Raw genomic sequence first — 56,877 nt, forward strand, 5'->3', positions numbered from 1 at the left:
TATACGCTAGCAAAGCTAATAGAAGCGATTGAGGATGATATTACAGACAAGCTAGAAGATTTCCATCGGGAAAATCCAATGCGCCAGGGATTAAATAAGGCTGAGCTTCTTCAAAATATGCAAAAAACGTTTCCTAAAAACCTACTGGATTTTGTTGTTGAAAATGGGTTTAAAAAGGGGATTTATACCCGGAAAGATCAATATGTAAAAACCGCCTCTTTTGATCCTCATGTTCCAAAGAATTGGGAAAAACGGACAGAAAATCTATTAAAAGAATTAAGAAAAGATGGATTAAAGGTTCGTTATCTAAAGGATTATTTCAAGGAAGCAGGGATTCCAGAAAACCTTTCTGGAGAACTAAAAAGATTTCTTGAAGAACAAAGGGCGATTGTTCCATTAGATGATCAATATTACTGGGATATGGAATTATTCGAAGAAGCTGTAGCGAAGCTGCGTGGCCACACAGGTCCCGAATTTGAAGTAGGAGAAGCGAAAGAAGCAGTCGACTTGTCAAGAAAGTATATGATTCCATTTCTTGAGCGGCTTGATTCAATGGGCCTTACAAGACGTGTTGAAAACAAACGCGTATGGAGAAAATAACTTAGGTAGCGGACATGATTTCAGTCCGCTGCTTTTTTTGTCTAGGTATACTGTTGAGGTAAAATAAAAAGAGCCTGTACAACTGGTATAGGCTCTGAAGGGGGATATTAAAAGATTAAGAATAAGTAGTATATACTTCTTTTTTATTTTCGCAGAATTGAATACTCACGTTTGTGTCATCAAAAAACCAACGATCATTTGATTCAATAAAAAAAGTAATTCCATTAATTTCTTGCTGGGTTTCAGCTATATTTGGTTCTTCAAGAGAAAAGGCAAGGCTAAAACCTTTATTTTTCTCACCAAATCCAGCGTATTGAGGATAAAGACGAATGGAAAACGGTTTTGGTACTTCGAATTCTGATTCAAACCATTTGTAGGCATTGTTTTCAATTTTAATCATAATGTTGGCACCATCCTTTCGTTAGTTACATTGTAAAGCATATGAGGTTGTTTACCATGTGATTTCTATCACTCGTGATTGCATTGTCATAAAACCTTCAAACATAGCGCAAGGCATTTAAGAATAGGTGTTCAATGGTTTCAGCTATTAAAAAGTTTACTAGATAGAAAAATACACCCCATCTACCAACTCTAGAGTAAGAATAGTAGGAGGGATGTAGATTCTTATTCAAAGAGAACCTTTAGCTTAAAAGGGTCTCTTTTTTACGCATTGCCTCTGGAATATACACACAGAATGGCTCACTTTCCATATAATCACCAGTGACTGCATAGGTTCTTGAACGGGAGCCACCACATACATTCCGGAATTCGCAAACACCGCATTTGCCTTTATAATTATCAGGCTGGCGAAGATCTTTAAAGACCTTTGCTTCACGATAAATCTCAGCTAATGATTGTTCACGAATATTTCCGCCTACGATTGGTAAAAGACCGCTTGGCATTACATCTCCAGTATGCGACACAAAGGCAAATCCGTTGCCATCATTAACGCCTTTAGGCGCACGTTTTAACCCATCGATAGATGAAGCCATATCTTTTGTTAGAGTATCTTCATAGCGGATATCATGTTTATCAACGATATGCTCGCGTGCTTTTTGTTGGAAGACTACTCGACGGTAATGCTGTGCTGCAGTTGTTTTAATATCGAATGGCGCTGTTTTGCTCAGTTCATATAACCAACGGAATACTTTTTCATGTTCAGCAGGTGTTAAACAAGCATCTATTTGACCACGTCCAGTCGGAACTAGTAGGAAAATATACCACATTACTGCTTTCATATCAGTAACGAGCTTAACCATTTCTTCAAGATGGTCATAGTTGTAACGAGAAATGACCGTATTGATTTGAAGCGGCATATTTAATTCATTTAAGTATTTAATTTTTTCTAGAGTTAATTCGAAAGCACCAGGAGTACCCCGGAAATGGTCATGAATTTCAGGTGTTGGTCCATCAATAGAGAAGCCCCAGCGTGATAAGCCTACTTCTTTTGCCCTTGCCATTTTCTCTTTTGTTACACTCGGTGTCGCGCTCGGTGTCATCGAGACACGCATTCCTTTTTTAACTGCATAATCAGCGAGTTCAAAAAGGTCCTCTCTCAACATGCAATCTCCACCAGTAAATACTAGCATCGGATTTCCCATATTATAAATCTGGTCAATTAGGTCGAGTCCCTCTTCATGGTTTAATTCGCGAGGGTCTGGTTTTGTTTGAGCATCTGCCCGACAATGTACACATTTCAGATGACATGCTCTTGTTACTTCCCAAATCACAATAAAAGGATTGACATTAAAATCAATAACACCTGGGTGCATTGCTTTCCCAGCCATTCCATGTCCATTTTGATGTCCGTGCATCTTCATCACCATACTTTTCTTAGTTTAATAGGAGGCATAAAAAATCCTCAACCTCATTCAAGGTATTACAACAATCAATACCTTTTTAATATAATTTTATTATAAGATTAAAAAACATAATCGATTGGTTGGAATGTTACAATTCTCCTACAAAAGGAATTCATTCCACTATTGACGATGAATAAACGATAATACCTTCACTCTCTTGAAAAGAAAGCCTTGAGTTTGTTTCAATCTTTTTAAACAGGTCTTGAATCATTTCTGTTAAAATAGTAACTATTAGCTTTAGCAAAGATTTTAAAGAAATAAACAGGTGTGAAAGGGGAGCGACGAATGATCGACTTACGTAGTGATACAGTCACTAAACCAACAGAGGAAATGAGAAAAGCAATGTATGAAGCAGAAGTTGGAGATGATGTGTATGGAGAAGATCCAACTGTACGTCTTTTAGAAGAAAAAGCTGCAGATATTCTCGGGAAGGAAGCCGCATTGTTGGTGACAAGTGGAACGCAGGGGAATCAGATTGCAGTCTTGACGCACTGTAGACCTGGTCAAGAGATTATCTTAGAAGCTGAATCTCATATTTTTTATTATGAATCTGGGGCGGTCGCTGCTTTAGGCGGGGTTCAAACTAGGACAATAGCAGGAGTTCGCGGGGCTATGAACCCTGAATCGGTCAAAAACGCGATAAGAGGCGTGGATATCCATTATCCTGTTACAGGACTCATTTCTATTGAAAATACTCATAATCGTGCTGGAGGAGCAGTTGTTCCGGTTGAGAATATGAAAGAAATCTATGAAATTGCTAAAGCAAATCAGGTTCCAGTACATATTGATGGAGCAAGATTGTTTAATGCTGCAGAGGGTGCAGGAGTAGAAGTAAAAGACTTTGCTCAGTATGCAGATACCGTTCAGTTTTGTTTATCTAAAGGTCTTGGAGCACCAGTCGGATCGATTATTGCTGGAAGTAAAGAATTTATTCATTCAGCACGAAAATGGAGGAAGATGCTTGGTGGTGGAATGAGACAGGCCGGGATTATTGCAGCACCAGGGTTAATTGCTCTCACAAAAATGAAAGACCGCTTGGGAGAAGATCATGCGAATGCGCGGAAACTGGCAGAGGAGATAGATAATATCGATGGACTTCGCGTCGAAAACAAAGTAGAAACCAATATCGTCGTTGTAGATGTAAAGGAACTTGGGGTTAACTCAGAGGAATTTGTTGCGCATCTGTATTCAGAAGGCGTACTCGCAGGAGGTTTTGGGCCAACGTCCGTTCGATTTGTGACCAATTTTGATGTAAGTGATGCACAACTTGAGGACGCAATTGCAGCGATTTTGATAGCGGCTAAAAAATGCAAATAAAGAAAAACGGGTTCGTCTGTATGGCTAGCATTGTGATTGCTACCATGCAGGCGAGCCCTTTTCCTAGTAAAGAAGATTCTAACTATGAATCCCTTTACCTATATAAATTCCTGGTTTTACCGGTACATTGTCCATTTGCCGATGTCTTGAAAGCCTAATCTTTTATATATTCGCCCTGCGGCTGGATTATCGTAAAACAGGCAGAGGATTTTGTTCTCATCAAGCACATCTTTAATGAGCTTTTGCAGAACATCAGTTGCTAACCCTTTTTGCCGGTGTTTTTTACTAGTGCAGACTCCCACGATCATAGCAGAAACCGAGTTCTCCGCAGTTGTTGAGGCACAAGCAGTTAAAGATCCATTCTCCTCTAGGAAATAGGTCCGCCCGGTGTTGCTTTCCATCGACTGTACCAGCATGTCACGTGCAGTATCACTTACAACGAATTCGTCAATGGTTGACCGTAATTCAATAATAAGATCCACATCGTAAATCGTTGCCTTTTTAATAGGTAATTCAGGTTTCCCTAAGTGAGTATCTGTTCGGCACTCTGCAAAGAAGGTTTCTTGTTTTCTACCAAGTTTAATTCCTGGCATTTTTTCAAATTGTTCAACGATATCTGCCTTGCCAGACATTAGAGGCTCCGTTGTATAGCTCTTAATAATCTCTGTGAAACCATGAATGTCAAAAGCACTCTTCGCATAAGGAATAAATGAATTATGGTATTTTAATAGGACTGCGATTAAATCTCCACAATCGGAAAATTCGCCCCATAATACTTGAAAATTAGCATCATAACCAAATGCTTCGATGTCTCCGATAATAAATAGGTTGATTGATGGTTCATCAGCAAGGAATCGCATAACCTGTTGATGGTCCTTTGCCGCAAGCTTTCTAATCATTCCCAGTCCCCCTGTACCAATGAAAATTTTCCGAATATTGATATTCATTTTAATACAAACATGTATTTAGATACAGGTTTATTTTTAAGTAATAATATATTTTCAGGATGATTGTGGGAGTTTTTCTACAAAATTAATTTTCTTCTACCCCCACAAATTGTTTATGTCCTTCGGATGGTATAGTAAGTACACCATATTAGGAGGTTCGGTATGGCAAAACTATACACCGACATAGATCAATTACTTGATGAAACTGCTGAGATTGCTGAAGAAGCATCGTGCATTATAATGAGCCACATTGAAATTGACCAACTGCTTGATCGTACACGTGATTGGTAAATAATAAACTGTCTCCGTCCAATATATTGGACGGTTATTTTAATTGTAGGCTGTTTTCGTTTAGTTTGTTGTTAAAATCCTAAAGCCGATTTTAACGCAAGAAAAGCTTATTTGTGCTTCATCACTTAGTTGCTGCTCTTTTCTCATACGCTAAATCTATTTTTCAATGAAAAACATGGCATTAAAGTTCTGTTTAAGCTCTGTAAGCAACAATGTTTGAGAAAAGTGCCTGATTGGAGAGACATAAGGCTTTAGTATGATAATCTCTCATTAATATCGGACAAAATGTTTAGGTCATCAATTTTTCGGGTAGAACATATTGTCCACTTATTTTGCCTTGATGGAAGGTGCACTTCATTCATATTCAATTAGGTACAGGATTAATAATAAAGGGGTAATAATTATGGCGGAAGCTGAGGAAGTAACCATTTTCATCGAGGAATTAGGTCGTTTGTTTGATGAATACAAGAAATGTAAGGATGACAGAATCCGTGTGCAAATTATAAAGGATATTCATCTTTTAGCTGAAGCTATCGATCCTGATAATGAAGAGACTAACCATTTTATATAAACGAATCCGCACCCGTCAGTTAGATTGACGGGATTTTTTTTATTTAATATAAGACAAGGATCGACGTCCAAAGTGTAAAAAGGAATTGAAGAGGCTAGCAGAGAATATAGTAATGATAGCACTTGATAGCGGGTTGCCATCAACCTGAGTTGAAAGGGATTAGGTCCAAGTTTGGAGGGGGTAGAAGTGTCTTTTATTTTTAAAGCCATTGACCATATTCAATTGGCAGCTCCTAAAGAGTCAGAGGAGACTGCAAGAAGGTTTTTTATTGATGTTTTGGGGTTTGTTGAAATCGAAAAGCCTGAATCCCTAAAACAAAAAGGGGGAGTTTGGTTCCAATGTGGAAACATACAAGTCCACATTGGAATAGAAGAACCTTTTTCTCCTGCTCAAAAGGCTCACCCGGCATTTGAGGTGGAAAATATAGAGGAACTAAAAAGGCATTTAACCAACCAAGATATTGGGTTTACTGAGGATGGACACTTACCCGGGGCTAATCGAATTTATATAAATGATCCATTTGGAAATCGTATTGAAATATTGGAGTGGAGATAAGAAAAGTTATTTGATGGCTAAATTCAAAATAGAAAAGAGCTGATACATATGAATAAGCAATTAGAAAATGCACATCGTTTTAGCAGCCGCCATCGTGAAAAGTTGGAGCAAGACGAGGTTTGTGGCTGTTTCCATTGTCTGAAGATCTTTAGTCCTAGTCAAATCGTTGAATGGGTTGATGATGATACAGCTGTTTGTCCGTTTTGTGGGATTGATTCAATTATCGGAGTGAGTTCTGGATTTCCTATCACTAAAAATTTCCTAATGGAAATGCATAATATTTGGTTTTAATGATAAATGCAAAGAAACAGGAATCTATCGTCTTAGATTCCTGTTTCTTTTGTAATTATTATGAAGATGTCTTTACGAAACCATTTGATTTTTCCCGTTTACGATTTCTTCTACCTCTGTACCTTCGAGTGTTTCCTTTTTTAGTAAGGCATCAACAAGTGCTTTAAATTGATCCTCGTGAGTGCTTATCAGTGTTTCTGCCTTTGTAAGAGCCTTGTGGAAAAGCTTTTGCATGTTTTCATCTTTTGCTTCTTTGCTAAAGGTCAGAGTGAAGCCATCTTGTAGCAATCCAGTTTCAACCATCTGTTCAATAATCTGCTTTGCTTGTTGGACATCACCACTGACCCCAATGCTATGTTCGCCAAGGTATAACCTTTCTGCTACTCCTCCGGCAAGAATCATCGCTACTCGTTCTAGTAATTCACTAGTGGTGGATAATTGTAGTTCCTTAGCAATAGGCGCCACATATCCAAGAGCTTGGCCACGAGGGACAATGGTTGCTTTTCTGACCGATCCTGGTTTGGTAACCGCAGCGACAAGTGCATGGCCGGCTTCATGAATGGCCACTCTACGTTTCACATCCAAATCCAAAAGTGCTCGCGAGCTACTCCCAAGAATCGTTCTATCCAATGCGTAACCAAGATCGCTTTTCATTAAAACTGTGCGGCCCTTTCTTAGTGCTAGCCGACTCGCCGTAGCAAAAAGCGAAGACAGCTCAGCACCAGAAAAACCTGAAGTGCTCTCTGCTAACTCATCTAAAGAAGCGCGAACTTCATCGGATAGGTCTTTCCCTTTTATATGAATGTCAATGATTTCCCTGCGACCCCTAGTATCAGGAAGAGGAACTTGAAAGGAGAAATCAATTCGACCTGGTCGCAAGAAAGCCTCATCTAGCATATCCTTACGATTGGTCGCAGCAATGAACAAAATGCCATCATTAGCGTGGCCGCCGTCGAGCTGAACAAGGAGTTCTGTTAGTGTTTTTTCTCCTTCTTCGCCCCCGTTAGGCTTCCTTCTCCCGGCAAGGGCATCTACCTCATCAATAAAAATGACAGCTGGCCCCTGTTTACGTGCGCTAGCAAATAAACTGCGGACCCGAGAGGCACCCACACCGATGAACATTTCATTAAAAGCTGACCCACTAGCGGAAAAGAAGTTTGCATTTAGTTCTTGAGCAATCGCCTGAGCAAGCAAGGTTTTCCCTGTACCGGGAGGCCCATATAATAAAATGCCTTTTGGCGGCTTTATCCCCATTTTTGCGGAACGTTCTGGCTCTTTCAGGATTGAGAGAGTTTGAAGAATTTCTTCTTTCATCTCCTCTTGTAGCCCACCGACGTCATTCAAAGTAATCGTTGGTAGAGGAGTTGGTTTTGAAAGACTGTTTTTCATTTTATTGCCAATTCCAATTCCACCTTTTGTTTTCTTTTGTACGATTAAGGCGGTTGTGAGGAGAAGAATGACAATGCCCCCTAAAATAAGCGATCCATACTTACTGTTATCAGAATAAGTATAGTGAATATTATTCGTTTCCACTAAATTTTCGACCATTTGACTGTTCGGAGGCACATGAGAAATAAAGGTTGCTTCCCTTGTTTCAAGTTCAAGTGTTCCATCCGCATGTTCTGTTAAGCGAGCAGTTTCAGTTCCCAAGGCTTCAACTGTTTGAGCAATCGTTGAAAAAGGAACTGGGATTGAATTGTTTTTATTATCTATATAAATCATTGTACCTACTGTTAAAAGGATGATGAGGACAGCGAAAAATGGAAATAGTTTAAAGACAATCTTTGTAGTGTTCATTCTTCCATCTCCTTATTCAATCTAAATACCATTATAAGGTTATTAAAAGAAGAAAAGTGATGGTAAATTCATGTAAGAATGTGATAACACCTTTTATTCTAGTGTGGAGGGAACGATTACTAGATTATTGGTTGAAACTGGTATTAAGGATAATGAACAAAAGAGGACATAATACATGCGAGTAAACGGAAAGGATGTGAGGCTCATGTCATTAGAGTGGTTTGACAGGGTAACAGGTGAATTACAGGAGCATCTCGAATCGATTTGTGAGAAATTTGATCAAACTGGTCATATGACCATCGACCGCAGTGCAAAACACCCGAGAATTGAGTTCTTTGTGGAAACAGAGGGTGATGAAAGAGAATATTTTTGCACCTTATTTTTTGACCCATATAACTCAGAATTTTACGTAGAAACCTTTGATGTCGACCTTGAACAGCCATCACGAACAATCCTAGCAGACATTGATGATATCGTGGATGCAGTTCATGAAAGCTTCCATGAATTTTTAAATGAAGATGATACTGAGGTTTACTATATTGATGAAGACGACGAACTTAACGAGGAATATTTGACAGCTTCAGATGTTGAGGATGATGAAGATGAGTATTATGTTGGTGAAGTGATTGATGATGATGGAGATATCATCGAAGAAATTGACGTTGAATGGGAAACTCCTGAAGTAACAGCCTTCCAGAAGGAAGAAGAGGTCGAAGTTACCTATCAATTTGGAATCGTAACCGAAACCGGGGATGGTGTTTTAAGACGAGTTAACCGGATTTGGACGGATGACGACGAGCTGGTCAAGGATGAATCAAACTTTATCTTTACCAAGGAAGAAGCAAGCACAATCATTGCTATGATTGCAAGTCATATGGATTCTTTAACAGGCTATGATGATGTAGACCTCTATTAAAGAAGGGGAGCACCAGCTAATGGTGCTCTTTTCTTTTCGAGGTTTAATGTTCACTTACTGGACGAATCTTGGAAATGATGGGAATAGATTCAAGGGTAAAAGCGAAACTTAAGGGTAAGATTACGGCAATTATGGGGTGTGACGATTGATATTAACGGAATCGAAGACTGAACAACGAGTTTTCGTAGGAGCTCTTATCTTCTTGGCGTTGTTTCTATCGCCACTATTCATTCTCGGGGAAAATGCTCATATAAGAGTACATGATAATCTTGATTCAAATATAGCCTGGTATAAAGTTCTAGTTGAAAGTGGTGAACTCCTTGGACCCACGGATGCCAGAATTCCACAAATAATCGATGGGGAACTCCAGCGTAATGCCTTCGGTACAGAGTTCAGCTTGATTGTTTGGCTACATGCCTTATTCCCGACCATGATTGCTTATGGACTAAGCCAAGCAATCACTCGTTTCGTTGCCTTACTTGGAATGTATCTCTTGTTGAAAAAACACTTCATACCTGATAAAAAATGGACCATTATCCGTGTGGGTGTTGCTTTAGCTTTTGCGATGACCCCGTTCTGGCCATCAGGGATGCTTAGTACACTTGGGATGCCATTAGCATTATGGGCATTTTTAAATATCCGCAATGGTGATTACTCTTGGAAGAATTATTTAGTACTGACACTACTTCCTTTGTACGCAAGCATTGTACTAGGCTTTTTCTTTTTTTTAAGTGGGTTAGGAATTTTTTGGCTAAGTGATGTGATAAGGAAAAAGAGGTGGAATTGGCCGTTTTTCTTTGCCATTGTTTATATGACATTGATATTTATGTTGGTCGAATATAGGCTTGTGTACTCATTTATTTTTGATCATGAACCAAACAGTAGGGATGAATATTTCCATGCTCGGTTAACGTTCTGGCACTCAGTACGGCTAACCTTTAAAAACTATTTCCTCGGACACAATCACGTATTGACGATCCATACAATTTTCATCCAACCTGTGCTTTTTTTAGCGTTCCTTGTCATTTGGATTAGAAAATTATGGCGGCAGGAAAAACGTTTTGTGTTCTTGTTTATATTAAATTTTTTACTTTCCGCATGGTATGCCTTTTGGTTTTATAAGGGATGGCTCCCATTAACAGAAAAGTTTCATTTTCTCGATACGTTTAATTTTGCTCGGTACCATTTCTTACGCCCGTTAATAATTTACGTGTTATTTGCAATAAGTTTAAAAATCTTATGGGAAAGAGGACGTTATTGGAGGAAACTCGTACCTTGGGTAGCTGTCGCTCAAGTTGTTTTGCTCATTTTTGCGAATGAGGAGATTGTTTTTTCAAAAAAGCCGTCAGTTGGTCAATTTTATGCTGTGGAACAATTTATGGAGATTAAAGATTATATCGGTATTCCTCAGGATGATTATCGAGTAGCAAGCATTGGACTTCACCCAGCAATTTCACAATACAACGGTTTTTATACGCTTGATACCTACAATAACTTTTATCCCCTGACCTATAAATATGAGTTTCGCAAGATTATTGAAAAAGAGCTCGAGAAGAATAAAACGATTCGAACTTACTTTGATGAATGGGGCGGTCGTTGTTATCTTTTTAGTGCTGAATTAGGAAAGCATTATATGTTTAAGAAAACAACTAAAAAGCGAATACAGAATTTAGAACTGAATATTGATCAATTCAAACGAATGGGAGGAAGATATATTTTTTCTTCTGTACCCATTGAAAATGCGGACGAGAATGGATTAAATCTTGAGAAAGTGTTCCATTCGAAGGAATCCGCATGGAAAATTCACCTTTATAAGGCAATCTAATTATTTCTAAGCCTACAACAGGGAGGATGCAACCATGCAACAACCAGTACTTGCCATCGTGGTTCCGTGCTATAACGAACAAGAAGTTTTACCAGAAACGATGAATCAATTAAAAACCTTACTAACAGACATGATACAAGATAGAACTCTTTCTTCGGAAAGTCGAATCCTCTTTGTTGATGACGGGAGCAAGGACAGAACCTGGGATATTATCTACAAGGAAAGTATTCAGGGGAACCATGTAAGGGGGTTAAAGCTAGCTAGTAATGTAGGGCACCAAAATGCTCTTCTCGCTGGACTGTTCTCTGCTAAAAGTATCGCTGACTGTGTGATTAGCATTGATGCTGATTTACAGGATGATATTGAGGTAATCCCTGATTTCGTGGCGAAATACAAGGAAGGTTTTCAAGTTGTCTATGGTGTCAGGTCAAAACGTGACAGTGATAGTTTTTTTAAGCGAAAAACCGCAGAAGGCTTTTATAAACTAATGAGAAAAATGGGGGTTAATCTTGTCTACAATCATGCTGATTACAGATTAATGAGCAAGCGAGCGATTGAAGAACTAGAACGTTATGAAGAATCTAATCTTTTTTTACGGGGAATTGTTCCATTAATCGGATTCAAATCGACGTCAGTGTATTATGAACGTAAGGAGCGGCTTGCAGGGGTAACAAAATATCCATTAAAGAAAATGCTTGCCTTTGCCTTAGATGGAATCACATCCTTTTCGGTGACCCCCATACGCTTTGTACTGTTAGTCGGCTGTCTCTTTTTTTTAGTAAGTTTGGTTTTCGGGATTTATTTTCTCTCTTTAAAATTTTTCGGAAGTACCGAAACAGGTTGGACCTCCTTGATAACTTCCATCTGGTTAATTGGGGGACTTCAGCTTATTGGTTTGGGATTAGTTGGAGAATATATCGGCAAAATTTATAAAGAAACCAAAAGACGTCCAAAATACAACGTCGACATCGATTTATTTAATTTAGGAAGGCCATCGATTGTGGAGGAGACTCCTAAAAAAATGGGAGGTGTAAGCCTTCCTGAAAACAATCTAAACGAGGAGGCCTACATAGATGATCGCCGTAAACAGTCTGAAACAAACTAATTCCTTTTTTCGCTTTTTACTCGTCGGAGTGGTCAATACCATCATAGGCTTATCCATTATGTTTATTCTCTTAAACCTGTTAGGTTGGATGTATTGGTTAGCTACCTTAGTTGGCAATTGTATAGGGGCAGGAGTTAGTTACGTATTGAACCGTTCTTTTACATTTAATAGCAACGTAACTGGCTCCAAAGGTATACCTAAGTTTTTCTTGGTTATCCTTAGTTGTTATTTCCTCTCTTATTTTATTGGGGGGGTAGTGGCTGAAAGCATTCATCATTCTAGCCAGCCATTTAGCTTTATATCAAAAGATGAGTTGGCGATACTAGTCGGAACCGTCCTATACACACTCACTAATTATCTGGGACAAAAATCTTTTGTTTTTCGAAGGGGTTCTGAGGAATAGAATGGACACTTATCTTCAATAAATTCATTTCCCTACCAAACGGGCTTATCTTCTTAGCTCGTTTTTTATTTTATAATTAATAAAAGTGTATAAAAGAGAAAAAAGACGCAATAGATGCGTCTTTTTCCATTTCCCGTTATCAAAACATCCTGTGAGCCTTGGCATTTCCTCTAGCAATGATGGTGTTTAAGGATACCTTTGTTTCACCATTCAATTGAGCATTTAAATGCTTTCGTCGTGTCGTGTTTGTCACGAAACGTTGTGATTGAGGGTCTAGATAATCTCTGTAACTCATCAAATCACCTCTTGGATGGGATTGTTGATACGGGAGATACTCGAATAATCGAATATCAGTTATAGACTTTGCTTAATTCATGTGTTTTATCCAAATTCTTTGGAAAAGCATAACTACTCAGCGGTTGAATGTGCCATTTCTTTCGCAGCGGAGATAGCATTCGCTTTTGCCTTTGCAACAATTTCTGGAATTTGTTTTGGAAAATGGTCGAAGCCTTCGGCAACAATAGTATCCATCATACTTATTCCAAGAAAATTAAGGGCAATTTGTAGATAGCGGTCGCCTGATTCTAATCCCTTCATTGGTCCGTGGTCATAAATCCCTCCACGTGTTTGAATATGAATGCCTTTTTTGCCAGTTAAATACCCTTTAGGTCCATCAGGAGTAAATGCAAACGTCTTTCCATGAACAAAAAGATTGTCGAGATAGGCTTTTAATACCGCTGGTGAACCGAGGTTCCAAACAGGCGAGACAAATACATAATAGTCGTACCTTTTAAAATCCTCTGCAAGAGCATGCATTTTGGTTAACTTATCTCTTTCTCCTTCTTCTAATTGATCGATGGGTACTCCATAGCCACCGACTTTCGCGCGTGCCGATACCAATTCTGCATCCATAGCTGGCATATCAATAGTAAATAAATCAAGTCGAGTAACTTCAACATCTGGTCGCTCAGCTTGAAAGGTTTCAATAAAGGTCTCGCCAATTTGTAAACCCTTAGATTTTTCTAAGCCCTTTGGATTGGCGGTTATATAAAGTAATTTTTTCATGTATCTTCATCCCAATCTTTTTGGATTCTCACAATACCACCACTATTATATTAAAAAAAGCGAACCTCAAGGTTGAAGAAAAAGAGAAGTTCATGAAGATTTGGTGTCTATAGATGAAATATTCAGAAAACACGTCACGCTATTAAGTTTTATAACAAAAAGTTAAGAAGGAGGTACCTAATTAGGAATCCCGATTCATACTGAAATCCACAAAAAAACGTTTGGAACTATGATTTGTCCCAAACGTTTTTTGGTTTAAGGTATCCAATCCCCGAGCTTTTCTTTCACTTTACCTCCTAGGACATCAGCATCTTGTTTTGCTTTTTCCAAAACATCTTTCCATTTAGGTGCTTCTTCTTTAAGCTTTTCTTCGACTTTATCGGCGGCTTTTTTTAGTTCTTCTTCGAGTTTCTTTGCCTGCTCTTTTAACTGTTCTTCGGTCAACTTACTTGGTTCATTTTGTCCAAGCCGTGCATTTACTGATTTCACAGGAAATTCAGCTTGGTCAATATGTGGAGAAGCTTGAGTCATGATCTCTTTGAAAATCGGAACAACTGTCGCTGAACTGCTGTTAGGCAGGTAATGGTTGCGGTCTGTTTTGTCGTACCCAATCCAAACAGCACCGACTATTGTAGGAGTATAGCCCACAAACCACTGGTCCTTAGTTCCGTTAATATCATTAAAAGGGAGCTGAGTAGAGCCCGTTTTTCCAGCAATTTGCATTCCACTTATTTTAGTAGCTTGGCCAGTACCGGTTTCTACAACGTTGAGGAGCATGGAAGTCATTTCTTCAGCTACTCGTTTCGTTGTGGCTTTCACTGTTTCTTTCTTATGTTCGGCAATAATATTTCCAGTCGGACCAACTATTTTTGTAATGATATGGCTTTCGTTTCGTACCCCACTATTTGGAAAGGCAGAGTATGCTTCTGCAAGCTGTTGAGGAGAAATCCCGTTGTGCATTCCTCCAAGGGCAATGGCCAGGTTTTTATCTTCTTCCTTTAGAGAGATTCCAAATTTATTTACTGAGGAAATTCCTTTCTTTAGGCCAATCTCATTTAGTAGCCAGACCGCCGGTAAATTAATCGACTTTTCGACTGCCTCATACATGGGAACTTCCCCTTGATAGGTTCTTGAAAAATTCTCTGGACTGTAATCACCAAATGATTCTTTTTCATCTTTTAACAGAGAGTCATATTTGTAACCTTCCTCAAGTGCCGGAGTAAAAACGGCTAGAGGTTTCATAGTTGAACCAGGTTGTGCTTTCAAATGAGTAGCTCGATTAAATCCACGGAAGACATAATCTCCTCTTCCACCGACAAGTGCACGAATGCCGCCTGTTTTTGGATCGAGCAGTACGGCTCCACTTTGAACTCGTTGTTCACCAGTACTTCTAGGGAAAAGCGAGTCTTTCGCAAACACCTTTTCAAGGCTTGTCTGTAGATTTTGATCAAGTTGTGTGTGGATAACATAGCCCCTGGTTAAAATTTCTTCTTGTGTTAGGCCATATTCATTTATCGCTTCATCCAAGACAGCATCCATATAGTATGGATATTTTCGATCAATAACGCTACCGCCACCATCTTTTAAGGCAATTTTTTCGTTTTTAGCTTCTTGGAATTCTGTTTCGGTAATCATTTCAAGTTTTTGCATTTGTCCTAGAACGATATCACGTCGTTTTATGGACCCTTCATAATTTTTATAAGGATCCAAGGCCGAAGGGGCTTGAAGTAGACCTGCGAGCATGGCTGCTTCACTAATAGACACATCTTTAACGTCCTTGTTAAAATACTTTTTTGAAGCATTCCCAATTCCCCATGCACCGCTACCAAAATAACTTTGATTCAGATACATTTCCATGATTTCTTCTTTTTCGTACGCTTTTTCAATTTCAACAGCTAAAAATAATTCTTCAACCTTACGCTGATAGGTTTTTTCCTGTGATAGTAGGGCGTTTTTTGTTAATTGTTGCGTTACAGTGCTTCCACCACCGGTGATTCTCCCTGCAAAAAGATTGCTGAAAAAGGCTCTGGCGATTCCTTTAATGTCAAAGCCATTATGTTCATAAAAACGTTCATCCTCAATCGCAACCACAGCATTCGGTACATGGGCAGGTAGCTGAGAAAAGGACACACCATTGGTTCGGTTCGTCGCAACGCTTCCAGCTAAATCGCCATCCTTGTCATAAATGATTGTAGCCTGATTTAGGCCATCTTTTAGGCTTTGAACATTCGCTTGACTGGCAATGAACGCAAACCATAGGATTGATAAAAGAATGATGACTAATATGGCTAGTAACAAAATTTGCGTTAAATGTGTTCTTTGCCAGAAAAGAATGATAGCATCCCACATTCGCTTTATCATTTCTTTCATTAGATGTTTAAGCTTATCCATTTGATCTCCTATCTTTCTTGTATTCCTCTCTATTATACGTATTTTTTCTAGAAAGGGTTTCGGATAGACATTTTTTTATTATTATATATATTTTTCGTCAAATCGGAAAAATGCTCTGTGGAATGCAGGAATCTATATTTAATGTTTTTTAATGGAAATGATCGTAATTGGATAAAATGTAAATAATTGGATTTTACGAGTGGGTGTTAACCTTGAACGGAATTTATACAGTCTTGTGGTTATTGGCTTTTTTATATGGGGAGATTTGAAGGGGTGGAAAAAGTACTATCCAACGCTCCTTTTTTTCATCATGTGTGATTTCTTGTATCTTTATCTTTTATCGGATTTCTATCCGATGTGGAGTTACAATCCACAAGGAATAGATGAAGATATTGGTTTAACAAATACCCATGTGAATTTGTCGATTATGTTGATTAAATATCCAGCAACAACTTTTATTTATTTGTCCAAGTTTCCTAAGGAAAATAAGGGGAAGATGTTCCTTTTTTATTTCGCTTGGGCCGTCATTTATATTATCAATGAGGCAGTGGATCGAAAGCTTAATCTGATTGAATATCACAATGGCTGGAATTTCTACTGGTCGATATTGTTTAATTTTTTTCTTTTTTTCATTCTTAGAGTTCACTATTTAAAACCGTTAGTAGCTTGGGTCCTATCTTTTATCTTTATCGTATTTTTATGGAATGTCTTTGATGTACCAAATGATGTTTTCAGGTAGAGAATTTAATGATATAGAATATGGCTTTTGGAAGAAAGCCCTTATGAATGTTTGCATAAGTAATAGGAATCATTGCCGAAAAAAGTAAGCATCTAAAGTGAAACAGATGCTTACTTTTTTGTGTCTAGTTATTTAAACCAACCTTTTTTCCAAAACCATAGGAACATTCCTAAGCCAATTGTAAGCATGAGAAATAAGGTAGCGAAATATCCATATTTCCAATCCAACTCTGGCATGTTATGAAAGTTCATCCCGTAAATACCGGCAATAAAGGTCAATGGCATGAAAATGGTTGTGATGACTGTTAAAACCTTCATTACCCGATTGGTTTCGTGTGAGTTGAGTGATAGATAACTGTCGCGAATATCTGTTGTTAGTTCACGGTTCGCTTCTACCATTTCCGTCAATTTTAACAAATGGTCATGAATGTCTGAAAAATACTCAATATTCGTTATTTGGTCCGCCACTCTTTGTGAATTAAGCATCCTATACACAAGGTCACGCATGGGATTAATCGTGTGCCGTAATGCTAGTAGATCATGCCTAGTATCGAAAAGTCGATCAAGTAAAGATTCCATCGTTTGTTGGCTTGAATTTTCATCCAAATCATTTAAAATATCTTCGATTTCGTAGACAAGGGGGAAATAATTATCCACGATTTTATCCAAGATATGATACAGCACATTGGCCGGAGTCAAGATACTGGGATCTGCAGAATGCTTGAGCCTTTTCCAAACTTCATTAATCTCCGTGGAGGGGTGTTGATGAAAAGTCACAATATACTTTTCAGAAAAGAACAAATCAACTTCATCCTTTTCTAGACTCTTTTGGTTAAGAAAATAGAATACAAAGAATGTATGATCCTCGTAATAATCCAGTTTTGCTCTTTGAAGGTTATGTAGACAATCTTCAATGGCAAGTGGATGAAACTGAAGTGGCTTTCTTAAGGTGACAACTTCCTCTTTTGTTGGTTGGTTAAAATCAATCCAATACCAGCTATAATCTTTGCTGACTAGTTCTTGGACCGGTACATCGTGATGAATCTGATTTTCCTTGGTAATCGCTATTGTACGGATCATTCAAAGTCCCTCATTTTTTTAGTAAGCTTCCATCTTAGTTTATACGAAAAGACATAAATGGACAAAATTCAATTGGAACGAATGAGCAAAAGAGTAATTTCCCTCCAAATTTGGTATTCTAGAAGAAGAATCTTTAGAGGGAGGTATTGTCATGGGAGAATGTAAAATTGATCACAGTCATGAAGACGTAAGGAAGAAATACGAAGAACAATCTTCGTTCTTACCTGAAGAAGCCAAACCATTATTTGAACGCTTTTTTAATGGTGAGCATACGCAGGATATCCTTAATGAAGTGTTTCATTTATTAAAAAAGTATGACTTAGCTTCAGCAGAAGAAAGGGAAGAAAGAAATAGAAGGATGGATATGGTTCTCAAAAATGTATAAGAAAGTAGGAAAAAAACGCCATTTTGGCGTTTTTTTAGATCTTATAAATTATTGGAATATTGCTATAAATAAAGGAATTCTTTAATATTTTGTCGAATTATTCAGTAAACAAAATACATATATAGGGATGGGTTGGGTAATTATTTTGCAGGAGGTTAATAAGGTATTAAGAGGAAAAAGCTTTCAATAAAATTAAATAAGAATGAAAGAAGACAACCGGTTCTCCTTCTTGCATAAACTTTAGCATATGCTTTCGTCAAGAGGGAGTTGATAGGATTGATTAATTGGAAGGTCCGTTTCAAAAATCGGACATGGGTACTTGCGTTAGTCTCGCAGATATTATTGGTGATGCAGTTATTGCTGCAGGTGTTGAATGTGCTTGGACTTACGGATTTTCAAGTAACAGAGCAGCTTAAAAATGAAGTGTTGGCAATGACGAATAGTCTTTTTATCCTGTTTTCTTTTCTTGGCTTGATTCAAGATCCAACAACAAGAGGGTATCGAGATAGTAACCGAGCGAAACTGTATCGTAAACCCCATTAATTTTGTTAATTTTGTCGTAAAAGGAATCATATCATAGTAGTCTCATATATTTAATCATACTGAAGGTTATCGAAAGGGGCTGGAACCATGGTAAAGTGGATAATCATTGCCCTTGCACCCATCGCTTTGTTCCTAATCATTGAGGAAACTGTTCAGTTTTTCTGGAAAAGATATATAAATGGTCCTAAAGAGAAGAAGGAAGGAAAACTAAAGGAACGGGTGGCAATCAGATTTCAACATGTACTCACTGCCATTAGAGAATTTAAATTGCTTAACACCATCAAGAGGTCCAAGTTGCTTGTTTTCATTAGAGAATCTAAATTTATATCTTTTCTAAGGAAGCATCGAAAAGACCCTTCACACTAGTTGAAGGGTATCTTTTTTTCAATTGGATATTCTCTGACCATCGTAATGAAATTAGTGGAACCACGATTAAATTCCATTTCCTTAGCAAAACCGTGCTTTTCGTAAAGTCGGATGGCGCGCTTGTTAAAAGTAGCAACTGTCAATCGGAAGGTTAAATTTGAAGTAGAGTCTAATAAGTGCTTTAAAATAAAACTGAAAAATTCACTTCCATTCCCTTGCCCTGATAATGCTGGGTTCATCCCAATACCAATGTCAAGTAAATCCTTTGAATAAGCACCGAACTGGGAACCAATAGGTACTTGTGCTGTATTCCCAGTGCAAAGATATCCAACTAAATTCCCTTCTGAATTCACAATCGCATAATATGATTCCTCAAGCAATTCCTCTAAAGCTTCTTCACTAAACTCGTTATTATATAAGTCATAGGGTGGGGAGTACTTCCAATCTAAGATTTCTCTAGCAAACTCTTCGTTCATCTCTTTTATAGATAATCTCATTGTGATGATTCACCTCGATAAAGGATTTAAACTATTATATTTTATAAGTCGATACGATTAGTATTGTTTATTTCTAAATTATATCATGATAAAATTAGTTTAAATTTAGAAAATTTAATATAGTCCTTCAGTTTTTAAATAACCTTGGATAAATCTAGGGTTTCTGTAGAAAATACCTATGAATAAATTTTAAACGAGGTGTTTTCTATGGAACAGAGTCTATACGAAAAAGTCGGCGGATCTGAAGCGATTGAAAAGGTTGTTGATTATTTTTATCATGAACTTGTTTTAAAGGATGAAACCGTTAATCAATTTTTTGAAGAGACGGATATGGACAAACAAATCCGTCATCAAGCCAAATTTATTAGTTTTGCATTGGGCGGACCGAACCAGTATTCAGGTAAGTCGATGGCCAAAGCACATGAGGGAATGAATTTACAACCTGAGCATTTTAATGCCATTGTCAAACATTTACACGATGCGCTAGCTCACTTTGGTGTAAGCGAATCAGATATTGATACAGCTTTGACAAAAGTTGCTACCCTTAGGGACGATATTCTTGATAAATAATTGTTAAAAGCAATTTATCTAGGGAGTTGTTTTCAACTCCCTTTATAGGGGAGGGGCCATGATTACTTTAAGGTATTTTGTTCCACCAGATTATCAGACTCTTATTCAATGGGTGGATTCACCTGCATTCTTGCTTCAATGGGCAGGATTTAGCTTTCATTACCCGTTGACAGAGGCGCAGCTTGAGGACTATGTAAAAGATGCCAATCACGAAAATGCTACTAAACTAATTTTTAGTGTGGTTCATAAAGAGACAAATGATGTGATTGGCCATATATCTTTAACGAAAATTGATCAAAGAAACAAATCAGCGCGAATCGGTAGAGTACTAGTTGGCAACGAACGCTATCGAGGTCAGGGCATAGGAGAGCTAATGATAGAGGAAATACTAAAAATTGCTTTTAATGAACTGAAATTACATCGAATTTGTCTGGGTGTCTTTGATTTTAATTTGCCTGCTATAGCTTGCTACGAAAAAGCGGGCTTTAAAAAAGAAGGACTGTTACGAGACACTTGCAAACACGGCGAAACTTATTGGAGTCAATGGGAAATGTGTATATTGGAAGAAGAATGGAACGAACAAAAGCGCAAGAGCCATTTAGGGGTTCAATAGAAAATGAAACGCGGAATTTGTTTATTAGTCGTGGCAACCATCCTTTGGGGTGGAAATTATATTTGTGGAAGATACTTAAGTGAAGCAATGCCCTCAACCCTACTAAATACGGCTCGGTGGGGGATATCAACACTTATTCTTGTAGTGTTATTAATTTTAAATAAAAAGAAACTCCCTATGTTGGCATTGTGGAAAGAATTTGCCATCCTTGGTTTCACGGGTATTTTTGCTTTTTCTACATTGACATATATGGCACTGGGGAATATAGGTGCTTCTCAAGCGGGCATGATATCATCTGGAATTCCAATAAGTATTCTCTTATTTACGCCATTTATCTTAAAAGAAAAGATAAGTCTAAAAGCGTGGGGTGGCGCAGGGATTTCCATTTTAGGGGTTATCATTTTATTTTTAGGGAAAAGTGGAGGTGCTAACTTAGAAGGATCGTTGCTAGGAAACTTTCAAGTCTTGCTGGCTTGCTTAGCTTGGGGAATTTATACGGTGCTCGGTAAACAGTATGGAAAAAAGCATGATTCTCTAACATTAACTGCCGGGGCTGCCTTGTATGGGACAGTCTTCAGCGCGATTAGTTGTATCGGAACAGTACAACTAAACACGGTTAGTATGACAGGTACAGCATGGGCCTCTTTGATTTATGTGAGTACACTTGCATCTGTTGGAGCTTATTTAGCTTGGAACGCTGGTGTTAAAATCGTTGGCCCAAGTCAAGCGGCTCCATACCTAAATTTATTGCCTGTATGGACCGTTTTGTTTGGGATTCTCTTGCTTAAGGAACAGGTGTCTTTCGTCTCTTGGGTCGGTGGGAGTATAACAATCCTAGGTGCCGTATTAGCAAGTGTAAACAAAGAGTTTATCACTTCTATGATTAATAGAAAAATAGCCAAGGATACACAAGCGATGTAATCGAGAAAACATTTTAACAGTCCATTTATGGGCTGTTTTTTATTAGGCCAATTAACTGATTTTTACAAGTCGTATTGAAAAAATTGGCAGATTAATATATACTACATTACAACAGTAATGCACTATATCGGAAGGGGGCGAGGGCAATTCTTAACCATAATAGTTCAAAGCCTATTTATGTCCAAATTGCCGATTGGATTGAATCAGAAATATTAAATAACCACTTCCAAGCGAATCAAAAGGTGTACTCACAATACCAGCTAGCAGAAATGTATACGATTAATCCAGCTACAGCAGCAAAAGGACTTAATTTGCTGGTAGATGAGAAGATTTTATTTAAAAAGCGGGGGCTGGGAATGTTTGTGACTGAAGAGGCAAAACAAATCATCCTAAATAAACGAAAAAATCAAACACTAAAGCAGTTAGTACAAGAATTGGTTCAGGAGGCAACCAGGTTAAGGATTTCCAAGCAAGAATTAATCGCCATGATCCAAGACGCAAATGAAGAGGAGGTCCAAACATGAAGGTAATAGAATGTTCAGAGTTGACCAAGTCCTATACCAGAAACAAGGTATTGAACCATTTATCATTTTCGATTGAGGAGAATACCATTACAGGGCTAATTGGCAGAAACGGTGCTGGGAAAACCACTTTGCTTAAAATCATCGCTGGATTTATAAAAAATACATCAGGGGAAGTCAGAGTTTTTTCTGAGCGCCCATTTAACAGCCTGAATGTTTCGGTAAATAGCATCTTTGTTGATGATCAAATGAGTTTCCCTCCAGCATTGCAGTTGGGTGAATTATTAGAAGAAGCTGGACGATTTTATCCAAATTGGGATGCAAATCTAGCAAGACGTTTATTTGATTATTTTGGCTTTGACCACAAAGGTTATCATAACCGTCTATCAAAAGGGAAAACGAGTACGTTTAATATGATTATCGGATTAGCGTCTCGCTGCCCGTTAACCATTTTTGATGAACCGACAACAGGAATGGATGAAGCCGTTAGGAAGGACTTTTATCGTGCCTTGCTCAAAGATTATATCGCCCATCCACGGACAATTATCATTTCAAGTCACCATGTTGATGAAATAGAAGACATCCTAGAGAATGTCCTTCTAATTAATAAGGGGAGCAAGCTTTTGCATTTGCCAATTGCCGATTTAAAAGAATGGGCAATAGGGATTAAAGGAAATACAGAAACGATACTAAAACTAATGAACAAAACAGACATTCTATACAAGAATGAGGTTGGAATGAATACAATGTATGCAGTTGTAAAACGGGATTTATTAGGTAGCATAGAAGAACAAGCACATCTAGCTGGTTTAGAGGTTACACCTGTCCGTTCAAGTGACCTTTTTGTTTATCTCACAACAGAGGCAAAGGGGGGGATTGATGATGTCTTTAACAACAACTAGTTTAGTAGAAGCGGTGAAACATCAATATTTTTATAAGTTGAAAGCAAACATTGATTCGTTTAGTTCGCTTGTGGGGATTCAGATTTTAGCGATGCTCTTTTCATTTGGTGGAGTGGGTTCCTCTGGCTTTGGCGGGGGAGACATTAGTGTCAATATAAAATACTATTCTTCTGATATGATTTTTACATTTACGATGATATGGGCGTTTATTACAGCAGTTACGATTACAACTAAACCGTATCGAAATCATGATTTCTCGTTCGTAACCAATCGACTTAGTAGCAGCCTATCTAATATTTTGTTTTTGGGTAGTGCCAGCCTTCTTGGTGCTGTTACCTCTGTATTGTCGGGAAATTTATTACAGGTTATTGCAACACTATTCTTGGATGAACAACTATACCTTCTATCAGGTGGTTCTTCCCATTTCATTCTTGGATTCAGTATTACGTTTTTCTACTTGTTCTTGATTAGCTCGATTGGTTATCTTGTCGGAACATTGGTTCAAGTAAGCAAATTGTTTGTGGTTATCCTCCCAGGATTGTTCATTGGGTCATTATTTTTACAAGCTTCCTCATCAAAGGAGCCAACCCTTTGGAACTTCATTCAATTTTATACAATGGAAACAACAGTATCGCTATTTATTCTGAAAGCGGTTCTGACAACGCTAGCATTGTTTACAGTCGCAATAAGCGTCTTGAACCGCTTGGAGGTGAGAAAATGATGGTCCTGGGTGCCATTTTGCCAATTGTTCTTGTCCTATTGTTTGGATTGTTCTTTTTCATCGCAGTTAAGATTGGGAAAAAGTATTTGACCATAAAAATTACCCACTGGCTGCTATTGATTTATGTGGGGGTGCTAGTTCTTGCCTCAATAGATGTTCCGCTCTTTGCGCAGGAGCATAATCAAATAGAAAGGATTGATTATAAGGATTCCGAAGATGGAGTGAATGATCCATTTTCAGAGATTTTTTCGAAGCTGAGTGATGGGCAATTCGCTGAAATTGATCCTGCTTATCTACAAGAAAAGATGAGCTTTGATGATTATCCTAATAACTCAATAAAGATTGTTTCTAATACAAATAATGGGCCGCAGATTTTTGTGGAAAGAGTAGAAAAGGATGTTTCTACTATTGAGGTAGCTATTTATTCAACCGGTTTAGTGGTAGATGGTCTTGATTTCTCTAGCCTTCTTAAGCCCAGTCAAGTTGAACTAACAGAAAGTATCCTTACAATCAATTCTATTTATCAAGAGTTTAATTTTGCGATTGCAGGTAATGGGTATCCTATTAGACAATTCACTGGGGAATCGATGTTTGAGCATCATTCTTTTAGGAGTGGCGATTCTTTTGTTTATTTGCGCATTCCCAGGGATTTAGAGATTGACGGAAATGTTGATTCTCTACTACTAATAAATTAGTAATTAACTACTAACAATTGCTCCCCAAGGGTGTTCCGTTTTAGGAACACTCTTTTCGTTTATTTCCATTATTTTCTGAAGTATAATGATTGATAAAATCATTTGTTCTAAGGGGTGGGAAGGTGAATATTAGAAAATTAGGAGTCCAAGATGCTGAGAATTACTTGAAAATTAGATTAACGGCGTTGAAAAACAACCCTGAGGCTTTTGGTTCAAGCTTTGAGGAAGAGAAAGATAGACCTGTTGAGATGTATGAACAAAGGCTCTCATCAGAAGAATCTATCACATATGGGGCTTTTCTACATAATCAGTTGGTCGGCACGGTTACATTGATGAGAGAGAAATATGTAAAGTTTAGACATAGAGCCAGTATTGTAGGCATGTATGTGGACCCTGAAAATCGTGGCTCTGGCATTGGCAGATTATTATTAATTGAGGCAATTAATCAAGCAAAAACAATTGGTGAAATCGAGCAACTAAATTTGTCTGTTGTGACGACAAATGAACCAGCAAAGAAACTATATACATCATTGGGGTTTGAGGTATTTGGTACAGAAAAACGGGCATTAAAGTTAGATGAAAGATCTTATTTGGACGAGCACCATATGGTTTTGTTTTTATAAATTCTAAGTAATATTCTATCTTCATGGAGGATCGTATGAAATTTGTTTTAATCTTTGGCCCACAAGCCGTCGGGAAAATGACGGTAGGGCAAGAATTAGCTAGAATAACTGATTTAAAGCTCTTTCATAATCATATGACGCTAGAGCTTTTATCTCCAATTTTTGATTTCGGTCCTGAGACATGGAGATTATCGACATTATTCCGATTTGAAATCTTTAAAGCTGTAGCGAATAGTGATTTGGAAGGAATGATTTTTACTTATGTTTGGGCTTTTAACGAAAAGGATGACTGGGAGTTTGTTGACAACCTATGCGAGATCTTTGAAGAAAAAGGTGGAGAAGTCTACTTTGTTGAGCTTGAAGCAGATTTGGATGAACGACTGGATAGAAATAAAACGCCAAACCGTCTTGCACACAAGCCTTCGAAGCGTGATATCGAATGGTCCGAAAATGAATTGAAAAGTAGTATGAATCAATATCGATTGAACTCGGTTGATGGGGAAATAACAAGAGAAAATTACATTAAGATTAACAATACTAAAAAAAGTCCTGAAGATGTTGCAAAGACGATAAAGGAAACCTTCGGATTATAGAAGACTCATTCATATAGAATGACTAGGAGGAAATAGGTTGGATAAATGGAAAAGAAGAGTGGTCACCACTTCTAGGGGAGAGTTTGAAATTTTCATTAAGGGGAATGGAAACCCACTATGTGTGACACATCATTATTCTGAGTTTAATGAGACAGGGGACTATTTTGCTGATACTTTTACGATCTCACATCAAGTTTATCTTGTTAACTTAAGGGAGGCAGGACAGTCGGCGAAAGCTATGGAGCATTATCAACTTAGTATGTTAGAAACCATTTTTGACTTGGAAGCAATTCGCGAGGCTTTAGGCTTTAACAGATGGGGGTACGCTGGGCACTCGACAGGAGGGATGTTGGGGCTAATTTATGGTATTTATTTTTCAAATAGTTTGAGCTTCAATATTGTGGTGGGTGCTGCAGCAAGGGAGTATGCATCTTTTTCCTCAGACTGTATTTACAATCGCAATCATCCACAGTTTACAAAAATGCAAGATTTAATAGAAGAACTAAAACGCCCTGATATATCAAATGAAGCAAGAAAGGCACTAGCAATAGAAAGAACGAAGCTGTCATTATATGAACCACAACGATATTCTGAACTTTTTTCTGATAATAGGTCGAAAAAAATGTCAGCCATTAGGCTGAACTTCTTTAATCGGGAACTACAAATCTTTGATGTTAGCAAAAAGCTAAAACTGATTACAACACCTACTATAATTATTTGTGGGAAATATGATGTTCAATGTCCGTTGCTGTACTCGCTTGAGTTGCGCGAAGAGATTCCCAATTCAAAACTGATTATTTTTTCAGAGAGCAATCACTATCCTTTCTTAGAAGAAAAGGAAAAATTTCTGAAAGAGTTTCGCCTGTTTGTATCAGAGATTGGAAATAAGTTATAAAAATCTTTTTCTCGTCTCTGGAGAAGGCAATTTGCATTTATCCTTTTTTCCAAACCACTTATATCTATTTTTCGCAATAAAGTCATAGGCAAGATCTCGAATGGATGTGGGAATAGGGAGAAAGGCAACTCCGATTTTCCACACCCCTTTTAAGTTTTTACAGATACGTAGAGCGGCTGTTGACTTTACATAGTAGTGCTCATTCTCTATTAATATTAAGCTGTCTATATAAAGAGGGATGCTATAGTCCTTACGGAATTGTTGCCCAATATCGCTTTGTAATGAGGCGAACTTATAATAAGCATTGGGATCTCTTTTAATAATAAATTGAACACTTCGGTCGCAAAAATGGCATTCTCCATCAAATAAAACGATTTTGTTCATCTAGACCCTCCATCTAACAAAAAAATGTACTCTCTATATTTTAACAGAACTATATCTCGATAAGTACGACGACACATATAGTATAGAACAATATTTAACTGAAATAATTGTTATTCGCTGTCATACATATTATGATAGAGTAAAGGTTGTATTCGGAAGATTCTAAATATACCGACTGGTTGGAATATTTATTTTCATATAATAGGAGGAATCGATGGACAATATTAGAAAGCAAGTAGAAGATTTACAAGAAAGAAAAGCCGCTGCTCGACTAGGGGGTGGAGAAGCGAAAATCAAGAGTCAGCATGAGCGAGGTTTTTTAACTGCAAGAGAAAGAATTGAATTATTGGCTGATGAAGGGTCATTTATGGAGTTTGGAATGTTAAATACTTCTGATGTAAGGGGGAAGGAACAGAAAAGCTATGGTGACGGCCTCATAGCAGGAGTTTGTAAAGTTAATGGTCGACCAGCTGTTGTTCAGGCTGGTGACAAGACTGTTTTTGCTGCGACAGAAGGGAATGTTCATATCCGAAAATCAAGGATTGTACATGATTTTGCCGTTCGCAATGGTCTACCGTTGTTTTTTTTACATGAAGGTGGAGGTTTACGGATGCCAGATGGGATGGGCTCAGACGGGATTAGTGATAAATTGTTTCCCCCAGAAATGTTAACCCATCATCGACAGGTCCCGACGATGACGGCCATCCTTGGCGATAGTTTTGGTGGACCAACCTGGATGGCGGTATCGTCTGATTTTGTCACCCAGCTTGATGGTACATGCATGGCAATTGCGGGACCAAGGATGCTTGAGCTCGCGAATGGTCAAAAGTTACCTCTAGAGGAACTCGGTGGGGTCACAGTTCATAACAAATTTACCGGACAAATTGATCAGAATGCTGCTACGGAAGAAGAATGTATCAACCAGTTAAAGACTTATTTTGAATATATGCCACAAAATGCGGAAGAACCTCCGACTATGAGACCTACCAATGATGATCCTAACCGAAGGGTTGAGGAAGTGTATGACATCCTTCCGGAGAAGAGCAACCGAGTGTATGATATGAAAAAAATCATACAAGTTCTTGTTGATGATGGCGAATATTTTGAGATTCAGCCTAAATTCGGCAAAGGATTGATAACTGTACTGACTCATTTGAATGGACAAACGGTTGGAATTATTGCAAATCAACCGAATCAATTTGCGGGGGCACCAGGTCCTCAAGAATGCCAAAAAGCGACCGAATTTATTTGTCTCTGTGATTCCTTTCATATTCCATTGGTTTTCCTTCATGATACACCAGGGTTTCGTATTAGCTCGGAAGCGGAAAAAGCAAAAATGCCAACAAAAATTATGGTGTGGAATCAAGCACTCGCACTGGCCACAGTCCCAAAGATTTCTGTAGTTATTCGCAAAAGTATTGGTGCAGCCTATGGGAATATGTCTGGTCCAGGTATGGGTGGCGATTTGGTTGTGGCTTGGCCAACGGCAGAAATTAATTTTACAGGTCCAGAAGTGGGAATTAATGTTGTGTATGGGCGTGAGTTGGCTAATGCCGAAAACCCAAAGGAAATGAGACAGGAGCTTCTTAACCATTGGTCATTTGACAGTTCGCCTTATAAAGCGGCGGCCAAACATTTAATTGATGATGTAATAGAGCCCGCCGAAACAAGAAAATTCTTATGTCAATCGCTCGAATACCTATTAACCTCAAAACGGAAAAAAAGTGAGCGCCGTTTGGCTACTTGGCCAACTGGAATTTAAGTTATAGGTTTCCTTGTTGCGTGTCCACTCGAAAAAATCACAGAAAAAGAACAACATCCTGCTACTAGCTTAATATAATAGTAGTATCCGAGGTGTTCTTAGGGTGAAAAATTCGTTTCTATCCCAAATAATGTGGTGATATCAGGTGGTTACAAATCGAGATAAAAGGTATGTTTTTCAGAATTTACAAGAACGGAACATGACTTTTGACCAAGTATTTGAGAGAATACTGAAATTTATGAACCGGAAGCCAAATGGAAATTACAAATTGATGGTGGGGACCGATTCTCAAGTTCACATGGACAGGACCATTTTTATTACGGGTATTGTGATTCAAAATGAAGGGAAAGGCGCATGGGCTTGTATTAGAAAAAGTATTGTTCCAAGAAAAATGCTTCATCTACATGAACGAATCAGTTATGAGACTTCACTTACGGAGGAAATCGTTTACCAGTTTACAGAAGAGCATAAGAACAGGATGATTGACATAGTCTTACCGCATATTTATAAAGGTGCGACTTTTACGATGGAAGGGCATTTGGATATCGGTTCAGGGAAGAGAAATAAGACAAGAGAGTTTGTGCAGGAAATGGTTGCACGACTTGAAACCATCGGTGTAGAGCCTAAAATTAAACCAGAGGCATTTGTAGCATCCAGTTATGCAAACCGATTTACGAAGTAACTAATTCTTAATTTGATTATATTTCGAACAAATAGGCGTATCGGACGGGGGTTAGAACCGCCGTTCTTTTTGTTGTAAAAGGCGAGAAATACTCAGTATGAAGGCATTCATCTCCATTATTTGGGTATAATGGGTAAAGGATTCAGCAGATCGTTCAACTAAGTTCGATGGCATTTTGAAAAGAGGATGCAAAATGGGTATTTTACATAGAATGCTCTCAAAATTAATTAAGATTAGTCTATGGCATGCTGCAATGATTGCTATTATTCTAATGTTCCTTAGTAGTTTTTTGATGTTGAAGATAGAATCTGAAACATTTCCCCGGTTTATTGACGCCCTATGGTGGACGATGACAACACTCGTTACAGTGGGCTACGGTGATATTTATCCTAAAACCAATTTTGGGAAGATATTTACAATGGCTCTTGTCTACACCTTTGGGATTGGGGCAATGGGGATTCTCGTAGGAAAGCTCTTCGAGGGTTTGACTATATTCCGAAGGCTAAAGGAGGAAGGGAAATTGAACTATGAGGGGAAACAACACTATATCTTGATTGGCTCCTCAAAGGATAAGCTCGGAAGTATTCTTGAGGAAATCCTTCTTAACGATAAAAAAAGTGATGTTGTCGTTGTTGACGATGGCTCCCGTTCCCCAATCGAGCATGAGAGGGTCCATTATGTTAGTGGAAACCCAGCGGCTGAAAACGTCTTAATGAAAGCTAATATTCTTGAGGCAAAATCAGTGGCAATCTTTTCAGATGAATGGAATGAACAAGCAGAGTATTCTGACGGAAAGACACTACTGATTGCCTCAAGAGTGGAACAACTTGCAAAGAAGTATAAAAAAGATATCTATACAGTTGTTGAAGTGAAGAAAGAAATGCATCTAGCCCTTTTTGAGCACGCGAATGTCGACGAATTTATTCTTTCAAGTGACTCTTTGTCACGTTTAATGGCGCAGGCGACCATTCATCATGGCTCCAGTCAATTATTTGAACAGCTAATGAGTAAAAGAGAAGGGGAAAACCTTTATGAGATAAGGAAAAAGACACATTGGATTACGTATAGGGATGCAGCAACAGAACTATTTGAACAAGGGGCTACATTAATTTCGGACGGAACCAGTCTAGACATCGCACGCCGCTCCAATGAAAGGATATCATCCGACGTAAAATTGTTCGTGATTTGCGATGAAAAGACATATGAAAAAATCATAAGATAGGTATAGAACCATGGGATAGAAGGCTGTATCGAAGGGAAAACTCGGGGTGAAATTTAAGCAATCTCGTTTCTCTTTTTATTGGAAAATAAAAAAGCACATCCTTCCAAATGTGCTTTTTCAAATCCCCAAAAATGAACTTATGAAATTTTTTTTCTTTATTCTTTTAAAAAGTCCAGTCTCTTCAGTAGAGGCAGCGACCATTTCGATTGGGTCCGGTTCACTCTGGCGGTTCTTTTCCTCTAACCGTTCAATTTGTTGTGTTAGGGTTTCAATCCTTTCATTTAGCTCCTCGATTTCTCTTCGGTGCTGTAGTAGTTGGTATGAGACGTGTTCATCTGCTTTACGCTCTATTTTTGATTCGAGTTCAGTCATTTTGGTTAGAAGTTTTTCGAAATCATCCTGGCGAATTTCCTTTTTTACCGTTGCCTGGCGAGTCTTTTTTGCTGCCGCAGCAATATCTTGAAGGAGGACTCCATTATTAATCTGTTCCTGAATTTTTTTCATCACTTCAATATCTTCATCATTAAACACATAATGACCAAGTTCATTTCGGTTCATTTTAAGATTGGCATGCTTCACCCATCGCTGAATGGTGCTCGGTGAAACACCAAGTAATTTTGCAACTGCATTTGTATTCATACGAATCCCTCCCCGATAATTACACATTCGCTATCGAATGGAAGAATCCTTTAAGAATGACAAAACAAGTATTTGTTCGGCAAAGATAGTGAATATTCTTCGTGTATTGTCGAAGTTGCACAAACTTCTGTGGGTAGAACCTTACCATTCATTTGAATCTAGAGTCAGAAAGTATTAAACTTTTAGTATATTAAAGACGAGGTGGATGCAATGAGTATACAAGAGACAATTATTAAGGATTTACATGTAAAATCAGAAATTGACGCAAAGCAGGAAATAAAAGACCGGGTAACCTTTTTAAAAAACTACCTAAAAAACTCGGGCGCGAAGGGCTTTGTACTTGGGATTAGTGGTGGACAAGATTCCAGTTTGGCAGGCAGACTTGCCCAGCTTGCGGTGGAAGAGGCTAGAAACGAAGGGGATGAAGCTAAGTTCATTGCTGTGCGCCTACCTTATGGAGTTCAGAAGGATGAGGATGACGCGCAGGCAGCGCTTAATTTTATTAAGGCCGACGAAGAGTATGTCTATAATATCAAAAGTGCCGTGGATGCAGCAGAGACTGAATACAATACGATGGGCGCGAATCTGTTGAGCGATTACCAAAAAGGCAATGTAAAGGCACGAATGAGAATGATTGCACAATACGCAATTGGTGGGGAAGAGGGCTTGCTTGTTATCGGAACCGATCATGCTGCGGAAGCTGTAACCGGCTTCTTCACGAAATATGGCGATGGTGGAGCGGATATCCTCCCGTTATCAGGTTTAAGCAAGCGCCAGGGGAGAGCCTTGTTACAAGAACTAGGTGCAGAAGAAAGGCTTTACTTGAAAGTTCCTACAGCAGACTTATTGGACCAAAAGCCAGGCCAAGCCGATGAAACAGAGCTAGGCATTACATATGATGAGCTAGACGATTATCTAGAAGGCAAAAAGGTACCCGCTGAAGTAGCAGAAAAAATTGAAAAACGATACCTTGTAACCGAGCATAAGCGCCAATTACCCGCCACTATTTTTGATCAATGGTGGAAATGATAACAACTATTTTTTGTTGTTATTAAAAGGCTCTTTTCTCAAACTTTGTTGCTCTTGGATACAAATTCGTTGAATTAAGCTTTGTTTCACTTCAAAGTACCCTTTTATTAATGAGAAAAGAGAGTGCAAACTTCTTATCACGTACCAAATAGCTTATCTTGCGTTAAAATCGGCTTTAGGTAGTAAAAATCGGCTTTAAGATTTTTACAATTTTAACAACAATCTTTACGAAAACAGCCTATTAAAAACAGCGTATCTGAAATGGATACGCTGTTTTTCTCTTATTGTACACTTTCCCATTCTTCTCTTAAGATACCAAGCTTAACGCTGTCATAATACTTGCCTCGGTATAGTCGACTTTTGCGAATGCGACCTTCCACCATCATGCCAAGCTCTTTCCCAATTTTGATCATTCGATCATTTCCTGACCATGTCGAAAGTCCGATTCGTGGAATAGGAAAGGTGTAAAATAAATAATCCATCCATGTTTTTATGGCATCTGACACATAAGGGTCACCTCTATAAGCTGGGTGGTAAATGGCTATTCCAATTTCAAGTGAATTTGAAGATTCATGTTCCCAATCATAAAAAATTACACCGATCATTTTTTCCTTTACCTTAACCACCAATTGTTTATCAAGTCCTTGTTTTATTAAGTTGAGCATTTGATCGTGGAACTTCTCATATTCTATTGGTTGAAGGGTAAGGTAGGGTGAATCCCATTTTCTCCATTCTGGATGATCCTCATTATAGATGAGGTCCCATAATTCATGCAGATCTTTTTCTTTAAGATTCTCTAGCTGCACCAGGCTTCCCTTTAAAGGTTCACTCATGTGCATCCTGTGCACCTCCAATTATTTTAATTGAGGTATTAAATGGTACTAACCTTACTTCTTCTTTATTGTTGCATAAATTTCCTCCCAATTTTCACTTTTGATAAATGTTTCACAGAATCTTCAATTAATAGTTAGGGTAAGAAAATTTTCTTTAAAACCATGTATTAATCATTGAAGGGCATTAAGCTGGAAACCCTATCCATTAATAATTACAATAAAAGTAAAGATGAAACTAAAGGAGAAAAAAATGCAGCTAAAACCATTAAAAGGGCAACATCATGTGTCGGCGATTACAAAAGATGCCAAGAGAAATTATGAATTTTATACAGAAAAACTCGGAATGAGATTAGTGAAAAAAACGGTGAATCAGGATGAAACCTCCATGTATCACCTGTTTTACGCAGACGAAAGAGGAAATCCTGGTACGGATTTAACCTTTTTTGAAATTCGAAATGCCGGGCGAACTTATCCAGGGACAAATAGCATATCATTGACAACCTTACGGGTGCCAACAGATGAGTCTCTTCAATATTGGAAAAACCGTTTCGGAAAATATAATGTTGAACATGATGAAATGACTGAAATCAATGGAAAAAAAGCTTTGTTTTTCAGGGATTTTGAAAATCAGCGCCTAGCCTTGATTTCCGATGAGAATAATATGGGAGTTTCAGGTGGAAGGGCTTGGGTAAAAAGCACTGTTCCGGTAGAGCATGCAATCTTTGGCCTAGGTCCGGTGATGTTGACCGTTGCCGATTTAGGACCCACTAAGCAGGTACTAACACAAATTTTAGGTTACCGTGAAACTGGGAATTACATTTTGTCCCCGGGTCAACATGAGGTAACGGTACTAGAAACCGGTGAAGGTGGTAATGGTGCAGAGCTCCACATTATTGTACAGGCGGATCTCCCTCGCGAACGAGCAGGTCGAGGAAGTGTCCACCATGTTGCATTTCGAGTTGAAAGTGAAGAAGAATTGCGTAAATGGGTGACATTTCTTAAAGAAAACCGCATACCTAGTTCGGGATTTGTGGAGCGTTATTATTTCCGTTCTCTTTATTTTCGCGAGCCAAACGGTATCTTGTTTGAATTAGCTACAGATGGACCAGGGTTTGAAGGGGATGAATCTTTCGAGCATTTAGGTGAAACCCTTGCCTTGCCGCCATATTTTGAGGATAAGAGACAGGAAATTGAATCACGTCTAGAACCATTGGATACAAAAGAATAATCATTAAAACCTGGGATTTCATTTATTCCAGATTTAAATTGTGAAAAATTAATTCATTTGGGGCGAGGAGGTATGAGTAGTGGACATACTGCGTGCAGAAGTTAAGCATGCCGAAGGTATTGCAAAAGTTTGTTCAGATGCCTATCGGGCAACCTACAGGGATACCCACTCACAGGAGTAAATAGAAAGAACAATAGAAGAATTTTATCATCTTTAACGCATTCGGGAAGAGATAAACGTTGAATTCGATGGGTGGGATGGCTGGCTTGTTGCGCTAGAGGCTGAAAAAGTGATTGGTGCAATTGGTGGCGGGATAATTGGTAAAGATATAAGTGAGGTTTTTGTTTTATACCTTGACCCAGAAAGAGGGAGAGAAGGGATTGGAACTCTTCTGTTAAATGCTCTTACAGAAGTACAAAAAGTAAAAGGAGCAACAAAACAATGGGTTTCTGTGGCGAAAGGAAATCAAAAAGGAATTCCATTTTATGAGGCCAAAGGGTTCATATTTGCGGAAGAAATCCAGTGTTTTGGTAATAGTAAGCATGAAAAGTACGTCTCTTTGCGCTATTATCGTGAGATCTAATCTTTAATTTCTTAATAGATTTTACCAAAGAGTACATTACGCATAATTCCCCAATCATTTTCCATAATAACAATGAAGGGGGGATATTCATGGCAAAACGTACGAAGAAAAATGATGCAGCACAAAAAAATAAACAGGGTTTTGACTCTAGTAAAACAGATTCAGAATTCTCAAAAGAACTCGGGAGTGCAGCTGCTAACCGAGCACATAAGGAAAAAGAAAAAAGGAAGAAATCATCCAAAAACCAGGGCGAATGGAAAGGGATGCATTGATTCACACATAGAACAAAAAAGCCTTCACTTAGTTGATGAAGGCTTTTTTAATTCTCAGCATGGAAACCCCCATGTTAAATACTTTCATGAATTTTCCTGATATTTTCTTGGAATTTTTCTAGGTGAACGATACGGGCTTCACGTAAAACCTCTTTTCCATCAAAATATAAAACCAAAACGGGCACGGTAAATGCCATTAAATAACCAGCAATTTCGGGCACTTCTTTTGCATTGATGGTCGCTAATTTAATGCGAGAAAAATCTTTAAGAACATCCTCCACCTGAGGAAGTAAACCGTGGCAAACACTTCAACCATTTGTTAGGACATAAAGAAAACTTAACTCGTTTTGATGGATAAAGTCTTCAACTTCCTCGATAGAAGTGAGTTTTACCATAACAATAGCCTCCTTTTTTAAGACGGTAAACCACTAATTATTCCTTAGGCTTATCGTTACCGTTTAGGTTCTTTTCATTCTAAAAGGGATATTAGAATGTTTGAAGAAACCAGTCTTAAAGATTTAACAGTTCATGAACTGCATAGGCAAAACCATTTTCATCATTTGTTTTAGTGATAATATCAGCCTGCTCCTGAATATGAGTTGGTGCATTGCCCATGGCAATTGAAGTGGTTGCTACTCTGAATTGAGCTAAATCATTTCCCCCGTCCCCAAATGCAAAAATCTCTTCAAATTGTTGATTTGCAAGTTGTTGATAACGAATTAATGCGGTTCCTTTATTCGCTTCAATGGAGGTGAACTCGATATTGTTAGGGTGTGATGAAGCCATGGAAACTTCATAATTTCCTTCAATTGCTTGTTTGACTACTTCGATTTTTTCAAGCTGATTCTTTCGTGATACAGCCATTATCTTATAAATTTGGAGATTGTCTTTCTCTAAAATTTGATCGTAGTCATAACTCTGGAAAATATGCTCTTTCTCTTCATCATTTTTATCTTGAATTTCAGGGTTTCTGCATGGAAAACCACCTCGATTCGTATAAACCATCAGCCATAAACCCATTTGCTTTAAAACCGGAAACAACTTTTTATAGATGGAAATAGGAAAAGAGGCTTCAAAAAGGACCTCGCTTGTTTCTGAATATAAAACGGTGCCATTAATACAAAAAATAGGGCATTGAATTTGTTTAATAGCATCAAATTTAATTACATCTTCATACGCTCGACCTGTGTTGATAATAATGGCGTGTCCCTGCTCCTGTATGTATGATAAAGCTTTAAAATTCTCATTCGAAATCTCATGATTTGAATTTAATAATGTACCATCTAGATCAATTGAAAAACACTTCATGTTTTATAGTTCCTTTCCATTTGGTTGAGTTAATGACTATTGTTGAGTTATTACACAGTTGATTGGAGCGAAACCAATAGCTTTGGATAACACAACCTTCCAGTAATATTTAAAGATTACTATAACAAATAACTTAGAATGGTGAAAGCTAATGAAAGTCATCTGTTGGTGTGGCAACTTATGAATTTTTTGTGTACTAATTCAAAATGGTGGAAAGTTTTTAGTTTTAATAATATACTAGTATACAAGTACTGGTGAGAATGATTCCCCAACCTTTGGGTACCTTATTTGTTGGGGAATCAGCTAGAGATACCAGTCAAGCATCTTCATTACATAAGGGAGCGTATATACAATGAAAAGTGTAGATTTGAAAGCAAAGCCTTATCATTTATCTGATTCTGATATAAACTGGGTAAAAGAAACCATCAATTCCATGTCCATTGAAGAAAAGATTGGACAGTTATTTGTAAATATGGGAGCGAGTCGTACAGAAGAATACTTATCTGATATGGTAAACAATTATCATATTGGTGCTGTTCGCTATAATCCTGGAAAAGCAGAAGAAGTATATGAGCAAAATAAAATTCTTCAAGAAAACAGTAAAATTCCATTGTTAATTGCTGCGAATACCGAAGCAGGTGGAAATGGCGCATGTACAGATGGAACCGAAGTTGGACTCGAAGTTAAAATCGGGGCAACAAATGATCCTAAATATTCTTATGAAATGGGCCGCGTTTCTGGTGTAGAAGCATCTGCAATCGGATGTAACTGGAGTTTTGCTCCGATTGTAGATATCGACTACAATTGGCGGAATCCGATTATTTCTAGTCGTTCATTTGGTTCAGACCCAGATTTAGTCCTAGAAATGAGCCTTGCTTACATGAAAGGAATTCAAGAAAGTGGTATTGCACCTGCAGCAAAGCATTGGCCTGGTGATGGTGTGGATGAAAGAGATCAGCATCTTTCTTTTAGTGTAAATAGTTTATCAACAGAAGAATGGGACGAGACATTTGGAAAAGTATACAAAGGTTTAATTGATGCTGGTCTACCTTCCATCATGGCTGGGCACATCCACTTGCCTGAGTACCAAAGATTTTTCAACCCAGATGTGAAGGATGAAGAGCTATTACCAGCCACTCTTTCTAAAGAAATCACAACTGATCTATTACGTGGAAAATTAGGATTCAATGGGGTAGTTGTAACAGATGCTAGCCATATGGTGGCGTTAACTTCTGCGATGAAGAGAAGCGAAATGCTTCCGACAGCGATTGCTGCTGGTTGTGATTTATTTTTATTCTTCAACGATCCTGATGAAGATTTTGGATATATGATGGATGGGTATAAAAACGGAATTATCACAGATGAGCGTTTAGAAGAAGCCCTAACACGTATTTTAGGATTAAAGGCAAGCATTGGTCTTCATAAAAAAGCAAAGACTGAAATCTTGCCTCCTAAAGAAGAAGCTTTGGCAAAAATAGGGTTACCTGAAAACAAAGCCCTATTTAAAGAAGTAGCAGACGAAGCGATTACTCTAGTTAAAGATAAGCAAGAGATTTGGCCAGTAACTCCAGAAAAATACAAGCGCGTACTGTTAGTTGAGGTTACAGGTGTTCAAGGTGGTTTTGGGGCACTAATTGCTGGAAGAGGTCCAAAACCAATTGCCCTAATGAAGGAAGAACTTGAAAAACAAGGTTTTGAAGTCGAAATTTATGAGTCTCCGATGAAAAAAATCATGGACTTGCCCGAAGAAGAGCGTATGAAAAACATCGCTGGTGTTTATGCAGCGAAGAGACCTATTACTGACTTGACAGATAACTATGATTTAATTATCAATATCGCCAATGTAAACCCAGGAACTATTCAAAGAATTGTATGGGAAGCAAGCAAAGGAACACCAGATATTCCTTTCTATGTACATGAAATTCCAACCATCTTTATTTCTGTTCAATATCCATACCACTTGGCAGACGTACCACAAGTAAAAACATATATTAATGCATATGATGGTAGACAGCAAACACTAGAGCTATTAGTTGAAAAAATGATGGGACGTTCTGAATTTAAGGGGAAAAGTCCTGTAGATGCGTTTTGTGGCTTTATCGATACGAGAATCTGATTTTTAGCAGCAGATAAATGGTTACGAGCTATTAAAGAGTAGATCTATCTAAAAAAGTATCATTTCACTCATTTTTGAGCTTGAAATGATGCTTTTTTGTATGCTTGAAGATGGGGATTTGCCTATACAGGCTGAATTAGATTTTTTTAGTAGGTTATAATGAGGCTAGCATTATCTGGTTAAAAGCAAAGGATATACTTAAAACGGAGAGTGATAGGATGCAAAACCATTGGGACGAACGATTTAATTCAGAGGCTTTTGTATATGGGGAAAGACCCAATGCTTTTATAGAGACCAAAGCAGTGTCGTTAGAAGGGAAAAAGAATATTGTCGCGTTTGCGGAAGGTGAGGGAAGGAATGCCGTATTTCTTGCAAGACAAGGACATCACGTAACCTCATGGGACTATTCTGTAAATGGCTTAAAGAAAACCGAGCAGTTGGCAAAGCGTTTTAATGTAACGGTGGAAACGGAGCAAAAGGATTTAATCCATGACTCAGTCCCTTCCGAAAAATACGACGGTGCCATTATGGTCTTTGGTCATTTTCCTAAGGAAAACCAAAAAGTAGTGTTTGATAAATTGGTTTCAGTAGTAAAACCAAATGGCGTTATTTTATTTGAAGTATATTCAGAAGAACAGCTAAGGTACCAAACAGGGGGTCCAAGAAATGAAGATATGCTTTATAATCCTAAGGACATTTTAGGTTGGATAAAAGAACACGAGATCCCGCATTTCTTTTATGGTGAACAGGAAAGAGAAGAAGGGATCTTACATACAGGCATGGGGCATGTCATTCAAGCTGTCGTACGGAAAAAATGACACGATTTTGTTGGATTCCATTTGAAGAAACCTATTTTTAGTAACTAACTGGTTCTCTTTGAGGTGCCAAAAGCAAAAAGCATAGCGATTCACGAAATAAAAAGCAGGGCAACCATATTGGAATTTGCCCTGCTCATATCTCTGTATATAACCGGAAAATCTCCGCTTATTGTTTTACACCGTTAAAGAGAAACCGCTATTTTAGTAACAGAGGTTTCTTTATATTATCATTTATTTTTTTTCTTCAAGAAACCATCAATAATTGAACGGAATAAGGAGTCCTTCTTCGTTACAGATGAGCTTGAGTTATTTTGTTTGATTACAGTCCAATGTCCATCCATGTCAGTAGGGTCTTTCAAAATGTCAACGTGAAAGTGAAGACAGAATTCATGCATGTCATCATAATCAAAACTATAGAAGGGCTCCTTTCCAGTCTTAATATTTGTTCCGGTAGGTAATTTTTCAAATGGAAAAGGTTTTCCTTCTTGTTCTATCTCTAATACATCTTCGCCGAAATAAATTTTTCGTACAAGTTTTCCTTCTTGATGAACGCTTAAATAATAGGTATCTACAGTGCTTTGAGCCATGACATTGAGAACGGTACTCCGAACTGCGAATGAAAGACGATTTGCTAGGTCGAGTAGTTGCTCATATGAATCGTGAAGAATTGTGACCCAATTTTCATGAAGTATACTAAGGGCAAAAATGGACGGAGTTTCGTTTTTAAAGAAAGCAAAGGCAGAGCTTTGGTTCTCGTATATAGAAGGTTTTTCTCCAGTTTTCTCCTCGAGCCAATCCAATAAAAAGGACTTTACATCATTTGGTTGATTCGTTTTAATATGTAATTGATATAAACTAATAGACATAACAGCACCTCTTAAATTAGGTTCTCTAATTATATATCCTAATTCTATTAAAAAGGTAAAAACCCTTTCATGGTGATATGAATCATTCCTTTTTTTATCCATTTAAACAAGTTATTATGTGCAGATATTCTTAAAGTAGTTGGAAAGTGTCATTTTATGCTTTAGATGAGGAATATATTGAATTTATCCAGACCTTGCAACAAGGAGTCATGAAATTAGGTGAAAATGAGACAGCCCAACAAGGCGCAAAATAACATTATCGACGATTATCACAACAGAAAACAATAAAGTTAAGGAGGTAAAGACGGTTACTAGCGTTTGTGCTATATGTGCCCTAGGTAAGAACAAGAAAGCTAGAATGGTAGCTGGTAGCCAATAGAAAAACAAAAGGGTGCCGCCATATGATAAGGATAGTATTTTTTAATGAAAACGGAGTTATAAGGGAGAGGAATCTAACATGGTAAGCAATGCAATGATCGGTTCTATGATAGGGTTTGTGATTTTCGCCATTTTGTTATTTCCTGCATTTATTTTATATTTTAGAAAGACGATTGGCATCACTGTAAAGCCCATCATCATTGGAAGTATCGGTTTTATTGTATTCACTCAGATTCTCGAGAAAATCTTACATGTTGTGGTCATTACAAATTATCCAAACTATGCGGAGCACCCATGGTTATTTGGGCTTTATGGTGGAATGGCTGCTGGTCTATTTGAAGAATTAGGTCGCTTCATCTTGTTTACATGGCTATTGAAAAAACACCTTGATTATAAGGGTGGTATCTCCTTTGGTGTTGGTTGGGGAGGAATTGAAGCAATTGTCATTGCTCTGACTATGACACTTCCAAATATCCTTTTCGCAACCTTGATAAATGCGGGTACGTTTGATGCGATGATGGCTGGGCAGCTTCCACCTGAACAAATAGCAGCTGTAAAAGATTTATTGATCGACCAAGGGGTAGGAGCTGCTCTATGGGGCATCCCGGAACGTTTCTTTGCCGTATGGATGCAAATTGCTTTTAGTCTATTGGTGTTATTAGCTGTAGTAAAAAAGAGATTTTCCTATGTTATATATGCGATTCTCATTCATGCCGTGATTGACTTCCCAGCTGTTTTTTATCAAACAGGCTACATCGAAACCTTATGGGTGATTGAATTATATATTGCAATCATTGGTATCCTCTCGATTGTTTTTATTAGAAGAGTTCAACAAAGCTTTTACTAGACTAAAACCTCAATGAGGTTGGGATGGTTTAGAACCTGCCTCCCTACCTCATTGAGGTATTTTTATAATATTTTATTGCCTTCGAAGTCACCTTACCGTATTCTACTTGTATTATATGGAAATATGGAGGGCCGAAGAAATGGAAAGGGGAAAGATTATTTTATTAAATGGAGTATCTAGCTCAGGAAAATCTTCTTTAGCAAAAGCATTAGTGAAAAGGCTACCTGATCACTTTCATTATAGTATTGATGATTTTGATGTAGTGATTGAGCGTATGGAGGACCGGGAAAAGCAAAGGTTAATTCCAGTCCCGACAGACTATTATTTTCACTGTACAATTAAGATGTTTTCTAATTCTGGAATTAACCTGGTGGTGGATCAAATTCTACATAATGATGATACTTTAAAAGATTGCTTGAATACTCTCGAGGGCTATCCTGTCTACTTTGTAGGGGTACATTGTCCTATCCATGAGCTAGAAAAAAGAGAAAAAGCACGAGGAGATCGAACTCTAGGACTATCTAGAAAACAACTTAAATATGTTCATCAACAAAATGAAGTCTATGATATTGAAGTGAACACTGGCTATGAAAGTTTGGATATCTGTACAGATAAAATAGTCAAAGAGTATTTAGATGCTCCTGTTTTAAAGGGTTGGTAGCTAATACTACATAAAGAATCGAAGACTCATATATAGGGAGCAAGCCCGAACACAAACCGCTAGTAGCTTTCTGTTTGGTATAATTAGTAAAGAAAAAGATATTGAGCGGATTGAGGGACAGAAATGAATAAAACGATTGGCGTATTGGCGCATGTTGATGCAGGAAAAACAACCTTTTCTGAGCAGCTTCTTTACCATACAAATAGTATTAAGCAAAGGGGACGTGTCGATCATCAGGATGCATTTCTTGATAGTCATAAGATTGAGAGACAGCGTGGGATTACAGTTTTTGCTGACCAAGGAATGTTTACATATAATGATTCAACTTATTATTTAATCGATACGCCTGGACACATCGATTTTTCACCAGAGATGGAACGGGCGATTCAGGTGATGGATTATGCGATTGTCATCATTAGTGCTGTCGAAGGAATTGAAGGTCATTCAGAGACAGTTTGGGAGCTTTTAAGGAAGCATCAAGTGCCGACCTTTTTCTTTATTAATAAAACGGACCGAGTTGGGGCAGATGTTAAGAGAGTAATTGAAGAAATCAAACTAAATTTATCAAATGATGTATGTGAGCTAAGTACTCCATTGTTAAATGAGGATTTAAATGAGGAGTTAGTTGAATTCGTTGCCGAACGGAATGAAGATCTTTTGGATTTTTATATGGAAAATGGATATGAAAAAGAACGCTGGTTTAAAGCGATGCAGAAGATGGTTAAGGAGAATCAACTCTTTCCATGTTCTAGCGGCTTGGCTCTTCAAGATAAAGGGATTGCAAGCTTTTTAGAAAACCTGGAACAGCTAACGGTTACTGATTACGAAAACGAAAGCTCCTTTGGAGGCCGTGTATATAAAATACGCCATGATGACAATGGAATGAGAATTACCTTTATCAAAGCCATAAAAGGTACGTTAAAGGTACGGGATGAAATTAGCTATGGGTCTCCAGGTGATCCTAATACCGAAAAGGTAACTCAAATACGCATATATAGTGGCAGAAAGTATAAAACAGTTGATTCTGTCGAAGCTGGACAGCTTTTTGCAGTGGTAGGTTTAACGAATGCTACTGTGGGAGATGGGCTAGGAGTGGTTCATGAAAAGTCAATTTATGAAATGATTCCCACTCTAAAATCCAAAGTGATGTTTGAACAAGGAATCAATAGTAAAGAAGCTTTGATGTATTTTCGGACTCTAGAGGCGGAGGACCCTGCGTTAAATGTGCTTTGGGAAGAGAATTTACAAGAGATTCATCTTCATGTTATGGGGGCCATTCAGTTAGAAATTTTAGAACAATTGGTCATGGAGCGCTTTGGATTGAAAGTCTCATTTGCGGAACCAGAAATAATGTATAAAGAGACCATCCAATCAACGGTGAATGGGTATGGGCATTTTGAGCCGTTAGGCCATTATGCAGAGGTCCATCTTCGAATACAACCAATTGAACAAAATCGTGGGATTATTTTTGAAAATCAATGTCACGCTGACGACCTAAGTGTTGGAAATCAAAATCTAATTCAGCATCACTTATTTGAACAGGAACACCATGGCCTATTAACAGGATCACCATTAACAGATGTGAAGGTTACCTTGCTCACCGGTAGAGCTCATAATAAACATACTGCGGGTGGCGACTTTAGAGAAGCCACTTACCGTGCCCTAAGGCAGGGGCTTGAAAAGGCAGAGAACTTCCTACTTGAACCAGTGTATCAATATAAAATTAAAGTAGATCTTGATCATATGGGGCGGGTCTTAGCGGATATACAAACAGCATATGGAAGCTTCAATCCACCTAAAACAATAGCTGATAAAGCTATCATTACCGGAACCGTTCCTGTCGCTACATTTATGAACTACCCAGGAAAATTGGCAGCATTTACGCATGGAAAAGGTTTAGTTAGCCTCATATTTGCAGGCTATGAGCGGTGTCATAACCAAAGGGAAATCATTGAAAAAATCGCCTATAATAAAAATGCCGATCCAAAATATACATCATCTTCGATCTTTTGTTCCAAGGGGCAAGCTTACAACGTCCCTTGGCATGAAGCTGAAGGCGAAATGCATGGGTTATAATTTCCAACCACATAGGAAAAGGAGCTAGGGGATTGGTTACCCTAGCTCCTTTTATTAGTCATTTAAAAGATGACGAACGGCGTAAGCGAATCCATCTTCATCATTTGTCTTTGTAACGATATCTGCTTCTTGTTGGATGTGGAGAGGGGCATTGCCCATTGCCACAGCGATGTCGGCAACCTCAAACTGCCCAAGGTCATTTCCACCGTCACCAAAAGCGATGATTTCATCAAATTTTATCTGCATCATTTGTTGGTAACGTAATAGCGCCTTTCCTTTGTGTGCTTCACCAGAAGTGATTTCCACGTTATTAGGAAATGAAGAAGCCATCGTAAGGTCGAACTTGCCAATCAATGCCTTCTTTACTACCTCAATTTTTGCTAGTTGGTCATGGTGGACTAAGGCAATGAGTTTGTAAATTTTTAAGTTATCCTTGGTTAGAATGGCATCGTAATCAAACTCATTAAATAGGTTATCAAGCTCTGCTCTAGTTTTATGATGCAGTGGCGGCAATGTGGAAGGAAGCCCGCCTTCATTTGTATAAACAAGGATTCCTACTCCCATTTCCTTTAAAACTGGAAATAAGTCTTTATATATAGGGAGGGGAATGGTTGCTTCATATAACATTTCACCTGTTTCGGAGTATATAACAGATCCATTTACACAAAATATTGGAAGCTTCATCGCCCGGATAGCCTCGATTTTTTTTACATCTGCGTAGGCCCTACCTGTGTTTAATATCAGACAATGCCCTTGCTCCTGAAGCTCATTTAGGATTCTCGCATTTTCAGAAGAAATTTCATGGTTAGAATTTAGTAGTGTTCCATCTAAGTCGATTGAAAAACATTTCATTGTTCGGTTTAATTCCTTTCCTGTTATCTCATAGCATACTATAACAGAAAAATGGAGTGACCGTTAGTTTGGAGACCGCTCAGAAACCTAAGTATCTTGTCCCTAGAATGATTATATAACCTGCATTACCTGAGTTAACTTGGCTGCAATAAAAACGTTTCATGTGTTTCTATCCTGTTTAAGTTTAAAATACGCATCCAACACTCTACGTCCAATTTTAAGATTTGCCTTGTGGTCCTCCTTTCCTTGGAACGCCCAAGGAACCATCACAGCCATGGCAACCTCAGGTTGATGATAGGGGGCATAAGCAACAAGGCTCAAATTTAAAACCTCAGGGGGAATTTTTCCAAAGTTGTTTCTCAAGGGTCCGTCATAAAACGCCTCGGCTGTCCCGGTTTTCCCTGCTGGTGAGTAGGGGGCATCTCCGAAGAAGTTCACTCCTGTTCCACCGTATTCAGTCAGGGCCTTTTTGAAACCGAGTTGGACACGGTCAAGCCATTCCTTTTTTACATCAATCGTGTTTAACACAACCGGCTCAAGCTCGTTGTATACAGGTCCAATTTCATTGGGCGAAATTTTGGGTTCAAGAACCTCTTTTACAATCCTTGGTTGCATCCGATAGCCACCATTTGCAATAGCAGATACATATTGTGCCAACTGCATCGTGGAATAGGTATCATACTGACCGATAACAAGGTCTAATGCGTATCCGGGTAGCCTACTTCCACCTTTATAGCCTGATTGTTCATTTGGGAGGTCAATGCCCGTTCTTACTCCCAGTCCGAAGGAAGCAAATGAGTTTCGAATAATATCAAAAGCATTTGGATTAAGATTTAAAGGCTTATTGTATTGATATTGACCTTTGCCAATTCTAATCGCTGTTTTGAACATATAAACATTTGATGATTTTTTTAAAGCGTCCACTTCATTAAGTACTCCGAGATAAGCATAGGAGGCTTTTAAGGGGGTCGCTTTAATTTTAATTCCCTTATCGTCAAAGTATGTATTCGGTTTTATTACCCCTGCTTTAAAGCCAGTTAGAACAGTAGCTCCTTTCACAACCGATCCAACGCTATAGGTGGTTGTAATATTACCTAGAGCGTCATCGACCATTTCAGAATTGCCCGTTTTAGTGTTTTGAACAAGTCTTTTTCCAGACATACTTAAGATTTCACCCGAAAACGGGTCCATTAATACTACATAGGCTCGGTCAAGAAGTTTTGTCCCTGGGTTCTTTTTAGCAACTATTAATTCTTCCTCGATAATTTTATCAATTTTTTTTTGTAAATCGATATCAATAGATAGAATTAGATCTTTCCCACGGTCCCCATTTGTTTTCACCCTAGTGTCAAGCAAATGGCCTTTTTTATCAGTTATGTGAATAACTTTTTGTTCTCTTCCATGAAGGACATCTTCGTATTGACTTTCTAAATAACTTTTACCCACACGGTCATTTCTGGAATACCCTCTCGATAAGAAGTCATCAAGATGATCTGCAGGTAGTCCTTCTTCTGAAGTACTTACAGCACCCAACACGGACTTGAGAGTTTGGTCAAATTGGTAGGAACGTTCCCAGTCAATTGTTGTGTTGACTCCTGGAAGGCTGTCTAGATGTTCGCTAACAACCGCAAATTCCTCCCGACTCACTTCACTATTTTTTACAATTTGAGGAGAAAATTTATGCCCCAGGTTTAATAAACGAAAGATTGCTAATACTTCCAAATCTTCTTCTGTTAGTTCATTCAATTTTTCTTGTGTTATTCTAGCTAATTTTAATTTATATAATTGATTAGAACTAAGTTTCTTTTGGTTGAACTTTTTTCTTTCCTCTGCGGTAATCAGTTTGTCAGCTTGTTCGGGGTATTTTAATATCCAAAAGTCCTTTTTATCTCTTTCCCGAATGCGATCCGTTTTTTTATCAATTAACTTTGCAAGTTTCTTTGCAATCTCGAGTTTGTCCTTTTGGCTATGTCCTTCATTTGTATAGGTAATGGCTTTTTTAGCTTCGTTATCAACGATAATTTGCAGGTTACGGTCTAACATCCGCCCACGGGGAACGGGATTATTTACGGTATAATCATCTTTTCGATTTATTTCACGTTTATAATCCTCACCATGGACGATTTGAACAATTCCAAGTCTTAAAATCAGCAGAGAAAAGAGGATAAATACGAAAAAGAAAAGAATATTAATACGCAACACTACAGGTGATTTCTTTTTGGTCATAATACACTTCCTTCATAAATGGGGGATTAAGAAAAACTATGTAAAGTATAATTATAATGGACATATAGTTCATTCGATTGGAGGAAGAATAGCGTATGCGAAAGATTATGGATACCCATATTCATTTAGATAAATATAAAGATGAAGAAATTAGCGAAATTTTATCTGAAGTTGATGCTCTTGTTTCTGTTTCCATGAACTTGGAATCTTGTAAAAGAAATTATTCTTTAGCTAAAATTCACCCAACAATCCGTCCCGCTTTTGGTTGGCATCCCGAACAAGAGCTCCCGTCAGATGAGAAGCTTGCACAACTGTTTTCGTGGATACAGGAAACGAAAGATGAGTCTATAGCAATTGGCGAAGTAGGACTTCCATATTATCTTCGAGAGAAGAATAAACTGGCGCAGTCGTATGCCCAATATATTGAAGTCTTAGAATCCTTCATTAAACTAGCTGTACGCTTAGATAAGCCTATCGCCTTACATGCGGTCTATGATGATGCCCATATTGTATGTGATTTACTGGAAAAACATACAGTCAAGAAGGCACATTTTCATTGGTTTAAGGGAGATAAAAAAACGGTCGAAAGACTAAAAACGAATAAATACCATATTTCTGTTACGCCAGATTTGCTCTATGAAGGTGAAATTCGTGAACTAGTTCAAGAGTATCCTTTAAACCTAATGATGGTCGAAACGGACGGTCCATGGCCGTTTAAAGGTCCTTTTGTTGAGCAGCAAACCAGACCGAGAATGATTCATCATACAATAGCGGAAATTTCACGGATTAAAGGAATAGAACTTGATGGGGTATATAAACAAATATATTTAAATTCTAATGAATTTTATGTTGTCAAATAGACATGGAATTGATATATTAGTATAGAAAATTAAATATTAACCTTATCATTCCGATGGGGTAGAGGCGCGGGATTTAAGAGTAAGCTGTGTGAGGATGACAACAATGACCACAGTTGAAAGGAAATACTGCCGAAGTCATTCAACTAGTCAAAGGTTGAAAGGCTGGGGTTACTTTGAATAAGAGTAACACTGTCATTATGGGGGAAACCTCCATAATGAGGAGCTACAGGTCGTGATGGAGAAACTAGTTGCTTATCAAGAGCAACGATAGATTTTTCTCTATCGTTGCTCTTTTTTATATTCAAGAGAGCACTATAGACAAATCTAATATTTCTCTTTCATGGTAAGTTCCCCCCTTCAAAAAATAGGAGGAGGACAAAGGAATGGAAAACACAATTTTTTCTGTACTGCCGCCGCTGTTGGCGATCTTAATGGTGGTTATCACAAGGCGAGTGCTTTTATCGTTAGGCTTTGGAATTATTGCGGCAGCTTTTTTGCTTGCAGACTTTAACATTGGTGAGACCATAGCAATCATTTTGGATGCTGTAAAGGGAATTTTCATCTCAGATGGGGCGTTAAACACTTCTAGCGTCTACATCATTTTATTCTTACTTTTGCTCGGAATCATCACGGCGTTTATTTCTATTTCAGGTGGGAGCAGGGCTTTTGGAGATTGGGCGATGAAACGAGTGAAAACTCGTACTGGTGCTCAACTAGTAGGAGCTATCCTTGGGATTATTATCTTTATTGATGATTATTTCAATGCTTTAGCTGTTGGGCAAGTAACTCGACCAATAACTGATAGACAAAAGGTTTCTAGAGCAAAGCTAGCGTACATTATTGACTCAACCTCTGCACCAATTTGTGTAGTTTCACCGGTATCAAGCTGGGGAGCAACCATTATTGTTTTGATTGGTACAATCCTTGCGTCACACGGTGTAACGGAATACAGTGCATTCTCTGCTTTTATGCAAATGGTACCGATGAACTTTTATGTTTGGGCTGCACTAGGTTTAGTGTTTATTACCGTGCTTAAAAACGTTAATCTTGGCTCTATGAGGAGTCATGAAGATAGAGCGTTAAATGAAGGACAGGTGTATGATCCAGAAAAGCCAGTCCCTGGAGAGTTAAAAGAAGATTTGCCAACAAGTCGTACAGGAACAATCGGTGACTTGATATGGCCAATTCTAGCTCTTTTTGTAGCAACAGTTGGTGCCATGTTATGGACAGGTGCACAAGCTACTGAAGGAGAAACTACCATTTTAAAAATTTTTGAAAATACGGATGTAACATTATCATTGATTTTAGGTGGTCTTTCTGGTTTTGTGGTTTCCATGCTGATGTTTGCACGTCAGGCTCTAGTATTACGTGGAGTTGAAGCGAATGTTTTAGGTAACGGAGTTGCAGCGGGACTAAAGTCCATGCTTCCGGCTGTTTACATCTTGCTATTTGCTTGGTCGATTGGTGATTTAATTGGAAGACTTGAAACGGGTACCTATCTAGCAGGAGTCGTTCAAAATGCAAACTTAAATATCTCATATTTACCTGTTATCTTGTTCATTCTAGCTGGATTTATGGCTTTTGCGACTGGGACATCCTGGGGCTCATTCGGTATCTTGCTTCCAATAGCAGGTGAAATTGCTGCTGTTTCGGATATTACGCTTATTCTTCCAGCTATGGCTGCTGTGCTTGGTGGCGCTGTATTTGGGGACCATTGTTCCCCAATTTCAGACACAACCATCCTATCATCAACTGGTGCAGGTTCGAACCATATTGATCACGTCATGACACAGCTACCATATGCTTTGCTAAGCGCAGGAATTGCATCTGTTGGATTTATTATTATAGGATTTACCGGTAGTTCACTAATTGCCATAGTCGCGGTCATCCTTCTCTTAGTGGCTACTTGGTTCTTTTTAGGAAAGTCACCTAAGAAGGTTCGTTCCCTTGAGGAAAATATCATACAATAACCATCGTTATCAAAAAAAGATCAAACCTACTTTGGTTTGATCTTTTTTTATAGCATCCTTAATGTTTTAGGATACCGCTTACAATCTACCACCTATTCAAAGAAGCCCATACTAGGAACTTGTCGTTGTTTGACATTGATATCGTCGGAGGAAAACATCATAACTGCCATCATTCCGCCACTTACTTGTGCCTTTATAAGTACCGGTTGATTATATAGGTTCTTAAATGAAAAGTCGGGACCATACCAACTAACCGTTGCATCCCTTCCAGGAGGTACATAGGGAACTCTTTTACTGTGAGAATACCGTTTCACGATTTGTAATCCAGATCTATCCACTGCATTAAAAAGGGTGGAGGACACCTGACAAATCCCACCGCCAATTCCCTCAGATAGCTCACCTCTAACAATAATAGGTGCAGGTAAATATCCCTTCTCCTTTGTGCGCATTCCTACGGTTTCATTAAATGAAAAAGTTTCACCTGGGAATACAACATGATTGTCAATGGCTTCGGCAGCAAGGCGTATATTATGAGATCGTTCCTTATTCCTACTATTAAAATACGTGACATAATGACCTATGGGTTTTGTTCTTATATTTGCAAGTAATTCACTATCAACACGAGGGTAAATACTACGAACTGGCAATTCAATCGTCGAAACATTTTGATTGTGGAAAAAGGAATAAAACTCCTCTTCAAACCGATTTTTATTTAATTCGATACCAGCTTTTTCAGGGATAATCTTGCCGCTTTCATCGATTTTCGCATTAATAGCAGGTTGGCGAACATGCTTGTCCAACTCCTCTGTAAAATGAATAAACTCATCGGTATCGATAAATGGGTAACCTATAATTGGCAAGGAAAAATCGGCTTTGTTTATCCTGACAAAAGGTTCTTGATCGTGAAGAATCAACAGTGATTCAGAAGCGTTAGCATGAATGGGTAGAGTTAAAAAAATGAGTCCGAGTATACAAAGATATCTCAAAATTAATTCACCTCTATTGTAGTATGAGTCAGCAGTTTTATTTCATGTGTAGGAATTAATCCAAGTCTTTTAAAAAGGCTGTTTTCGTAAAGATTGTTGTTAAAATTGTAAAAATCTTAAAACCGATTTTTACTACCTAAAGTCGATTTTAACGCAAGAAAAGCTATTTTCGTACGTTATAGGAAGTTTTGCAAGCTCTTTTCCCAGAATAAAAAGGCTACTTTGTAGTGGAACAAAGCTTAATCCAACCTTTTTTGTACCCAAGAGCAACAAAGTTTGAGAAAAGAGCCTTAAAAAAATATATCGAAAAAGCCTTTACAGCTAATGAGATCATGGCTATAATCAAACTGTATTAAGAATGATAATACACTTAGTACGGTTAATACACTTAGTACAGATTGGGGGTCCGTATGTTTGAACTTGATACGAGGAGCCGTAAACCCATTTATGAACAACTTGTCGACAAACTAAAAGAGCTAATCATTAATGAGGTACTCAAACCGGATGAGCAGCTGCCATCCGTCCGAACACTGGCACAGCAAATAACAGTAAATCCGAATACCATCCAAAAGGCCTACAGGGAGCTTGAAAATCAGGGGTTCATTTATTCGCAAAAAGGAAAAGGCAGTTTCGTGAACCCGAGCAGTCATACGAGAGATACTGAAAAGATTGTAGCGGTTAAAGCAGAGTTGGAGCGGTTGATCCTTGAAGCGTTGTATCTAGGGGTGTCAACCGAGGAATTGATTCTGTTAGTTGAGAAATTAGACGCTTCAAAAGGGGGAGGCGAAAGCAATGATTGAAATGAAAAATGTCAGTAAAGCTTTTAATCGGTTAAACGCAGTTGAAAATGTTGATTTATCGATTGAAAGAGGCTCAATCTATGGACTGATTGGCTCCAATGGCGCAGGGAAAACAACGTTGATTAAGCTCCTAGCAGGAATATATCTGCAAGACCGAGGTAGCGTAACCATCGATGGAGAACCAGTATATGAAAATTTGAGTCTGAAAGAGCGCATGTTCTACATACCGGATCAACCATATTTTTTACCTCAATATAATACAAAACAAATGGCCCAGTTTTATAAAAGCATTTATCCGACCTGGAACGAGGAAAGGTTTCAAACGCTCGTAGCTTGGTTTGAACTAGACATTAAGAAAAAAATCCATACATTTTCAAAAGGGTGGCAACGGCAGGCAGCGTTTATTCTCGCTCTTTCTACAAAGCCAGATATCTTAATCTTAGATGAACCAATGGATGGACTAGATCCAGTTGTTAGAAAAAAGGTGAAAAATATTCTGATTCAGGATGTAGCGGATAGGAAAATGACTATCTTGATCTCTTCTCATAATTTAAGAGAATTGGAAGATATTTGTGATCATATTGGCATCATTCATAAGGGGAAGATTTTGATTGAAAAAGAGCTGGATGAATTAAAATCAGATGTCCATAAAGTCCAGGTTGCGTATAAAAATGAAGTGCCAAAGCAATTATTAAACAAATTAAGCGTACTTCATACTGAAAAACGAGGAAGTGTCCTCCTCTGTATCATTAGAGGGAGAGAAGAAGAGATTACAGAACTTATTTGTAAAAGTAATCCAGTAATATTTGACTTACTGCCGCTCACCCTAGAAGAAATATTTATTTACGAAATGGGGGATATCGGCTATGCCATCGAAAACATCATTGTTGAATAAAGAGCTTATTCTGCAAATAGTCAGGAGCACAGGCTGGATTTCACTTTTATATTTTCTTGGTCTCTTTTTTACCCTGCCACTGGCTATGTTTATGCGTTATTCTGATGAACGTAATCGAATTCATTACACACAAGTAAACAGTCTTTTTGATTTTACTTTTGAGATTCAAATTGGATTATTGATGATCATTCCAGTTCTTTTGGCTGTCTTTCTTTTTCGCTTTTTACAAGTAAAACAGTCAGCTGACTTAATGCACAGTATCCCAATGAAAAGAGAGAAAATGTTTCATCACTATGCCTTGAGCGGATTGGTTTCGTTGATTTTACCGGTGCTGCTCATTGCTTTGATTATCTTTCTTGTGCATAACACCCTTGACTTAGGTGAATTTTTTCGATTAATGGATATTTTAAAATGGGTTGGCACCATGGTTGTTCTAAACTTGCTGTTGTTTATGGCAGGTACATTCGTAGCGATGGTGACAGGTATATCTGCCGTACAAGGAGTTTTGACTTACATTCTGCTAATCTTTCCAGTGGGCATTACCTTGTTAACCTTATCAAACTTAAGATATTTTCTTTTTGGTTTTCCAAGTAGTTATTTTTTAAATAAAAACCTTGATACCTTGTCACCACTGACCTATGCAGGCGTTCTAGATGGGAGACCGCTTCAAAATGAGGATATCATTCTATATATTGTCATTACTATTCTTTTGTACGGCTTATCGTTATTTCTTTACATGAAAAGAAAAATAGAAAGTGCGTCTGAGGCGATTGCCTTTCCCAAACTTCGAGCGATGTTTAAATACGGGGTAACCTTTTGTACCATGCTTCTCGGTGGGATGTACTTTGGGGAAGTTCAGAATTATAGCCTAGGTTGGATCATATTCGGCTATTCGATTGGCGCGGTTCTTGGGTATTACATCGGGGAAATGGTGCTTCAAAAAAACTGGCGCGTGTTTGGGCACATCAAAGGTCTAGCAATATACGCCCTCATTGTAGGTGTTCTAATTTTAGGAATCGAAATGCTAGGTTTTTATGAAACTAAGGTACCTGAACAGAGTGAAATCAACAGTGTCTTACTTGTGGACACTTCGTATGTTTATAGGAATCAAGAATCATTTGACCATGTATTCGTTCCTGAACCATTAAAGGAACAGGATAATATTGAGGCTGTCCGAAAGCTTCATCAGCAAATCATTAACGATAAAGAAATACCTGTTGAATTAACAGAAAATCATTATATGATTCCAGCGTTCTTTCTTTATGAATTAAAAAATGGGAATACGGTCATTCGCCAATATCAAGTACACGAGAAAATTTATGAAGATTTTTACAAACAAATCTACGACTCCGAAGAATATAAGCGGGCAACGAATGAAATTTTTCACCTGGATGTAAATCAGATTAAACATCTTACTATTCATGGAAATGCACCAGGAAAAAGCCAAGTTACTTTTACCAATCAAACCGAGTTACAAGAGCTGATAGAAGTCATTCAGGGTGACATACTTGCGGAGTCTTACCAAGATAGAACTTATTTTGGTGGGAGAGGTTCGACTATAGAACTCCTTGTGGATAAAGATCATTTTGTCCATCTCGAGTTTAAACCTACTTACAAGGGATTAATGAAGTGGTTAGAAACTCACGAGCTTCTAGACCAGGCAATGGTGATGCCTGAAGACATTTCAAAGGTTCTAATAGCTAAGTGGAATGAGGATGATAATTCTGATGAATCTCCGATACATTTTCCAGAGCAAATAGCAGAGGATATGGAAACTAGATCTGATGTCCTAAATATAACCGACAAAGACCAAATAGGGGAACTTTTAAACAGTGCAGGTTGGGGTAGAACACATAAATACATGGTTGTCTTCCGCTATGACTATAACGATATGAGCGATATCCTTTACTTAGATGAGGAACACGCACCTGAATTTGTTAAAAATTATTTTAACTAGATATAAATGGATGGTACCTAGTCACCGTCCAGAATTTAGGGAGGAGACTTGGGGATGATTGATTTTGAGGCGTTGTTTGCCCTGTTCTCCAAGAGATTAACGCTGACGGCGTATTCAATTACAAAGGACTGGCATACGGCAGAGGATGTCGTGCAGGAATCTTTTATTAAGGCCTATAAGAAAGTCGAAACCATTGAAAATATAGAGAAAATTGGACCTTGGCTATCTGCTATTACTACCAGGACAGCCATAGACTTTCTTCGTGCAGATAAACGAAGAAAATGGGTCCCAGTTGATTTTACTTATATGGATTTTCTTGAATTTCATGCTGAAGTAGGCATGAGCACTGAAGAAGAGGTGGAAATCAACCTCTTTAAGGATGATTTGAATCAATCCATACATGACTTATCGAAAGAATATCAAGAAGTAATCGTCTTAAAAATGCAATATGGATTGAAAGAAGCAGAAATAGCGAATTTACTTCAGTTGAAATCAACAACTGTTAAAACACGACTGCACCGAGCAAGAAAGCAACTAAAATTAGCAATCTCAGAAAAGTATCCGGCATAAGACAGGTGTTTCTTTGGTGGGGAGTTACTGTGGGGTTGGTTATTCAAATCTTGAATAAGGAGAAAGAGTGCACCTGATTATCAGATGCACTCTTTTTAATCGTTTAGGAAATTATAAAAGGTTATGGGTGTGGATAATTGTGCTCGTTTTTGGTATCCAGCTCCAGCGCCCTAGCGGCTAGTGTCCTTCGCTCTCCGAGGAAAAATCGGTTTTTGGATTTTTATCGCCGCAACGATTGCGTCAAGCACGAATGCGCCTTCGGCTCTTCGTGTTTCCTTTATCTCAGTTGGAGCGCTCCAGGCCATACGCTGTTGAACATGGCGGTTGCGCTTTTGTTCTTTAGAGGAAAAGTAATTCATATTTTTAATAAAACCTTATGCCGATGGGCAATATACATTATAGTAGTTTTTCTATAAAGGGAGTTACTCATTTGAAAAAGACTGTATTGTTACTCATTACATATCTATTAATTTTTAATCAGTCAGCTGGCACGATTAGTGGGGCAGAACTGGAATCACAGCCTCTTTATGAAACCGTTAAGGAATTGCTACCACCCGAGGCTGAATTCATAAAACCAAATACACCGGAGTCGGTAAGTTCCATCCAGGTTTATGATTTTGATCAAGATGATCAACAGGAGATGATGGTCACCTATCGTCTAGAAAATGGGCTAGGTAAGCTGCATGCCTTGCTCCTAAAAAAAGAGGGGAACCAGTGGAAGAAAATTTGGGAAACCACAAGTGAAGGGTTTGATATCGAATATTCAGGGTTTGAAGATATAACAGGGGATGGTGTAGGAGAGTTTGTTATTGCATGGGGAATCGGAGCTTCTGCTGGTAACAAACTTGAAGTCTACCGGTGGGATGAAGGAACCTTAAAAAGGATAATAAAGCCTCGTTTCTTCCATAGAATGGAGCTGTTAAAAGGGGAGAACCAAACTAGTTTAGCGTTATGGGAGAGATATTGCTGTGACGCCTTTCTTGTCGATGTTTTAACATGGGCTAGTAAAGATTTGGTTAGTGACGAAGAACTTTACCGTCAGTATTACCCCAAGATTAAAAACTTCTATGAAAGTAAAATAAAAGAAATGGATGCCTGGTTTTATTGGTATGTACTGGCCGACGCACAGTTAAAAGCGAACCTAATTGAGGACGCAACAGAATCTATCCAAAAAGGATTAACCTTTATCCATGGGAAGGAAGAATTTATCGAACTCCGCAGAAGACTTGAAGGAAAAACTGCCACGCAAAATGCTACTCAATGAGAGTAGCATTTTTTTGTGATTTCCTCTATTTATTGCTGTATTTATAAAATGTTTTCCAATGAACAATGAATAACAAGGTGGATTTAAATTTGAAACCTATTGGTCCCTCAATCGTAATAAAAAGGATATAATAATTTTAAAATAATAAAGAAAGGTAAACATACATGTCATTTGTAGCTGTATTTGTCATACTC

General features: G+C 38.1%; 62 protein-coding genes and 1 riboswitch (2 of these 63 cut by a window edge). Of the genes, 44 read left to right on the forward strand and 18 right to left on the reverse strand.

Annotated features, from left to right (window positions below; all coding sequences use genetic code 11):
- On the forward strand, positions 1-600 hold the 3' portion of the coding sequence (selB, locus tag LG336_RS11300) for a selenocysteine-specific translation elongation factor (protein WP_404332625.1). 1,284 nt of this gene lie to the left of the window's left edge; the window shows 600 of its 1,884 coding nt (coding positions 1,285-1,884); the start codon falls outside the window, past its left edge; it ends in the stop codon at positions 598-600.
- Between the two features lie 115 nt (positions 601-715).
- Here selB and LG336_RS11305 read toward each other — a convergent pair whose 3' ends face one another.
- Positions 716-1,000 (reverse strand): HesB/YadR/YfhF family protein, encoded by a 285-nt coding sequence (locus tag LG336_RS11305; protein WP_404332626.1) that lies wholly within the window; start codon positions 998-1,000, stop codon positions 716-718.
- Between the two features lie 241 nt (positions 1,001-1,241).
- Entirely contained in the window at positions 1,242-2,414 is a 1,173-nt protein-coding gene (locus tag LG336_RS11310; protein ID WP_404332627.1) for a TIGR04053 family radical SAM/SPASM domain-containing protein, read from the reverse strand.
- A gap of 333 nt (positions 2,415-2,747) precedes the next feature.
- Between LG336_RS11310 and ltaE the strand changes: the two genes are divergently transcribed.
- Positions 2,748-3,779 carry a low-specificity L-threonine aldolase gene (ltaE, locus tag LG336_RS11315; protein ID WP_404332628.1) on the forward strand — a complete coding sequence of 344 codons (1,032 nt, stop codon included), beginning with the start codon at positions 2,748-2,750 and terminating at the stop codon, positions 3,777-3,779.
- A gap of 116 nt (positions 3,780-3,895) precedes the next feature.
- Here ltaE and LG336_RS11320 read toward each other — a convergent pair whose 3' ends face one another.
- The gene (locus LG336_RS11320; RefSeq protein ID WP_404332629.1) at positions 3,896-4,678 is read right to left on the reverse strand and encodes a GNAT family N-acetyltransferase; all 783 of its coding nucleotides are present in this window, start codon (positions 4,676-4,678) and stop codon (positions 3,896-3,898) included.
- Between the two features lie 210 nt (positions 4,679-4,888).
- On the opposite strand from LG336_RS11320, the gene LG336_RS11325 reads away from it, so the two are divergent.
- The 4 genes from LG336_RS11325 to LG336_RS11340 all read left to right on the forward strand — a co-directional run bounded on the left by LG336_RS11325 (position 4,889) and on the right by LG336_RS11340 (position 6,434).
- Positions 4,889-5,017, forward strand: a complete 129-nt coding sequence (locus LG336_RS11325) for a hypothetical protein (protein WP_404332630.1) — start codon at positions 4,889-4,891, stop codon at positions 5,015-5,017.
- A gap of 403 nt (positions 5,018-5,420) precedes the next feature.
- The gene (locus LG336_RS11330; protein ID WP_404332631.1) at positions 5,421-5,588 is read left to right on the forward strand and encodes a hypothetical protein; all 168 of its coding nucleotides are present in this window, start codon (positions 5,421-5,423) and stop codon (positions 5,586-5,588) included.
- Positions 5,589-5,774: 186 nt separating this feature from the next.
- Entirely contained in the window at positions 5,775-6,143 is a 369-nt protein-coding gene (locus LG336_RS11335) for a VOC family protein (RefSeq protein ID WP_404332632.1), read from the forward strand.
- 48 nt (positions 6,144-6,191) lie between these two features.
- The gene (locus tag LG336_RS11340; RefSeq protein WP_404332633.1) at positions 6,192-6,434 is read left to right on the forward strand and encodes a cytoplasmic protein; all 243 of its coding nucleotides are present in this window, start codon (positions 6,192-6,194) and stop codon (positions 6,432-6,434) included.
- 72 nt (positions 6,435-6,506) lie between these two features.
- Here LG336_RS11340 and LG336_RS11345 read toward each other — a convergent pair whose 3' ends face one another.
- Positions 6,507-8,231: an AAA family ATPase gene (locus LG336_RS11345; RefSeq protein WP_404332634.1), complete on the reverse strand. Its 1,725-nt coding sequence runs from the start codon at positions 8,229-8,231 to the stop codon at positions 6,507-6,509.
- A 205-nt stretch (positions 8,232-8,436) separates the two neighbouring features.
- Here LG336_RS11345 and LG336_RS11350 point away from each other — a divergent pair, with 205 nt between their 5' ends.
- The 4 genes from LG336_RS11350 (at position 8,437) to LG336_RS11365 (ending at position 12,480) form a co-directional block, all read left to right on the forward strand.
- A complete protein-coding gene (locus tag LG336_RS11350) occupies positions 8,437-9,147 on the forward strand; it encodes a hypothetical protein (protein WP_404332635.1) in 711 nt (236 codons plus the stop codon).
- Between the two features lie 148 nt (positions 9,148-9,295).
- A complete protein-coding gene (locus LG336_RS11355) occupies positions 9,296-10,972 on the forward strand; it encodes a DUF6044 family protein (RefSeq protein WP_404333139.1) in 1,677 nt (558 codons plus the stop codon).
- Between the two features lie 34 nt (positions 10,973-11,006).
- Positions 11,007-12,077: a glycosyltransferase family 2 protein gene (locus LG336_RS11360; protein WP_404332636.1), complete on the forward strand. Its 1,071-nt coding sequence runs from the start codon at positions 11,007-11,009 to the stop codon at positions 12,075-12,077.
- On the forward strand, positions 12,046-12,480 hold the full coding sequence (locus LG336_RS11365) for a GtrA family protein (protein WP_404332637.1): 435 nt from the start codon (positions 12,046-12,048) through the stop codon (positions 12,478-12,480). The genes LG336_RS11360 and LG336_RS11365 overlap by 32 nt, the downstream gene beginning before the upstream one ends.
- Positions 12,481-12,619: 139 nt before the next feature.
- Here the strand turns inward: LG336_RS11365 and LG336_RS11370 are convergent, their stop codons facing one another.
- From LG336_RS11370 to LG336_RS11380, 3 genes are all read right to left on the reverse strand, one after another.
- On the reverse strand, positions 12,620-12,775 hold the full coding sequence (locus tag LG336_RS11370) for a YpzG family protein (protein WP_404332638.1): 156 nt from the start codon (positions 12,773-12,775) through the stop codon (positions 12,620-12,622).
- Between the two features lie 113 nt (positions 12,776-12,888).
- Positions 12,889-13,545, reverse strand: a complete 657-nt coding sequence (locus tag LG336_RS11375; RefSeq protein ID WP_404332639.1) for an FMN-dependent NADH-azoreductase — start codon at positions 13,543-13,545, stop codon at positions 12,889-12,891.
- Positions 13,546-13,800: 255 nt separating this feature from the next.
- The gene (locus tag LG336_RS11380; protein ID WP_404332640.1) at positions 13,801-15,936 is read right to left on the reverse strand and encodes a transglycosylase domain-containing protein; all 2,136 of its coding nucleotides are present in this window, start codon (positions 15,934-15,936) and stop codon (positions 13,801-13,803) included.
- Between the two features lie 199 nt (positions 15,937-16,135).
- Between LG336_RS11380 and LG336_RS11385 the strand changes: the two genes are divergently transcribed.
- Positions 16,136-16,675 (forward strand): CBO0543 family protein, encoded by a 540-nt coding sequence (locus tag LG336_RS11385; RefSeq protein ID WP_404332641.1) that lies wholly within the window; start codon positions 16,136-16,138, stop codon positions 16,673-16,675.
- 128 nt (positions 16,676-16,803) lie between these two features.
- On the opposite strand, the gene corA is transcribed toward LG336_RS11385, so the two are convergent.
- Positions 16,804-17,754 carry a magnesium/cobalt transporter CorA gene (gene corA / locus LG336_RS11390; protein WP_404332642.1) on the reverse strand — a complete coding sequence of 317 codons (951 nt, stop codon included), beginning with the start codon at positions 17,752-17,754 and terminating at the stop codon, positions 16,804-16,806.
- Positions 17,755-17,905: 151 nt separating this feature from the next.
- Between corA and LG336_RS11395 the strand changes: the two genes are divergently transcribed.
- The 3 genes from LG336_RS11395 to LG336_RS11405 all read left to right on the forward strand — a co-directional run bounded on the left by LG336_RS11395 (position 17,906) and on the right by LG336_RS11405 (position 19,048).
- The gene (locus LG336_RS11395; RefSeq protein WP_404332643.1) at positions 17,906-18,139 is read left to right on the forward strand and encodes a hypothetical protein; all 234 of its coding nucleotides are present in this window, start codon (positions 17,906-17,908) and stop codon (positions 18,137-18,139) included.
- Positions 18,140-18,415: 276 nt separating this feature from the next.
- Positions 18,416-18,682, forward strand: coding sequence for a phage holin (locus LG336_RS11400; protein ID WP_404332644.1), 267 nt, complete (start codon positions 18,416-18,418; stop codon positions 18,680-18,682).
- An 87-nt stretch (positions 18,683-18,769) separates the two neighbouring features.
- Complete coding sequence (locus LG336_RS11405; RefSeq protein WP_404332645.1) at positions 18,770-19,048, forward strand: hypothetical protein; 279 nt, start codon at positions 18,770-18,772, stop codon at positions 19,046-19,048.
- Here LG336_RS11405 and LG336_RS11410 read toward each other — a convergent pair.
- Complete coding sequence (locus LG336_RS11410; RefSeq protein ID WP_404332646.1) at positions 19,045-19,545, reverse strand: GNAT family N-acetyltransferase; 501 nt, start codon at positions 19,543-19,545, stop codon at positions 19,045-19,047. The genes LG336_RS11405 and LG336_RS11410 overlap by 4 nt on opposite strands.
- A 207-nt stretch (positions 19,546-19,752) precedes the next feature.
- On the opposite strand from LG336_RS11410, the gene LG336_RS11415 reads away from it, so the two are divergent.
- The 10 genes from LG336_RS11415 (at position 19,753) to LG336_RS11460 (ending at position 26,599) form a co-directional block, all read left to right on the forward strand.
- Positions 19,753-20,115 (forward strand): group 1 truncated hemoglobin, encoded by a 363-nt coding sequence (locus LG336_RS11415; RefSeq protein ID WP_404332647.1) that lies wholly within the window; start codon positions 19,753-19,755, stop codon positions 20,113-20,115.
- A gap of 58 nt (positions 20,116-20,173) precedes the next feature.
- The gene (locus LG336_RS11420) at positions 20,174-20,728 is read left to right on the forward strand and encodes a GNAT family N-acetyltransferase (protein WP_404332648.1); all 555 of its coding nucleotides are present in this window, start codon (positions 20,174-20,176) and stop codon (positions 20,726-20,728) included.
- Between the two features lie 3 nt (positions 20,729-20,731).
- Positions 20,732-21,649 carry a DMT family transporter gene (locus tag LG336_RS11425; RefSeq protein ID WP_404332649.1) on the forward strand — a complete coding sequence of 306 codons (918 nt, stop codon included), beginning with the start codon at positions 20,732-20,734 and terminating at the stop codon, positions 21,647-21,649.
- A gap of 185 nt (positions 21,650-21,834) precedes the next feature.
- Positions 21,835-22,173, forward strand: a complete 339-nt coding sequence (locus LG336_RS11430) for a GntR family transcriptional regulator (RefSeq protein WP_404333140.1) — start codon at positions 21,835-21,837, stop codon at positions 22,171-22,173.
- Positions 22,170-23,072, forward strand: coding sequence for an ATP-binding cassette domain-containing protein (locus LG336_RS11435; protein WP_404332650.1), 903 nt, complete (start codon positions 22,170-22,172; stop codon positions 23,070-23,072). The genes LG336_RS11430 and LG336_RS11435 overlap by 4 nt, the downstream gene beginning before the upstream one ends.
- A complete protein-coding gene (locus LG336_RS11440) occupies positions 23,050-23,793 on the forward strand; it encodes a hypothetical protein (protein WP_404332651.1) in 744 nt (247 codons plus the stop codon). The genes LG336_RS11435 and LG336_RS11440 overlap by 23 nt, the downstream gene beginning before the upstream one ends.
- On the forward strand, positions 23,790-24,488 hold the full coding sequence (locus LG336_RS11445) for a hypothetical protein (RefSeq protein ID WP_404332652.1): 699 nt from the start codon (positions 23,790-23,792) through the stop codon (positions 24,486-24,488). The genes LG336_RS11440 and LG336_RS11445 overlap by 4 nt, the downstream gene beginning before the upstream one ends.
- 122 nt (positions 24,489-24,610) lie before the next feature.
- On the forward strand, positions 24,611-25,111 hold the full coding sequence (locus tag LG336_RS11450) for a GNAT family N-acetyltransferase (protein ID WP_404332653.1): 501 nt from the start codon (positions 24,611-24,613) through the stop codon (positions 25,109-25,111).
- A 35-nt stretch (positions 25,112-25,146) separates the two neighbouring features.
- A complete protein-coding gene (locus LG336_RS11455) occupies positions 25,147-25,704 on the forward strand; it encodes an AAA family ATPase (RefSeq protein ID WP_404332654.1) in 558 nt (185 codons plus the stop codon).
- A 37-nt stretch (positions 25,705-25,741) separates the two neighbouring features.
- On the forward strand, positions 25,742-26,599 hold the full coding sequence (locus LG336_RS11460; RefSeq protein WP_404332655.1) for an alpha/beta fold hydrolase: 858 nt from the start codon (positions 25,742-25,744) through the stop codon (positions 26,597-26,599).
- On the opposite strand, the gene LG336_RS11465 is transcribed toward LG336_RS11460, so the two are convergent.
- Positions 26,594-26,983, reverse strand: a complete 390-nt coding sequence (locus tag LG336_RS11465; protein WP_404332656.1) for a thiol-disulfide oxidoreductase DCC family protein — start codon at positions 26,981-26,983, stop codon at positions 26,594-26,596. The two genes, LG336_RS11460 and LG336_RS11465, sit on opposite strands and share 6 nt — an antisense overlap.
- A 214-nt stretch (positions 26,984-27,197) precedes the next feature.
- On the opposite strand from LG336_RS11465, the gene LG336_RS11470 reads away from it, so the two are divergent.
- From LG336_RS11470 to LG336_RS11480, 3 genes are all read left to right on the forward strand, one after another.
- Complete coding sequence (locus tag LG336_RS11470) at positions 27,198-28,745, forward strand: acyl-CoA carboxylase subunit beta (RefSeq protein ID WP_404332657.1); 1,548 nt, start codon at positions 27,198-27,200, stop codon at positions 28,743-28,745.
- Positions 28,746-28,944: 199 nt separating this feature from the next.
- Positions 28,945-29,427, forward strand: coding sequence for a ribonuclease H-like YkuK family protein (locus LG336_RS11475; protein ID WP_404333141.1), 483 nt, complete (start codon positions 28,945-28,947; stop codon positions 29,425-29,427).
- A 193-nt stretch (positions 29,428-29,620) separates the two neighbouring features.
- The gene (locus tag LG336_RS11480) at positions 29,621-30,649 is read left to right on the forward strand and encodes a potassium channel family protein (RefSeq protein ID WP_404332658.1); all 1,029 of its coding nucleotides are present in this window, start codon (positions 29,621-29,623) and stop codon (positions 30,647-30,649) included.
- Between the two features lie 117 nt (positions 30,650-30,766).
- Here LG336_RS11480 and LG336_RS11485 read toward each other — a convergent pair whose 3' ends face one another.
- Entirely contained in the window at positions 30,767-31,288 is a 522-nt protein-coding gene (locus LG336_RS11485) for a MerR family transcriptional regulator (RefSeq protein WP_404332659.1), read from the reverse strand.
- A 210-nt stretch (positions 31,289-31,498) separates the two neighbouring features.
- On the opposite strand from LG336_RS11485, the gene nadE reads away from it, so the two are divergent.
- Positions 31,499-32,317 (forward strand): ammonia-dependent NAD(+) synthetase, encoded by an 819-nt coding sequence (gene nadE, locus LG336_RS11490; protein WP_404332660.1) that lies wholly within the window; start codon positions 31,499-31,501, stop codon positions 32,315-32,317.
- Positions 32,318-32,598: 281 nt separating this feature from the next.
- On the opposite strand, the gene LG336_RS11495 is transcribed toward nadE, so the two are convergent.
- A complete protein-coding gene (locus LG336_RS11495; RefSeq protein ID WP_404332661.1) occupies positions 32,599-33,156 on the reverse strand; it encodes a GNAT family N-acetyltransferase in 558 nt (185 codons plus the stop codon).
- A gap of 244 nt (positions 33,157-33,400) precedes the next feature.
- Here LG336_RS11495 and LG336_RS11500 point away from each other — a divergent pair, with 244 nt between their 5' ends.
- From LG336_RS11500 to LG336_RS11510, 3 genes are all read left to right on the forward strand, one after another.
- Complete coding sequence (locus LG336_RS11500; protein WP_404332662.1) at positions 33,401-34,378, forward strand: ring-cleaving dioxygenase; 978 nt, start codon at positions 33,401-33,403, stop codon at positions 34,376-34,378.
- A gap of 232 nt (positions 34,379-34,610) precedes the next feature.
- On the forward strand, positions 34,611-34,961 hold the full coding sequence (locus tag LG336_RS11505; RefSeq protein WP_404333142.1) for a GNAT family N-acetyltransferase: 351 nt from the start codon (positions 34,611-34,613) through the stop codon (positions 34,959-34,961).
- An 89-nt stretch (positions 34,962-35,050) separates the two neighbouring features.
- Positions 35,051-35,233, forward strand: coding sequence for a hypothetical protein (locus LG336_RS11510; protein ID WP_404332663.1), 183 nt, complete (start codon positions 35,051-35,053; stop codon positions 35,231-35,233).
- Positions 35,234-35,307: 74 nt separating this feature from the next.
- On the opposite strand, the gene LG336_RS11515 is transcribed toward LG336_RS11510, so the two are convergent.
- Both LG336_RS11515 and LG336_RS11520 read right to left on the reverse strand, forming a co-directional pair.
- Positions 35,308-35,514 carry a thioredoxin family protein gene (locus tag LG336_RS11515; RefSeq protein ID WP_404332664.1) on the reverse strand — a complete coding sequence of 69 codons (207 nt, stop codon included), beginning with the start codon at positions 35,512-35,514 and terminating at the stop codon, positions 35,308-35,310.
- A gap of 229 nt (positions 35,515-35,743) precedes the next feature.
- Positions 35,744-36,541 (reverse strand): HAD family hydrolase, encoded by a 798-nt coding sequence (locus LG336_RS11520; RefSeq protein ID WP_404332665.1) that lies wholly within the window; start codon positions 36,539-36,541, stop codon positions 35,744-35,746.
- Between the two features lie 352 nt (positions 36,542-36,893).
- Between LG336_RS11520 and LG336_RS11525 the strand changes: the two genes are divergently transcribed.
- On the forward strand, positions 36,894-38,657 hold the full coding sequence (locus LG336_RS11525) for a glycoside hydrolase family 3 protein (RefSeq protein ID WP_404332666.1): 1,764 nt from the start codon (positions 36,894-36,896) through the stop codon (positions 38,655-38,657).
- A gap of 218 nt (positions 38,658-38,875) precedes the next feature.
- Positions 38,876-39,475, forward strand: coding sequence for a class I SAM-dependent methyltransferase (locus tag LG336_RS11530; protein WP_404332667.1), 600 nt, complete (start codon positions 38,876-38,878; stop codon positions 39,473-39,475).
- A gap of 227 nt (positions 39,476-39,702) precedes the next feature.
- Here the strand turns inward: LG336_RS11530 and LG336_RS11535 are convergent, their stop codons facing one another.
- On the reverse strand, positions 39,703-40,341 hold the full coding sequence (locus LG336_RS11535) for a hypothetical protein (protein WP_404332668.1): 639 nt from the start codon (positions 40,339-40,341) through the stop codon (positions 39,703-39,705).
- Between the two features lie 457 nt (positions 40,342-40,798).
- Here LG336_RS11535 and LG336_RS11540 point away from each other — a divergent pair, with 457 nt between their 5' ends.
- The 3 genes from LG336_RS11540 to LG336_RS11550 all read left to right on the forward strand — a co-directional run bounded on the left by LG336_RS11540 (position 40,799) and on the right by LG336_RS11550 (position 44,303).
- On the forward strand, positions 40,799-41,566 hold the full coding sequence (locus LG336_RS11540) for a YhfC family intramembrane metalloprotease (RefSeq protein ID WP_404332669.1): 768 nt from the start codon (positions 40,799-40,801) through the stop codon (positions 41,564-41,566).
- A 139-nt stretch (positions 41,567-41,705) separates the two neighbouring features.
- Positions 41,706-42,227, forward strand: a complete 522-nt coding sequence (locus tag LG336_RS11545) for a chloramphenicol phosphotransferase CPT family protein (RefSeq protein WP_404332670.1) — start codon at positions 41,706-41,708, stop codon at positions 42,225-42,227.
- A 123-nt stretch (positions 42,228-42,350) separates the two neighbouring features.
- Complete coding sequence (locus LG336_RS11550; RefSeq protein ID WP_404332671.1) at positions 42,351-44,303, forward strand: GTP-binding protein; 1,953 nt, start codon at positions 42,351-42,353, stop codon at positions 44,301-44,303.
- A gap of 54 nt (positions 44,304-44,357) precedes the next feature.
- Here the strand turns inward: LG336_RS11550 and LG336_RS11555 are convergent, their stop codons facing one another.
- Both LG336_RS11555 and LG336_RS11560 read right to left on the reverse strand, forming a co-directional pair.
- The gene (locus tag LG336_RS11555; RefSeq protein WP_404332672.1) at positions 44,358-45,155 is read right to left on the reverse strand and encodes an HAD family hydrolase; all 798 of its coding nucleotides are present in this window, start codon (positions 45,153-45,155) and stop codon (positions 44,358-44,360) included.
- A 159-nt stretch (positions 45,156-45,314) separates the two neighbouring features.
- Positions 45,315-47,381, reverse strand: a complete 2,067-nt coding sequence (locus LG336_RS11560; RefSeq protein ID WP_404332673.1) for a peptidoglycan D,D-transpeptidase FtsI family protein — start codon at positions 47,379-47,381, stop codon at positions 45,315-45,317.
- 95 nt (positions 47,382-47,476) lie between these two features.
- On the opposite strand from LG336_RS11560, the gene LG336_RS11565 reads away from it, so the two are divergent.
- On the forward strand, positions 47,477-48,241 hold the full coding sequence (locus LG336_RS11565; RefSeq protein WP_404332674.1) for a TatD family hydrolase: 765 nt from the start codon (positions 47,477-47,479) through the stop codon (positions 48,239-48,241).
- A gap of 51 nt (positions 48,242-48,292) precedes the next feature.
- Positions 48,293-48,475, forward strand: a riboswitch (Lysine riboswitch).
- A gap of 149 nt (positions 48,476-48,624) precedes the next feature.
- Positions 48,625-50,211 carry a Na+/H+ antiporter NhaC family protein gene (locus LG336_RS11570; protein ID WP_404332675.1) on the forward strand — a complete coding sequence of 529 codons (1,587 nt, stop codon included), beginning with the start codon at positions 48,625-48,627 and terminating at the stop codon, positions 50,209-50,211.
- A 92-nt stretch (positions 50,212-50,303) separates the two neighbouring features.
- Here LG336_RS11570 and LG336_RS11575 read toward each other — a convergent pair whose 3' ends face one another.
- Positions 50,304-51,197 carry a VanW family protein gene (locus tag LG336_RS11575; protein WP_404332676.1) on the reverse strand — a complete coding sequence of 298 codons (894 nt, stop codon included), beginning with the start codon at positions 51,195-51,197 and terminating at the stop codon, positions 50,304-50,306.
- 410 nt (positions 51,198-51,607) lie between these two features.
- Between LG336_RS11575 and LG336_RS11580 the strand changes: the two genes are divergently transcribed.
- The 6 genes from LG336_RS11580 to LG336_RS11605 all read left to right on the forward strand — a co-directional run.
- Complete coding sequence (locus tag LG336_RS11580; RefSeq protein WP_404332677.1) at positions 51,608-51,997, forward strand: GntR family transcriptional regulator; 390 nt, start codon at positions 51,608-51,610, stop codon at positions 51,995-51,997.
- Positions 51,990-52,892 carry an ABC transporter ATP-binding protein gene (locus LG336_RS11585; RefSeq protein ID WP_404332678.1) on the forward strand — a complete coding sequence of 301 codons (903 nt, stop codon included), beginning with the start codon at positions 51,990-51,992 and terminating at the stop codon, positions 52,890-52,892. The genes LG336_RS11580 and LG336_RS11585 overlap by 8 nt, the downstream gene beginning before the upstream one ends.
- On the forward strand, positions 52,864-54,849 hold the full coding sequence (locus tag LG336_RS11590) for a DUF6449 domain-containing protein (RefSeq protein ID WP_404332679.1): 1,986 nt from the start codon (positions 52,864-52,866) through the stop codon (positions 54,847-54,849). The genes LG336_RS11585 and LG336_RS11590 overlap by 29 nt, the downstream gene beginning before the upstream one ends.
- 54 nt (positions 54,850-54,903) lie before the next feature.
- Positions 54,904-55,419: an RNA polymerase sigma factor gene (locus LG336_RS11595; protein WP_404332680.1), complete on the forward strand. Its 516-nt coding sequence runs from the start codon at positions 54,904-54,906 to the stop codon at positions 55,417-55,419.
- A 430-nt stretch (positions 55,420-55,849) separates the two neighbouring features.
- Positions 55,850-56,683 carry a hypothetical protein gene (locus tag LG336_RS11600; RefSeq protein WP_404332681.1) on the forward strand — a complete coding sequence of 278 codons (834 nt, stop codon included), beginning with the start codon at positions 55,850-55,852 and terminating at the stop codon, positions 56,681-56,683.
- 164 nt (positions 56,684-56,847) lie between these two features.
- On the forward strand, positions 56,848-56,877 hold the start of the coding sequence (locus tag LG336_RS11605; RefSeq protein WP_404332682.1) for a metallophosphoesterase. It continues 1,068 nt past the right edge of the window; the window shows 30 of its 1,098 coding nt (coding positions 1-30); the start codon lies at positions 56,848-56,850; the stop codon falls past the right edge of the window.

This window comes from Mesobacillus maritimus (assembly GCF_044803185.1).
Classification (GTDB): Bacteria; Bacillota; Bacilli; order Bacillales; family Cytobacillaceae; genus Mesobacillus_B; species Mesobacillus_B maritimus_B.

What these genes read in the sequence shown, in the direction of transcription:
- LG336_RS11410 (WP_404332646.1), bottom strand. Translation starts at nt 19,545, where the DNA reads ATGAGATTATCTATAAAAGAGATGAACGAAGAGTTTGCTAGAGAAATC.
- LG336_RS11375 (WP_404332639.1), bottom strand. Translation starts at nt 13,545, where the DNA reads ATGAAAAAATTACTTTATATAACCGCCAATCCAAAGGGCTTAGAAAAA.
- LG336_RS11570 (WP_404332675.1), top strand. Translation starts at nt 48,625, where the DNA reads ATGGAAAACACAATTTTTTCTGTACTGCCGCCGCTGTTGGCGATCTTA.
- LG336_RS11330 (WP_404332631.1), top strand. Translation starts at nt 5,421, where the DNA reads ATGGCGGAAGCTGAGGAAGTAACCATTTTCATCGAGGAATTAGGTCGT.
- LG336_RS11370 (WP_404332638.1), bottom strand. Translation starts at nt 12,775, where the DNA reads ATGAGTTACAGAGATTATCTAGACCCTCAATCACAACGTTTCGTGACA.
- LG336_RS11480 (WP_404332658.1), top strand. Translation starts at nt 29,621, where the DNA reads ATGGGTATTTTACATAGAATGCTCTCAAAATTAATTAAGATTAGTCTA.
- LG336_RS11360 (WP_404332636.1), top strand. Translation starts at nt 11,007, where the DNA reads ATGCAACAACCAGTACTTGCCATCGTGGTTCCGTGCTATAACGAACAA.
- LG336_RS11340 (WP_404332633.1), top strand. Translation starts at nt 6,192, where the DNA reads ATGAATAAGCAATTAGAAAATGCACATCGTTTTAGCAGCCGCCATCGT.
- LG336_RS11590 (WP_404332679.1), top strand. Translation starts at nt 52,864, where the DNA reads ATGCCATCGAAAACATCATTGTTGAATAAAGAGCTTATTCTGCAAATA.
- LG336_RS11475 (WP_404333141.1), top strand. Translation starts at nt 28,945, where the DNA reads ATGACTTTTGACCAAGTATTTGAGAGAATACTGAAATTTATGAACCGG.
- LG336_RS11425 (WP_404332649.1), top strand. Translation starts at nt 20,732, where the DNA reads ATGAAACGCGGAATTTGTTTATTAGTCGTGGCAACCATCCTTTGGGGT.
- LG336_RS11395 (WP_404332643.1), top strand. Translation starts at nt 17,906, where the DNA reads ATGGGAGAATGTAAAATTGATCACAGTCATGAAGACGTAAGGAAGAAA.
- LG336_RS11520 (WP_404332665.1), bottom strand. Translation starts at nt 36,541, where the DNA reads ATGAAGTGTTTTTCAATTGATCTAGATGGTACATTATTAAATTCAAAT.
- LG336_RS11565 (WP_404332674.1), top strand. Translation starts at nt 47,477, where the DNA reads ATGCGAAAGATTATGGATACCCATATTCATTTAGATAAATATAAAGAT.
- LG336_RS11345 (WP_404332634.1), bottom strand. Translation starts at nt 8,231, where the DNA reads ATGAACACTACAAAGATTGTCTTTAAACTATTTCCATTTTTCGCTGTC.
- LG336_RS11540 (WP_404332669.1), top strand. Translation starts at nt 40,799, where the DNA reads ATGGTAAGCAATGCAATGATCGGTTCTATGATAGGGTTTGTGATTTTC.
- LG336_RS11585 (WP_404332678.1), top strand. Translation starts at nt 51,990, where the DNA reads ATGATTGAAATGAAAAATGTCAGTAAAGCTTTTAATCGGTTAAACGCA.
- ltaE (WP_404332628.1), top strand. Translation starts at nt 2,748, where the DNA reads ATGATCGACTTACGTAGTGATACAGTCACTAAACCAACAGAGGAAATG.
- nadE (WP_404332660.1), top strand. Translation starts at nt 31,499, where the DNA reads ATGAGTATACAAGAGACAATTATTAAGGATTTACATGTAAAATCAGAA.
- LG336_RS11440 (WP_404332651.1), top strand. Translation starts at nt 23,050, where the DNA reads ATGATGTCTTTAACAACAACTAGTTTAGTAGAAGCGGTGAAACATCAA.
- LG336_RS11555 (WP_404332672.1), bottom strand. Translation starts at nt 45,155, where the DNA reads ATGAAATGTTTTTCAATCGACTTAGATGGAACACTACTAAATTCTAAC.
- LG336_RS11485 (WP_404332659.1), bottom strand. Translation starts at nt 31,288, where the DNA reads ATGAATACAAATGCAGTTGCAAAATTACTTGGTGTTTCACCGAGCACC.
- LG336_RS11310 (WP_404332627.1), bottom strand. Translation starts at nt 2,414, where the DNA reads ATGCACGGACATCAAAATGGACATGGAATGGCTGGGAAAGCAATGCAC.
- LG336_RS11560 (WP_404332673.1), bottom strand. Translation starts at nt 47,381, where the DNA reads ATGACCAAAAAGAAATCACCTGTAGTGTTGCGTATTAATATTCTTTTC.
- LG336_RS11350 (WP_404332635.1), top strand. Translation starts at nt 8,437, where the DNA reads ATGTCATTAGAGTGGTTTGACAGGGTAACAGGTGAATTACAGGAGCAT.
- LG336_RS11305 (WP_404332626.1), bottom strand. Translation starts at nt 1,000, where the DNA reads ATGATTAAAATTGAAAACAATGCCTACAAATGGTTTGAATCAGAATTC.
- LG336_RS11525 (WP_404332666.1), top strand. Translation starts at nt 36,894, where the DNA reads ATGAAAAGTGTAGATTTGAAAGCAAAGCCTTATCATTTATCTGATTCT.
- LG336_RS11380 (WP_404332640.1), bottom strand. Translation starts at nt 15,936, where the DNA reads ATGGATAAGCTTAAACATCTAATGAAAGAAATGATAAAGCGAATGTGG.
- LG336_RS11320 (WP_404332629.1), bottom strand. Translation starts at nt 4,678, where the DNA reads ATGATTAGAAAGCTTGCGGCAAAGGACCATCAACAGGTTATGCGATTC.
- LG336_RS11500 (WP_404332662.1), top strand. Translation starts at nt 33,401, where the DNA reads ATGCAGCTAAAACCATTAAAAGGGCAACATCATGTGTCGGCGATTACA.
- LG336_RS11465 (WP_404332656.1), bottom strand. Translation starts at nt 26,983, where the DNA reads ATGAACAAAATCGTTTTATTTGATGGAGAATGCCATTTTTGCGACCGA.
- LG336_RS11420 (WP_404332648.1), top strand. Translation starts at nt 20,174, where the DNA reads ATGATTACTTTAAGGTATTTTGTTCCACCAGATTATCAGACTCTTATT.
- LG336_RS11595 (WP_404332680.1), top strand. Translation starts at nt 54,904, where the DNA reads ATGATTGATTTTGAGGCGTTGTTTGCCCTGTTCTCCAAGAGATTAACG.
- LG336_RS11550 (WP_404332671.1), top strand. Translation starts at nt 42,351, where the DNA reads ATGAATAAAACGATTGGCGTATTGGCGCATGTTGATGCAGGAAAAACA.
- corA (WP_404332642.1), bottom strand. Translation starts at nt 17,754, where the DNA reads ATGATCCGTACAATAGCGATTACCAAGGAAAATCAGATTCATCACGAT.
- LG336_RS11535 (WP_404332668.1), bottom strand. Translation starts at nt 40,341, where the DNA reads ATGTCTATTAGTTTATATCAATTACATATTAAAACGAATCAACCAAAT.
- LG336_RS11510 (WP_404332663.1), top strand. Translation starts at nt 35,051, where the DNA reads ATGGCAAAACGTACGAAGAAAAATGATGCAGCACAAAAAAATAAACAG.
- LG336_RS11405 (WP_404332645.1), top strand. Translation starts at nt 18,770, where the DNA reads ATGGTAAAGTGGATAATCATTGCCCTTGCACCCATCGCTTTGTTCCTA.
- LG336_RS11445 (WP_404332652.1), top strand. Translation starts at nt 23,790, where the DNA reads ATGATGGTCCTGGGTGCCATTTTGCCAATTGTTCTTGTCCTATTGTTT.
- LG336_RS11495 (WP_404332661.1), bottom strand. Translation starts at nt 33,156, where the DNA reads ATGCACATGAGTGAACCTTTAAAGGGAAGCCTGGTGCAGCTAGAGAAT.
- LG336_RS11455 (WP_404332654.1), top strand. Translation starts at nt 25,147, where the DNA reads ATGAAATTTGTTTTAATCTTTGGCCCACAAGCCGTCGGGAAAATGACG.
- LG336_RS11580 (WP_404332677.1), top strand. Translation starts at nt 51,608, where the DNA reads ATGTTTGAACTTGATACGAGGAGCCGTAAACCCATTTATGAACAACTT.
- LG336_RS11325 (WP_404332630.1), top strand. Translation starts at nt 4,889, where the DNA reads ATGGCAAAACTATACACCGACATAGATCAATTACTTGATGAAACTGCT.
- LG336_RS11470 (WP_404332657.1), top strand. Translation starts at nt 27,198, where the DNA reads ATGGACAATATTAGAAAGCAAGTAGAAGATTTACAAGAAAGAAAAGCC.
- LG336_RS11365 (WP_404332637.1), top strand. Translation starts at nt 12,046, where the DNA reads ATGATCGCCGTAAACAGTCTGAAACAAACTAATTCCTTTTTTCGCTTT.
- LG336_RS11415 (WP_404332647.1), top strand. Translation starts at nt 19,753, where the DNA reads ATGGAACAGAGTCTATACGAAAAAGTCGGCGGATCTGAAGCGATTGAA.
- LG336_RS11435 (WP_404332650.1), top strand. Translation starts at nt 22,170, where the DNA reads ATGAAGGTAATAGAATGTTCAGAGTTGACCAAGTCCTATACCAGAAAC.
- LG336_RS11530 (WP_404332667.1), top strand. Translation starts at nt 38,876, where the DNA reads ATGCAAAACCATTGGGACGAACGATTTAATTCAGAGGCTTTTGTATAT.
- LG336_RS11545 (WP_404332670.1), top strand. Translation starts at nt 41,706, where the DNA reads ATGGAAAGGGGAAAGATTATTTTATTAAATGGAGTATCTAGCTCAGGA.